Origin of the sequence: Pseudomonas sp. Irchel 3E20 (genome assembly GCF_900187645.1) — a bacterium.
Lineage (GTDB): Bacteria > Pseudomonadota > Gammaproteobacteria > Pseudomonadales > Pseudomonadaceae > Aquipseudomonas.
The window spans coordinates 1-57,671 of sequence record NZ_FYEE01000008.1 but is presented as its reverse complement, the minus strand read 5'-3'; the positions used below and the strand labels follow the sequence as shown (position 1 = coordinate 57,671).

The following is a 57,671-nucleotide window of genomic DNA, read 5'->3' as shown; positions in this document are numbered from 1 at the left end:
CGTGGGCGGCGTTGACGCTGATCTGCGCGGCGTAGGGGTGGGTGGCGTCCAGCAACAGGTCGATGCCCTGCTCGCCGATAAACCGCGCCAACCCCTCGGCGCCGCCGTAGCCGCCGACCCGCACCGGGCACTGCAAATCTGTCGGCACGCGGCCGATTCCGGCCAGGCTATAGAGGTGCGCCGGGCCGAGGTGGCGGGCGATGGCCAGGGCTTCGCTGACGCCGCCCAGCAGCAACACGCGCTTCATGCCCAGCCCCCGGCGTGGCCGACCACCGCACCCTGGCGGTCGATGGCGAACACTTCCACCTGCACTTGGGCCGGCACCACGCTGCGGGCGAAAGCCAGGGCGTGCTGGCACACCGCGTCGCCCAGCGCCACCCCCGCCGCACTGGCCATTGCCAGGGCCTGCTGGCTGGTGTTGGCCGCGCGTATGGCTTGCTGCAAGGCTTCGTCGGCGCCGACGGCGGCGGCCCAACCGGCCAGTTGCGCCAGGTCGATGCTGGAGTGGCGGCTGTGCAGGTCCATGTGCCCGGCGGCGAGTTTGCTGATTTTGCCGAACCCGCCGCACAGGCTGAGCTTGGCCACCGGCACTTTGCGCAGGTGCTTGAGCACGGCGCCGACGAAATCGCCCATCTCGATCAGGGCGATTTCCGGCAGGCCATAGACGCGGCGCATGCAGTCTTCGCTGGCGTTGCCGGTGCACGCGGCGATGTGCTGGTTGCCGTTGCTTTTGGCGACATCGATGCCCTGGTGGATCGAGGCGATGTACGCGGCGCAGGAAAACGGCCGCACGATGCCGCTGGTGCCCAGGATCGACAAGCCGCCGAGGATCCCCAGGCGCGGGTTCATGGTCTTGAGAGCCAGGGCCTCGCCGTCCTGCACATTCACTGTCACCTCGAAGCCGCCGCCATAGCCGTGTTCGCGGGCCAGTTGCGCCAGGTGTTCGCTCATCATGCGGCGCGGCACCGGGTTGATCGCCGGCTCGCCCACCTCCAGCACCAGCCCCGGGCGGGTGACGGTGCCGACGCCGCGCCCGGCGTTGAAGCGAACCCCCGGCGTGGCTTGCAGGCGCACCTGGGTATAGAGCAGCGCGCCGTGGGTCACATCCGGATCGTCGCCGGCGTCCTTGATCGTGCCCGCCTCGGCGCCGTGGGTGGTGAGGCGGCAGAACTCCAGGCGCATCTGCACCTGCTTGCCCTTGGGCAGCGTGATGTGCACCGCGTCATCCACCGCGCCGCCCAGCAACAGGCGCGCCGCCGCCAGGCTGGTGGCCGTGGCGCAACTGCCGGTGGTCAGGCCGCTGCGCAGGGGCGCCGGTTTTTCGGCGGTTTCGTCACGCATCATGGCCCTTGGCGACCTCCAGCACGGTGATCGGCAGTGCTTGGCGCCAGGTGTCGAAATCCCCCAGGGGCTGGGCCTGGGCGATATGGATACGGGTCAGTTCGCCGCCATGGCGCTCGCGAAAAGCCATCAGGGCGATTTCACTTTGCAGGGTCACCGCGTTGGCCACCAGCCGCCCGCCAGGCTTGAGGCTGGCCCAGCACCGATCGAGCACGCCGTCGCGGGTGACGCCGCCGCCGATGAAGATCGCGTCCGGCGCTTCCAGCCCCTCCAACGCTTGCGGCGCTTGGCCGCGAACCAGTTGCAGGCCGGGCACGCCGAGGGTGTCGCGGTTGTGCTCGATCAGGGCTTGGCGGCCTTCATCGGCCTCGATGGCCAGGGCCCGGCACGCGGGGTGGCTGCGCATCCATTCGATGCCGATGGAGCCGCTGCCGGCGCCCACATCCCACAGCAGTTCACCGGGCAGGGGCGCGAGGCGGGCGAGGGTGATGGCGCGCACGTCGCGTTTGGTCAATTGGCCATCGTGGCGAAACGCGCTGTCGGGTAGCCCCGCCAGGCGCGACAGGCGCGGGGTGCCGGGCTCGGCGAGGCACTCGATGGCGATCAGGTTGAGGTCCGCGATGGGCGGGTCGGCCCAGTCGCAGGCCAGGCCTTCGACGCGCCGTTCGGCTGCGCCCGCCAAGTGTTCCAGCACGGTGACGCGGCTGGGGCCGAAACCCCGCTCGCGCAGCAGCCGGGCCACGGCGGCGGGGCTTTGCCCGTCGTTGCTCAGCACCAGCAGGCGCGCACCGCTGTGCAGGTGCGCGCTGATGGCCGCGACCGGGCGTGCCACCACCGAAAGGGTGACCAGCTCCTGCAACGGCCAACCGAGGCGGGCGGCGGCCAGGGAATAAGAGGAGGGCGCGGGCAGCACCTGCATCTGCGTGCTGTCCAGGTGCCGGGCCAGGCTGGCGCCAACGCCGAACAGCATGGGGTCGCCGCTGGCCAGCACGCATACCGCCTCACCGCGCAGGGCCAGCAGCGGTTCCAGGGAAAACGGCCGGGGCCATTCGTGGCGCTCGCCACGGATGCAGTGGGGCAGCAGCGCCAGTTGCCGGGGGCTGCCGACAATCCGCCCAGCGCCCAACAGCGCGCGCCGGGCCTGCTTGCCCAGGCCACTGAAGCCGTCTTCACCGATTCCCACTACCGTCAGCCAGGGCGCCATTGCGGTTCCTTAAAAATGCAGCGTCCGACGAGGCTTTTCATGCCGCCGGACAAAGCAGGCATAATACCGCGCCTTCGCCAGCGAAGTGCCTCTACTCTCCAACCGGTCATGCCCGTGAACTCACCTCAGATCCCCGTTGCTGTGCGCCCCTCCGGTTGTCCGGGGCTGTTGCGTATCGTCCAGGCGTTGGACGGTGGTATTTGCCGGATCAAACTGGCCGGCGGTGCCATCAGCACGGCCCAGGCGCGGGTGGTGGCCGACGGCGCCGAGCGCTTTGCCGCTGGGGTGATCGAGGCGACCAACCGCGCCAACCTGCAAATCCGCGGCATCGGCGCCGATCACTCAGGCCTGATCGACAGCCTGCTGGCGGCGGGCCTGGGCCCGACCACGGTGGCGGGCGACGATGTGCGCAACTTGATGCTCAGCCCCACGGCGGGCATCGACCGCCAGCGGTTGGTCGACACGCGGCCACTGGCGCAGCAGATCCTCGCGACCCTGCAAAGCCACCCGCGGTTTGCCCAGTTGTCGGCCAAGTTCGCCGTGCAACTCGATGGCGGCGAAGCCCTGGCCATGCTCGACCACCACCACGACCTCTGGCTCTCGGCCTGCACCTTGGCCGGGCAACCGGCGCTGGCCTTCGGCGTGGCCGGGTGCCTGCGGGATCGACCTCTGGCGGCGGTGCCCCTGGCCCAGGGCCATGACCTGGTGGTGGCGGTGCTGGAGTGGTTCCTCGACCACGCCCGCCCCGAGCACAACCGCATGCGCCAACTGCTGGTCGAAACCCCTGTGGATAAGTTGCTGGCAGACCTGGCCACACGCCTGCCGCTGCTGGCCATCGCCGATTGGCAACGGGCCGCGCCTACCGCGGGTCTGCACCTGGGCACTTATCCACAGGGCGACAGCGGCTACGTCTACGTCGGCGCTGCTGCGCCCTTGGGGCGGCTCGACCCGGCCAAGCTGCGCGGTGCCGCTCACTTGGCGCAGGCGTTCGGCGATGGCAGCCTGCGCCTGACCCCGTGGCAAAGCCTGCTACTGCCCAACATCCGCGCCGAGGACGGCCCGCAGGTGCTTGCGGCGCTTGAGCAACTGGGCCTGCTCGGCTCGGCGGACCAGGCCCTGGCCCATGTGATTGCCTGCACCGGCTCGCCCGGGTGCGCCAAGGCCCAGGCCGACACCAAGGCCGACGCCGTGCGCCTGGCAGCCCTATTGCAGGGCACCGAGCGCTGCACCGAGGTGCACTTGTCGGGCTGCCCGCGCTCCTGCGCCGCCGCCCACCCGGCGGCCGTCACCCTGCTGGCCGTCGCCCCGGGCCATTACGACCTGTATTTCTCCGCTGCGGGGCTGCCGGGTTTCGGCGCCCCGCATGCGCGCAACCTTACTATTGAAGCGGCGGGCGCCTTACTCGGCGCCCGCCCACGGAGCCACCCTTGATGCTTGATTACATCCGCGACGGTCAGGAGATCTATCGCCATTCGTTCGCGATCATCCGCGCCGAAGCCAACCTGCAACGGATCCCCGCCGACCTGGAAAAACTCGCGGTACGGGTGATCCACGCCTGCGGCATGGTCGAAGCCATCGATGGCTTGCAGTTTTCCGAGGGCGCCGGCCAGGCCGGGCGCGATGCCCTGGCCGCCGGTGCGCCGATCCTGTGCGATGCGCGCATGGTGTCCGAAGGCGTGACCCGCACGCGGCTGGCGGCCAACAACGAGGTGATCTGCACCCTGCGCGACGAGCGCGTGCCCGAACTGGCCCGGGAGCTGGGCAACACCCGCTCCGCCGCCGCCCTGGAACTGTGGCGCCCGCACCTGGCGGGCAGTGTGGTGGTGATCGGCAACGCACCCACCGCGCTCTTCTACTTGCTGGAAATGCTCGACGCCGGCGCGCCGAAACCGGCGCTGATCCTCGGCTTCCCGGTGGGCTTTGTCGGCGCCGCCGAGTCCAAGGCAGCGTTGGCCGCCGACAGCCGTGGCGTGCCGTTCGTGATAATGCAAGGTCGCCTGGGCGGCAGCGCCATGGCCGCCGCCGCCGTCAACGCCTTGGCCACGGAGATCGAATGATGGCCCAGCCTGGACGCTTGATCGGCCTGGGCGTAGGCCCCGGTGACCCGGAACTCATTACCCTCAAGGCCCTGCGCCTGCTGCGCGAATCGCCGGTGGTGGCGTACTTCGTGGCCAAGGGCAAAAAGGGCAACGCCTTCGGCATCATCGAAGGCCACCTGCAAGCGGCCCAGACCCTGATGCCGCTGGTTTACCCGGTGACCACCGAGGCGCTGCCGGCGCCCTTGTCCTATGAACAGGTCATCAGCGACTTCTATGACGTGGCCGCGCAAGACGTGGCCGCGCACCTGGACGCCGGCCGCGATGTGGCGGTGATCTGCGAAGGCGACCCGTTCTTCTACGGCTCTTATATGTACCTGCACGACCGCCTCGCCGAGCGCTACCCGGCCGAAGTGGTGCCGGGCGTGTGCTCCATGCTCGGCGGCGCCTCGGTGCTGGGCGCGCCGCTGGTCTATCGCAACCAGAGCCTGTCGGTGCTCTCCGGTGTGTTGCCCCACGACGAACTCAAGCGGCGCCTGGGCGACGCCGACGCGGCGGTCATCATGAAGCTGGGGCGCAACTTCCCCAAGGTGCGCCAGGTGCTGCAAGAGCTGGGCCTGGCCGAGCGGGCGCTGTACGTTGAGCGCGCGACCATGGCCAACCAGAAAATCGTCGCCCTGGACCAGGTCGAGCCGATGTCGTCGCCCTACTTCTCGCTGATTATCGTCCCGGGTGAGAGGTGGCAAGGCTGATGAGCGCTCCCACTCTCGCCATTGTCATCCTCGGTAGCGGCAGCCTGGCCACGGCGCGGCGCATCCAGCAAGGTTATCCACAGGCGCTGATTTATGGCCTGGCCGGGCGGGTCGAAGGCGCCGACCGGGTGTATCAGGAATTCGGCGCCACCCTGCGTCAGCTCTACCAGCAAGACACGCCGATCATCGCCCTGTGCGCCGCAGGTATCGTCATCCGCACCCTGGCCCCGTTGCTGCTGGAAAAAGGCGCGGAGCCGGCCGTGCTGGCGGTGGCCGAGGACGGCAGCGCGGTGGTGCCGCTGTTGGGCGGCCTCAGTGGCGTGAACGACCTGGCGCGGGGCATCGCCGCCGCCCTGGAGGTGGCGCCCGCCATCACCACCAGCGGCGAACTGCGCTTCGGCACCTGCCTGCTCAACCCGCCCGGCGGCTACACCCTGGGTGACGTGGAACTGGGCAAGCGCTTTGTCTCGGACCTGCTGGCCGGCGAAGCGGTGCGCATCGAAGGCGCGGCGCCATGGCTCGACGCGGCGCCGCTGCTGCGCGACGAACAGGCGCGGTTGGCGATCCATGTCGGCCACGCCGAGCGCTCGCCCACCGCAGACGAACTGCTGATCTACCCACGCAATGTGCTGGTGGCGCTCACGGCAGCCGGCGAAGGCTTGGCGGCGTCGGTCCGCGTGGGCCTGCATGAAGCGGGGATTGCCGCGCAGTCACTGGCTTGCCTGGTGGCGGCGGATCATCTGATGGCCAGTTCGTTGCTGCGTGACGCGGCGCGCGAACTGGGCGTGCCGCTGCGTTTCATGACCCACGCCGGTTCGGCGCTGGAATTGGCCCAAGGGGCGGTGGCCGCGCAGGCGCTGCACAGCGCAGGCGACCTGGCCATCGCGGTCGCCGCCCGGCCCCTGGAACCGGCCCATATCGGCCGCCCCCGTGGGCGCTTGGCGGTAGTCGGCCTGGGCCCCGGCGCCGCCGAACTCATGGTGCCAGCGGTCAAGGCCGAACTGGCGCGGGCCAACGACGTGCTCGGCTATGAAACCTACGTGCGTATGGCCGGGCCGTTTCGCGACGACCAGGTGCTGCACTGCACCGACAACCGCGAAGAAATGCAGCGCGCCCGTCACGCCTTTGAACTGGCGGCCCAGGGACGTTCGGTGGTGGTGGTCTCCTCTGGCGACCCCGGTGTGTTCGCCATGGCGGCGGCGGTGCTCGAAGCCCTGCACGAATCCACCGACCCGTTGTGGCACAGCGTCGATCTGGACATCCTGCCCGGGGTTTCCGCCTCGCTGGCCACCGCCGCCCAGGCCGGCGCGCCCTTGGGCCATGACTTTTGCGTGTTGTCGCTGTCCGACAACCTCAAGCCCTGGGCCATCATCGAAAAACGCCTGGACCTTGCCGCCGAGGCCGACCTGGCGCTGGCTTTCTATAACCCGATCTCGCGCTCGCGCCCCTGGCAACTGGGGCGTGCCCTGGAAATCGTCCGCACCCACCGCACTGGCGCGACGCCCGTGGTGCTGGGCCGCGACATCGGCCGCCCGGGCCAGACCCTGCGGGTCACCACCCTGGGCGACTTGACCCCGGAGCAGGTGGATATGCGCACTATGGTGTTGATCGGCTCCTCCACTACCTGCACGTTCCCTCGCGCCGAGGGGGGCGAGTGGGTGTATACGCCGCGTTGGTACGGTGTAAAACACTGAACCTGAGTTGGCTACCCGCCGGGTAGCCAAGCTAATGATGGGAGAAAGTGGGGGCGGCCTCTGAATTGAGCCAAGGTTATTGCCTATTCAAAGCAAATCGCGGCAAGGTGATTTCGCGAATTTTTTTATCCAGTAGTTGCCGGCGATCTTCCAGCTTAGTTCTATTCAATGTGAAGACAGCGCGCTGTTGTACAAGTTTTGTCAGGTTGTCCTCCCATTCCCAGAATAGGAAGCCGGTGCGCTCTATTTGTACGGTAAGTTCAAGATGGAAGACTGCAATGCTCAGATTGTTCTGCGCGCCATAACTGGCGGGGATTATCTGAAAACGCCGCCCATGGAGACTTTCCCTATCTAGGCTTAAGGTCGCGGGTTGGTTGGGCTTTAACGCGTCGAGTGTATCGATCATGGCATTTCCTTGTTGCCGGTTTTGCATGCTTTGCGCGCTTTTTACCAAGTAGTCGGCCACCGTTCCTGATACATCAGTACGGGTCCGGGTAGTGATGGCGCCCTCATGCAGGGACCAGCCTAAAAAGTCCAGAGTGTTTGCATATTCCTCGAACCACAGCTGCGAATTGGTGAAACGGTTATGGCCCATGTCCGCAGACGCTGTTGCGATACGGGTGCAATCGGTCAAATCATCAAGGTCCTGAAGTGATAAGTCTTCGATAAACGACATCAGGTTGTGGCCGGTGACCATGCCGGCTGGAGTTTGACTGTTCATGATGAGATCTCGGTGGGGTTATTGAAATAGAAGTTTTTATCGAGCGGTGTTTATTGGGTGAAAAAACGTGAAGGTTGAGTGTCATTATTAAATATTAATTTGTCATGGGGGAGGCTGTAACGGAATATTTAAGTGTTGTTATGTTTTGGTTTTTACATGGTTTGAAATTATTGTTTTTTTTTAGGTTTTTCGGGTGTTGTCTAAGCTCGTTGTAGCCCCCAGTGGGGTTTGATGTTTAATTACAAAGGAATGTGAGTTATGGAGAATTTTGAGAGTCGGTACGATGAAGACGAGTGCGTGGCGCGAATAGAGGCTCGCGCAAGCAAGTATTTGACAAAGGCCAGTTTTATTTCCCGCCCGCGCCGGTCCGTACTGTCACCCCCTTCCATCCCAACTAAGGACTTCGATGCGGTGGTGCTGAGTAATTCTTTGGTGGGTTATGGCGATGATATTTCGCTGGACAACATGCTTATTATCGAGAACCTCATCAAGTTCGCAAAACTGGAGGCCAATGCTGAGGTTCCCGACGTAAGCGACGCCGAGGGATGGTATTTGGCTTTCTTGAAGTGTATGGAAGAAGCGGGCTGTCTTGTGGCCGATGCGGGTTACAACGCATACGACAAAAGTTCTCTCCAACTGACAATGGACAATATCGTTACGGATATCATCCTCGCCGGAGTTAACGCGGCTAAAGCAGCGATTCCCGCAGCTGGGGTACTTGGGGCTATCGCTGACTCAACGCTGTCGGCCCTGAAGAAGGAACCCGAGGCCATTACCCTGTTCAATCGCGAGGTTGTGAAAGCCCGTGGTGGAAGGCTGGCGGTGATGCCCTGTAATCAGTTGAAGAACGGCGCGATCATCACCTCGTTATGGTCCATCCGCGCGACCACTGTTAGCAATGACAGCGGGGTGTTGTTCTTCGACTGGAAAAGTTCTGGGCGCGGTATTTTCTACGGGAACGCCTACATCACGTTTAACCCGCAGCGCTATGCCGGAATCCGAGACAAGATCGAGAGTGTGGTCAACGGTTACTTCAGCGCGGCATTAAGCCGACGGTTTGCCCGGTACAAGGGCTAGTTGGCACGGGTGGGTAAGGGCCGAAGGCTTATAACTTCGGCCTCAATATTCAAGGCACCAGATACCCTCTGATCCCGGTGAAGATGATCTGTGCCGCCAGGGCACATACGAACAGCCCCATCAAGCGGCTGACGATCTGTAGGCCCTGGTCTCCGAGGATGCGTTCGATACGGTGCGAGAGGTAGAGCACCACGCCCACGGTGAAACTGGCCAGTGCGATGCTGAGGATCGCGGCGAGCTTGTCATCCCAGTGTGGCTGGCTGACGCCCATCACCAACAGGGCGCCGATAGTGCCGGGGCCGACGGTGAGGGGAATGGTCAACGGCACGATAGTCACGTCCTGCTGGACGTTGTCGGTTTGCACGGCGGACTTGCCCTGGGCCATGCCCAGCGCCGAAATGAACAACACACTTCCCGCGCCGATGCGAAAGGCGTCCACGGTAATGCCGAAGACACTGAAAATCACCCGCCCGAACAGGTACAGCAGAATGCTGGACACCAGTGTCGCGAGGGCGACTTTCCAAGCCAGACGCCGGCGTTCCTTGCTGGAATAACCGCGCGTGAGGCTGATAAAGCACGACAGGACGAAGAACGGGCTGTAAAGCACCAGCATCTTCAGATAAACGCTGAACAGCACATGCAGCATGGTGGGAGCTCGCAGCGAGGGAGGGCCCGCAGAGTCTATCAGGGGTTAGGCAGCCTGTCGGCTCACAAGGTGGGTGCGGTGGCTTGGCTATGGGCGTCGCGCTGGGCGACCCAGTGCTCGATCAGTTCGCGCAGCTGCGACAATTCCACTGGTTTGGCCATGTGCCCATCCATGCCGGCCAGGCGTGCACGTTCTTTGTGCTCGGTCAGGATGTGGGCGGTGAGGGCGACGATGGGGGTGCGCTGGCGCTGGTTGCCAACTTCCCAGGCCCGCAGTTGTTGGGTGGCGGAGAAACCGTCGAGGATCGGCATTTCACAGTCCATAAGCACCAGGTCGTAGCGCGTGGCTTTCATGGCGCGCAGCGCTTCTTCGCCGTTGCTGGCGGTGTCGGGCTGCAGGTTGAGTTTGCCCAGCATGCCGCGGATGACCTTGGTGGAGATGCTGTTGTCCTCGGCCACCAGGATGCGGAAATCGCCGGGTACCTGGACATTGTGCAGGTTGGCCTGTGGGGCTTGGTAAGGCTTGGTCTGGCCTTTGCTGCGTTGGGTCAGCTCGTCTGCCAGGGTGGTCTTGAGGGTGTAGCCGGCCACGGGTTTGGCGAGGATGCGCTTGATTCCGCAGTTGCGCGCAATGATCTTGCTCGGCGCATTGCTGATGCCAGTGAGCATTATCAGCAGGATGTCGTGGTTCAGGCTCGGGTCTTCCTTGATCTTGGCCGCCAGTTGCATGCCGGTCATGCCGGGCATGTTCTGGTCGAGTAGGACCACGTCGAAGTAGTCGCGCAAATGGGCCTTGGTGCGCAGCAGCGCCAGGGCCTCCTTGCCCGACGGCACGGCGCTGACGTTCAGGCCCCAGGCGCTGCACTGCTGCACCAGGACTTTGCGACACGTGTCGTTGTCGTCCACTACCAGTACCCGCGCGCCCTGGAGCGGGCTATCGAGGTCGCTGGTGGGGTGTTCTAGGCGTTCCGGATCCAGGGGCAACGTCAGCCACAGGGTGCTGCCACGGGGGCTGCCGCTCTTGATGCCGAACTCGCCATTCATCAACAGGATCAGTTGCCGGGCGATCACCAGCCCTAGGTTGGCGCCCAGGCGTGTGGTGGAGAGGAAGTTCTTGCTGTGCAGCTCGGCGTTGAGCAGGGCGTCGCGCTCGTCGCTTTCCATGGGCTCGCCGCTGTCTTTGACGGCGATGCGCAGTTGCGGCTTGGCGCTACGGTCGTCCAGGGCGACGACAATCAGGATTTCGCCTTCATCGGTTTTCTTCAGGGCGTTTTCCAGCAGGCTCAACAGGGCCTGGCGCAGGCGCGTGGGGTCGCCGCTGATGACCCGGGGCACTTGCGGCTGGATGAAACTGATGAGTTCCACGTTCTGCTGTTCAGCCTTGGCGCGGAAGATGTTCAGGCAATCCTCGATCAGGGCGTTGAGGTCGAACTGCACGTCATCGAGTTCGATCTGCCCGGATTCGAGGCGGGAAATGTCGAGAATCTCGTTAATCAGGGTCAGCAGTTCGTTGCCGGCGCTGTGGATGGTTTGCACGTAGTCGCGCTGTTTGACCGACAGCGGTGTGCCCAGCAGCAACTCGGTCATGCCCAGCACGCCGTTCATCGGGGTGCGGATTTCGTGGCTGATCTTGGCCAGGAACTGGGCTTTGGCGTTGATCTCGGCATTGCTGGCGGCCAGGTCGCGGCTGGCGCTGAAACGGTCTTCGGCGATGCTGCGCTGGCGCTCGCCCAGGGCCACGCTCATCAGCAGGCCGCTGATGCAGATGAACACGAGCAGGGTCATTATCAGGTTCTGCGGCGACACCAGGGTCAGGCCCAACAGTGCCGGGAGAATGATGAGGCTGCCGACGTTGAATATCACCATCGCCACCACATACAGGCGCGCCGGGCGGTAGCCCTTGTGCCAGTGATACGCGCCCACCAACAGCATGCTCAGGCCGGCCAGCGACACCAGGCAGTAGGTCATGATGTTCAGTGGCAGGGTGGAGACGAACAGCAACAGCAGGCTACCCAGGGAAATCACCACCAAGTCGCCGATCAACAGTTTGTTCAGCGGATGCGGGCCCAGGGGCTCGAAAAACCGGTAGGCGAACATCAGCCCACAGGGCGCAGTCAGCAGTAACGCGATATAGGCGCCCGGGGTCTGCAGCGAGTGCCAGCCCGGAAACCAGGGCGAGGCCAGGTTCAGCAGCAGGAGCAGGCTGAGCAGCAGCAAGGCTTCGCACGCGGCCAGCCATAGGCTGCTGCGCGAACGGGTGTAGGAATAGCGTGTGAGGTTATGCAGGATGAGCATGGCCAGGCAGCCGAACAGCAGGCCGTAGATCAGTGTCTGGCCCTGATCCGCCGCGGCCTTTACCGCCGGTTGCAGGCTGACGTGAGGGCGTAACTGGTATTCGGAGACCAGGCGCACATACACATCGAGGGTATTGGGGCTCTGCGGCAAGGCCAGCATGAAATCGCTGCTGGGCAGTGGCCGTTCGGTACGCGGCGGTTCGCTGCCGGTGTTGACCTGCTCGATCAGTTTGTCGCCATCGAGCACATAGAGATTGAGGTGGGCCAGGTCGGGGGCGAAGACCCGCAGCAGTTGTTCATGCTTGCCTGGTTGCAGCTTGAAGCGCAGCCACAGTGCGCCATCGGGTTCGGCAGCCTTGAGCTGGTTGAGTTCGATGGGGCTGAATTGGTTGGTGTAGCGCGAGGAGCGGATGTCGCTCAGTTGCAGGTCGGCCTGTTCGTCGAGCAATACCGCCCAGCCACTGCCTTGCGCGGCCTGGGCCGGGAGCAAACAGAACAGGGTCAGCAGGCTGACGGTGAAACCTATGGCGATCCTGAGCCAGCGCACGGCGAAATCCCTTCGTAGATAGAGGCCGGATAGTAACTATGCGCGGCGCTGCAATAGCGCGGCAAGGGCCGGGGGCCCCTGCCTGTCCGAACGGATAGCTTAGTCCTGATTTTCGCCACGCTCGCGGGCAATGGCGCGGTAGCCGATGTCCTTGCGATAGAAGCAGCCCTGCCAGTCAACCTTGGCGGCCAAGGCGTAGGCTTGTTGCTGGGCGGCATCGACGCTTTGGCCCAGGGCGGTGGCGCACAGTACGCGGCCGCCAGCGGTAACGACCTGATCGTCCTTGAGCGCGGTGCCTGCGTGGAAGATCTTGCCTTGCAGTGCCGCCGCCGCGTCCAGGCCTTCGATGGCCACGCCTTTGGCGTAGTCACCGGGGTAGCCGCCCGCCGCCAACACGACGCCGACGCTCGGGCGCGGGTCCCATTGCGCTTCGACCTTGTCCAGGGCTTGCGCCAGGGCGGCTTCGACCAGCAGCACTAGGCTCGATTGCAGGCGCAGCATCACCGGTTGGGTTTCCGGGTCGCCGAAGCGGCAGTTGAACTCGATGACTTTCGGGTTGCCGGCCTTGTCGATCATCAGGCCCGCGTACAGGAAACCGGTGTAGACGTTGCCTTCCTCGGCCATGCCGCGCACGGTCGGCCAGATCACCAGGTCCATGACCCGCTGATGGACTTGGGCTGTGACCACCGGGGCCGGGGAGTAGGCACCCATGCCACCGGTGTTGGGGCCGGTGTCGCCGTCGCCGACGCGCTTGTGGTCCTGGCTGGTGGCCATGGGCAGCACGTTCTTGCCATCGACCATGACGATGAAGCTGGCTTCTTCACCATCGAGGAATTCTTCGATAACTACCCGCGAACCTGCCTCGCCAAAGGCGTTGCCGGCGAGCATGTCGCGCACGGCGTCCTCGGCTTCAGCCAAAGTCATGGCGACGATCACGCCTTTGCCGGCCGCCAGGCCATCGGCCTTGATGACGATGGGCGCACCTTTTTCACGCAGGTAAGCCAGGGCCGGCTCGATTTCGGTGAAATTCTGGTAGTCGGCGGTGGGGATCTTGTGGCGTGCCAGGAAGTCCTTGGTGAACGCCTTCGAGCCTTCGAGCTGGGCGGCGCCAGCGGTCGGGCCGAAGCAATCCAGGCCACGGCTGCGGAACAGGTCAACCACGCCGGCCACCAGCGGTACTTCCGGGCCAACGATGGTCAGGGAAACGTTCTTCTGCGCGAAATCCGCCAGTTGTTCCAGGGCCAACACGTCGATGGCGACGTTCTCGCACTTGGCTTCAATGGCCGTGCCGGCGTTGCCGGGGGCGACGAATACTTTCTGGACGCGAGGGTCCTGGGCGACTTTCCACGCCAGGGCGTGTTCACGGCCACCGCTGCCAATAATAAGGACGTTCAAGTCAGACTCCTTTGGAGGACATTGCGAGATGCAAGCTGCAAGTCAAAAGCTGCAAGTTTAAAAGCGCTGAGTCAGCGTGCAATTTTCTAAGTTTTAGGGCTGCAAGCGGCAAGTTAAGGGCGACGCGGGTCTGCTCAAACTTGCCGCTTGTGGCTAAAAACCGGCCACTGCCTTAATGGCGGAAGTGGCGCATACCGGTGAAGACCATGGCAATGCCCGCTTCGTCAGCGGCAGCGATCACTTCTGCATCACGCATCGAGCCACCTGGCTGGATCACGGCGGTGATGCCGGCCTTGGCCGCGTTGTCGATGCCATCGCGGAACGGGAAGAACGCGTCCGACGCCATCACTGCGCCCTGCACTTGCAGGCCGGCGTGTTCGGCCTTGATCGCGGCGATGCGCGCGGAGTTCACGCGGCTCATCTGGCCCGCGCCGACGCCGATGGTCTGGCGGTTCTTGGCGTAGACGATGGCGTTGGACTTGACGTACTTGGCCACTTTCCAGGCGAAGATCAGGTCATGGATTTCCTGTTCGGTCGGCGCGCGCTGGGTGACCACTTTCAGGTCTTCGCTGCCGATCATGCCGATGTCGCGGCTCTGGACCAGTAGGCCACCGTTGACGCGCTTGAAGTCCCAGGCTGCGGCACGTTCAGCCGCCCACTGGCCGCACGCCAGCAGGCGCACGTTGGCCTTGGCGGCGACGATGGCGCGGGCTTCGGCGCTGACGCTCGGGGCAATGATAACTTCGACGAACTGACGCTCGACGATGGCCTTGGCCGTTTCGGCGTCCAGTTCACGGTTGAAGGCGATGATGCCGCCGAACGCCGACTCGGTGTCGGTGGCGTAGGCCAGTTCGTAGGCCTGGCGGATGCCGCCCTCGTCGTCCGGGCTCACCGCAACACCGCACGGGTTGGCGTGCTTGACGATGACGCAGGCAGGTTTGACGAAGCTCTTGACGCATTCCAGCGCGGCGTCGGTGTCGGCCACGTTGTTGAACGACAGTTCCTTGCCTTGCAGTTGGGTCGCGGTGGCGATGCCCACTTCGGCAGGCTTGGCTTCCACGTAGAACGCCGCGCTCTGGTGCGGGTTCTCGCCGTAGCGCATTTCCTGGGCCTTGATGAACTGGCTGTTGAAGGTGCGCGGGAACTGGCTGCGGCCTTCGGTGGACAGGGTCTGCGCCGCCTGGTCCACGGTGCCCATGTAGTTGGCGATCATGCCGTCGTAGGCGGCGGTGTGCTCGAAGGCCTTGAGCATCAGGTCGAAACGCTGGGCGTAGGTCAGGCCACCGGCCTTGAGGCTTTGCAGCACCTGAGCGTAGTCGCTGGCGTTGACCACGATGGCCACGTCTTTATGGTTCTTGGCCGCCGAGCGGACCATGGTCGGGCCGCCGATGTCGATGTTCTCGATGGCGGTCGGCAGGTCGCAGCCGGGCTTGTTGATGGTGGCTTCGAACGGATAGAGGTTGACCGCCACTAGGTCGATTGGCTTGATGCCGTGCTCGCTCATGATGGCGTCGTCGATACCGCGACGGCCGAGGATGCCGCCGTGGATTTTCGGGTGCAGGGTCTTGACGCGACCGTCCATCATTTCTGCAAACCCGGTGTAATCCGCGACTTCCACTGCGGCCACGCCGTTGTCCCGCAGCAGCTTGAATGTCCCGCCGGTGGAGAGGATCTCGACGCCCAGGGCTTCCAGCTCACGGGCGAATTCGAGGATCCCGGTCTTGTCGGAAACGCTTATCAAGGCGCGGCGGATCGGCAGGCGGGTAGTCTGGTCGGTCATCTCAATTTCCATCAAAAGCAAAGGAGTCAGCAAAAAAGGCGACCGGTTTGACCCGTTCGCCTTTCTGGTTTGATTGAATGCTTACAACAAATCGTACTGCTTGAGTTTCTTGCGCAAGGTGCCTCGGTTGAGCCCCAGCAGTTCGCTGGCCTTGGTCTGGTTGCCCTTGACGTAGTTCATCACGCTTTCGAGCAGCGGCGCCTCGACTTCGGAGAGCACCAGGTTGTACACATCCGTGACGGCCGCGCCCTCAAGGTGGGCGAAATAATTGTGCAGCGCCTTCTCGACACTCCCGCGCAGGGTCTGGCCCTCTTCGCTGGGTGTGTTGAGGTGCTGTTTCAAATTCACGTTGTCGCTCACGGGTGTTGTTCCACTCACTAAAGTCTCGGTCATCATCGTCATGCGGCCACCCCTTCTCCGTCCCCTGTCGCCAGGCTCTTGTAACGCTCGGCGAAGAACGCCTGAACGTTGGCGCATTGTGCTTCCGTATCATCCAAACGATTGAAGTGGGCGCGAAACTCCCTGGCGCCCGGCAGGGTTGCGAGATACCAGCCGACATGCTTGCGCGCAATGCGTACACCCATGACATCCCCGTAAAAGGCATGCAGTGCGGCCAGATGCTCAAGCAGAATACGTTCCACCTCGAACAGCTGCGGTGCCGGCAGGATTTGCCCGGTACGCAGATAGTGTTCGATTTCACGAAAAATCCATGGCCGCCCCTGGGCGGCCCGGCCGATCAACAGACCGTCGGCACCGGTGGCATCCAGAACCTGGCGCGCCTTGTGGGCCGAGTCGATGTCGCCATTGGCAAAGACCGGGATCGACACGGCCTGCTTGATCGCGGCGATGGTGTCGTACTCGGCTTCACCGGTATACAGGTCGGCGCGGGTGCGGCCATGCACCGCCAGTGCCGTGATGCCTGCCTGTTCGGCGATCTTCGCCACCGTCAGGCCATTCTTGTTCGCCCGGTCCCAGCCCGTGCGGATCTTCAACGTCACTGGCACATCGACCGCCGCCACCACGGCGTGCAGGATCTCGGTGACCAGCGCTTCATCCTTCAACAACGCGGAGCCGGCGGCCTTGTTGCAGACCTTCTTCGCCGGGCAACCCATGTTGATGTCAATAATCTGGGCCCCCAACTCGACGTTGGCCCGGGCCGCGTCCGCGAGCATCTGTGCATCGCCGCCGGCGATCTGCACCGAGCGGGGCTCGGGATCGCCTTCGTGGATCATGCGCAGACGGGATTTGCGGGTGTTCCACAAACTCATGTCGCTGGTGACCATTTCCGAGACTACAAGACCGGCGCCCAAACGCTTGCACAGCTGACGAAAGGGCTGGTCGGTGACGCCCGCCATGGGGGCGAGGATCAAGCCGTTGTGCAATGTGTATGGGCCGATGCGTACCGCCGACATAGGACTTCCCTGTTGTGGGGCCGGATCATGAGACTACGAAAAAGGGTTGGCATGATACCCGCTCTCGATGACTGGTTAAAGGCGCAATTGGATAAAATCTGAGCAGTTATTGCGTTATCGCCAGCGGTTTGGTCGGCGGGCCAGCCAGTCAGAAAACCGCCGTCAATGGGCGGTCGGGCTTGTGGGCTGAACCGTTTTATTCGGGCGAATGAAAGCTGAGGCTGTAATTGACGGCCTTGGTACCGGGGTCAAGGATGTCCAGGGCGATGTGGATGGGCGTTTGCGGCGGCATTTCCGCTACGCCTTCGAGGTCGCCGCCCAGGTATTCCGCCGGCTTGAAGCGCCGGCTGGCGATCAAGTGGCCGTTCAGGTCGGCGAAGCGTAGCTCCAGCAGCGGAAAAGGTTGGGAAAACGGTGCGCGGTTGTAGATGATCGCGTCCACCACCAGAGCACCGCTGAAGTCCGGGTGGCTGCGCACCACCAGGTTGCTGCTCTTGATGCGGGCGATATCGACCTTGGACGGCACGGTGCAGCCGATTTGCGGGCACAGTTGCTGGAACCACGGGCGGTACTGATCCTGGCGCGCCAGTTCTTCAAAGTGGTAGGCGATGTACTGCCCGGCCAGTGCGCCGGCGGCGAGCAGGATCAGCAGGCCCCAGAGTAGACGGCGGCCCCAGGGCGAGCGGCGTTTTTGCGAGTCCAGGTGCAGCGGGTCGTCTTCCAGGTCCTGGAGGATTTCTTCGTGCATGGGCGGTTCGCTGCGTTCGCGTTTTTTGCGCGGTGCGGCAGGTTGCGGCGTGGCTTCGTCGAGGTCGTCGGCCGCGGACAGGCGTTCGTGGCGCGGTGCGGCTTGCTGCTCCAGGCGCAAGGGCGGGGCCGGGGGGGCGTCGTCCAGGTCGAGGGTGGAGAAGGACAGCGAGGGTTCGGTGCGCTCGGCCTTGGCCGGGGCTTCTTCGATGTCGTCGGCCAGGGGTGGCTCTGCGCTGACCGGCGGCTCGTCATTCAGGGCCCGGTCGGCGGCCGATTCGCTGAACAGGCTGTCGGACCACTGTTCTTCTTCGCCGGCCTGGCTGTCGCGGCTGGCGCTCAGGCTGTCTTCGCGGGGTTTGCTGGCGTCGGTGATGGGCTGGATTTCCCGCTGTTCGAGGCGGGCGAGCTCCTTGTCGAGGTCGAGGCTGTCCAAGTCCAGCTCGGTGGCGCTCCATTGCTTTTGGCTGATGGCGCGCGGCACTGGCGGTTGGGCGGCAGCGGGCGGCTGTACTTGCTTGCCCCGTTGCTCCAGCAATTGCTTGGCCGCGTTGAACACTTGCAGGCAGGAGCCGCAGCGCACCACGCCACGGGCCACGCTCAATTGGCCGTGGCTGACGCGAAAACGGGTCTGGCAGTGGGGGCACTGGGTGACGAAGCTGTCGCTCATGCGGCTATCCGGTTCGGGCGGGCGGCCATTTTAGCGCCGACGCCCGCTAATGCGCACCCAGCCGTCGCGATTGGCGATGGGGTCGAGGCAAAAGTCCTGGGCGTAGGCGGCGGCCACTTCTTCGCCCTGCTCGGCGAGGATGCCCGACAGCGCGAGGCGCCCGCCCGGCTTGACCAGGCTCGACAGCTGTGGCGCCAGGGCCACCAGCGGGCCGGCGAGGATGTTGGCCACCAGCACGTCGGCCTGGGTTTGCGGCAGGTCCTGGGGCAAGTACAGCGGGAACAGCGCTTCGGCGATGTGGTTGCGCCCGGCGTTGTCGCGGGACGCTTCCAGGGCCTGCACGTCGATGTCGGTGCCCACGGCTTGCTTGGCGCCCAGCAGCAGCGCGGCGATGGCGAGGATGCCGGAGCCGCAGCCGAAGTCCAGCACGTCGCAGCCTTTGAGGTCCTGGCCGTCGAGCCATTCCAGGCACAGCGCAGTGGTGGGGTGGGTGCCGGTGCCGAAGGCCAGGCCCGGGTCGAGCAGCAGGTTCACCGCCTCAGGCTCGGGGGCCGCGTGCCAGCTCGGCACGATCCACAGGCGCTGGCCGAAACGCATGGGTTGGAAGTTGTCCATCCAACTGCGCTCCCAATCCTGGTCGGCGATGATTTCGCTGTGATGCTCGGGCAACGGGCCGCCGGTCAGCAGTTCCATGTGGGCCAGGACGCTGTCGGCGTCGGTGCCGTCCTCGAACAGGGCCAGCAGATGGGTGTGGGACCACAGCGGCGTGGTGTTGAGCTCGGGCTCGAAGATCGGTTGGTCTTCGGCGTCCATGAAGGTCACCGATACGGCGCCCACTTCCAGGAACGCGTCTTCGTAGGTTTCGGCTTGTTCTGGGCTGATGGCCAGACGGACTTGCAGCCAAGGCATGGCGGGCACCTTTGAAAAATGAGGGTGCAGCCGGGTGCGGCTGCGAAAGCGCGCAAGTTTACGCCAGCGGGGGGCAGAAAACGAATCCTGGCATCAAGGTATGAGGTGCGGCAGATCCTGTGTGGGGGCTGGCGGGCTTGTGAGGGCGTAATGGCCGACGATAAATGCCGGGCTGAACCACCGCCATCGCGGGCAAGCCCGCTGCCACAGAGGAGCAGTGCAGATGCGACAAAGCCGCCCGTAGGCGGCTTTGTCGTAGTGCGGCGGGCCTTAGTGTTGCGCGGCCAGCTTGTGCTCCAGGTAGTGAATGTTGACTCCGCCTTTGCAGAAGCCTTCATCACGAACCAGGTCACGGTGCAGCGGGATGTTGGTCTTGATCCCGTCGACCACAATTTCGTCCAGGGCATTGCGCATGCGTGCCATGGCTTCGTCGCGGGTGGCGCCGTAGGTGATGAGCTTGCCGATCAACGAATCGTAGTTCGGCGGCACTGCATAACCGCTGTACAGGTGCGAGTCGACCCGCACGCCGTTGCCGCCCGGGGCGTGGAAGTGCTTGACCGTGCCTGGGCTTGGCATGAAGGTTTTCGGGTCTTCGGCGTTGATCCGGCATTCCAGCGAGTGACCGCGGATTACCACGTCATCCTGGGTGAACGACAGCTTGTTGCCAGCGGCGATGCTCAGCATCTCCTTGACGATGTCGATGCCGGTGACCATTTCCGATACCGGGTGCTCGACCTGGACGCGGGTGTTCATCTCGATGAAGTAGAAGCGGCCGTTCTCGTAGAGGAACTCGAACGTGCCGGCGCCACGGTAGCCGATGTCGATGCAGGCCTTGACGCAGCGTGCAAAGACTTCCTGGCGCGCCGTCTCGTCGATGCCCGGTGCCGGGGCTTCTTCAAGGACCTTCTGGTGGCGGCGTTGCAGCGAGCAATCGCGGTCGCCCAGATGGATGGCGTGGCCCTGGCCGTCGGAAAGCACCTGGACTTCCACGTGGCGTGGGTTGGTCAGGAATTTTTCCAGGTAGACCATCGGGTTGCCGAACGCTGCGCCCGCTTCGGAGCGGGTCAGTTTCGCCGAGGAGATCAGGTCTTCTTCTTTATGCACCACGCGCATGCCACGGCCACCGCCGCCGCCAGCGGCTTTGATGATGACCGGGTAGCCCACTTCACGGCCAATGCGCAGGGCGGTTTCTTCGTCCTCCGGCAGCGGGCCGTCGGAACCCGGAACCGTCGGCACGCCGGCAGCGATCATGGCGTGCTTGGCCGATACCTTGTCGCCCATCAGGCGGATGGTGTCGGCTTTGGGGCCGATGAAGGCGAAACCGGAGTTCTCGACCTGTTCGGCGAAGTCGGCGTTTTCCGCGAGGAAACCGTAGCCGGGGTGAATGGCGGTGGCGCCGGTCACTTCGGCGGCCGCGATGATCGCCGGGATGTGCAGGTAGGACTGGGCCGCTTGTGCCGGGCCAATGCACACCGACTCGTCGGCCAGACCCAGGTGCATCAGCTCCTTGTCGGCCTTGGAGTACACGGCGACTGTCTTGATGCCCATCTCTTTGCAGGCGCGCAGGATCCGCAGGGCGATTTCACCGCGGTTGGCGATCAGGACTTTTTCCAACTTCGCAGGTTTGTGCATCAAAGAATCTCCGCGGCTCAAACGATGGTGAACAGCGGTTGGTCGTACTCAACCGGCTGGCCGTCTTCAACGAGGATGGATTCGATCACACCGCTGGTTTCAGCTTCGATGTGGTTCATCATCTTCATGGCTTCGACGATGCACAGGGTGTCGCCTTTCTTCACGCTCTGCCCGACTTCAACGAAGGACGGCGAAGTAGGCGAGGATTTGCGATAGAAAGTGCCCACCATCGGCGAGCGGGCCACGGTGCCGTTGAGCACGGGGGCGGTAGGCGCGGCAGGTGCAGCGGCGGCTACCGGGGCAGCAGCAGGTGCGGCTGCCGGCGCGGCCATTGGGGCTGGCGCGTAGTATTGCTGTTGCGGGGTCTTGCTGTTACGGCTGATGCGAACGGACTCTTCGCCTTCTTTTATTTCCAGCTCGTCGATGCCGGATTCTTCCAGCAGTTCGATCAACTTCTTAACTTTACGAATATCCATGAATCGTCAACTCCCAAGGGTCGGTCAGGGGCGTTTAGCTTGTTGTTCAAGCTGTTCCAGGGCGGCCTCCAGGGCCAGTCGATAACCGCTGGCGCCAAGGCCGCAGATCACTCCGACTGCAACGTCTGAGAAGTAGGAGTGATGGCGGAAAGGTTCGCGTTTGTGCACGTTAGACAAATGCACTTCGATGAATGGGATGCTCACCGCTAGCAGCGCGTCACGTAATGCGACGCTTGTGTGCGTAAAAGCTGCGGGATTAATCACAATGAAGTCCACGCCTTCATCGCGGGCGGCGTGGATGCGGTCGATCAATTCGTACTCGGCGTTGCTTTGCAGGTACAGCAGGTGATGGCCGGCATTGCGGGCGCGCTGCTCCAGATCCTGATTGATCTGCGCCAGGGTGGTTGCCCCGTAGACGCCCGGTTCGCGGGTGCCGAGCAGGTTCAGGTTGGGGCCATGCAGCACCAGTAGGGTCGCCATCTGCTGTTCCTTGTTATCGATGTGCAGTTGTCAGAACCCGGCGACTATGCCGCAAAGCCTTTGTGACTGTCCAGTTCCCTGCAATAGCCAGCACGATGAGCGATGTTCGCGCGAGATATGTGACCCGCAGCGCGCTTGTGGTCAGTGTGGGACGGATCTTGCCGGCCCGCAGGCTGCCCCGCCGAGCAGGCTCGGTTCTACAAAATCCCTGCACAACAGCGGCCGGGCGCTACACCCGAAACGCCTGGACCGCCGTATTGAGCTGCCCGCCCAGGGCCAGGAGGTGGTCGCCTTGCTCGCGGCCTTCGCCGATGCGCAGCAGGTTGTCGCCGCCCAGTAGATGGATGCGCTCGCTGTGGTCGCGGATTTCGCTCACCGCACCGCTTTGTTGTGCGGTGACGTCGGCGATGCGCACGGCGGTGTCGGCGATGGTCTGGATCGCACCGACGATTTCGTCCAGTGCGCCGTCGGCGGCCTGGGCCTGGTTGGCGGTGGCTTCGGCGTGTTCAACCTGGGCGCGCATGCCTTCCACCGACTGGCGCGCGGCCAGTTGCAGGCCGGCGATCAGGGTCTGGATTTCGGCGGTGGCGCCCGCGGTGCGCTGGGCGAGGGTGCGCACCTCTTCGGCGACCACCGCAAACCCGCGGCCCATCTCGCCGGCGCGGGCCGCTTCGATGGCCGCGTTGAGGGCCAGCAGGTTGGTCTGGTCAGCGATCGAGCGGATCACCGTGAGCACGCCGCCAATGGTGGCCGACTCTTCGGCCAGGTGTTCGATCATTTGTGCATTGCCCTGCACTTCGCCCACCAGAGCGTGCAGCCCGGTCAGGCTCTGGCCGATGACTTTCTGCCCGTGTTCCACCGCCAGCCCCGCGTGGCGGCTGGCGTCGGCGGCCTGGCTGGCGTCGCCGGCTACTTGCACGATGGTGGCTTCCAACTCGCCGAGCGCATCGCGGATTTGCGCGGTGTCCCCGGCCTGGCGCTCGGCGCCGCCGTGCAGGCCGCTGCTCAACTCGGCCAGGGCATGGCTGCTGGCCGCCACTTGCTCGGCGTTGAGGCGGATGGTGCCCACCAGGTCCACCAGATAGGCGCGCAGGCGATTGAGGGATGCTTCGATGTCATGCAGTTCGCGGTTGGTGGGGCCCAATTTGATGTCGCGGCTGAAATCGCCCTCGGCCCAGGTGGACAGGGCCGGCGCCAGGTTGGTCAGGACGCGGGCGAGGCGGCGTTGCAAGGTGTCGATCAACAGTGCGATCAGCAGGATCAGGCCGATCATCAGGCCTTGGATCAGCCGCACTTCGCTTTGTATCTGCCCGTGTTGGGCGCGCACGGTGGGTTCGAGGCCGGCGATGGCGAGCTGCACGGTGCTGATTTTTTGCCGCGTGGCGGCGCCCAGGCCAGCCCGTTGTTCGATTTGGCTGCGGGTGCGGGCCAATTCCGCCGGGTAACGGGCCAGCAAGCTATTGAGTTCACGTTTGAGGCCGATCCCTGCATCTTCGGCGACCTTCTGTTCATTGCTTTCCAGCCCCATCAGCGCTGCGAAGTCGTTGCTGTTGGAGTCGCTGCTGGCAGCGACGCCGAGCAAGGGGAGGGCGTCGAGGCGTTCGGCCTGGGCGCGGATGTTGTCCACTTCGCGCTCGACGTCGGCGGCCAGTTCGGCGCGCCCGCTGCTGACCAGTTTTTCCCGGGCCAGGGACAGGGTGGTGAGGTGCTGGGAGGCGTTGAACAGCAGCGGCAAGTAGCCCGACGCGGCAGGGTTGGCGCCGGCGCCGCTGGCGTACTGGTTCAGTTGCTCGACACTGGCCGCCAATTCGCGCTCGGCTTGCAACAGCAAGGCTTGCGGGTCGCCGGCCAGTTTGCCGGCGGCCAACAGGTCGGTTTTGCTGAAGTCGATGAGTTCGCTCAGGCTCGGGCGCACGCGCTCGGCCAGGTCGGCGGGCATGGCCGCCAGTTCCTGCTGCAAGGCATCCATGGCCTGGCTGGCGCTGCTCAAGCGCAGGGCGTCGCCGTTGGCCAGGTAGTCTTCGATGTTGCGCGCCACTTGGTTCTGGAATTGCTGCGACAGGCCCAGGTAGCGCTCCATCAGCAGGTAGGGGCGCTCCAGCGCCCGCTGCGACCACCACAGGGTGGCGGCCAGGGCCAGGCAGACGGCAACCAGCAGGAGGGTGTTGAGATTGGTCAAACGCTTGAGGCGCATCTAAGTCTCTACCAGTGACAGAGGTAAGCGCCTGAATTTATTGCGTTTGTGTTACGGGGTTGTGACGGCTTCGGTGGATTCCGGTGAAAAGATGGCACTTTGCTTTGATTGCTGGGCCGCTTGTACCCGGTTGCGCCCGGCATCTTTGGCGCGGTACAGCGCTTCGTCGGCCTGGCTGGCCATCATCAGGCTGTCAGAGCCTTCGCGCAGTTCCACCACCCCGGCGCTAAAGGTGCACCACAAATCCTGGGGCTGGGCCGGGTAGTGAATTTCGGCAAAGCGCTGGCGGATTTGGTCGAGCACCTTGTAGGCCGATTCAACGTCTGTGTCGGGCATCACAATGGCGAATTCTTCGCCGCCGTAGCGCCCGATGAAGTCGGTCTTGCGCAGCCGCTGCTTCAAAAACAGCGCCAGGCTCTTGATAACGCGGTCGCCCATGGGGTGGCCGTGGCTGTCGTTGACCCGTTTGAAGTGGTCGATGTCGAGCATGGCAAAGCTCAGCGGCTTGTTCTCGCGCCGCGCACGGAAGCTGCAGTCTTCGAGCAATTGCAGGATGTGGGTGTGGTTGTACAGCCCGGTCAGGCTGTCGCGCACCATGCGCGCCTTGAGGTGGCGGGCGCGGGCGGCGCGGTTGCGCACGGTGGTAATCAGGTGGCGCGGCTTGATCGGCTTGGTGAGGAAGTCGTCGCCGCCCTCGCTCATGGCGTCGAGCTGCTTGTCCAGGTCGTCTTCGGCCGACAGGTAGATGATCGGCACGCTGACGTAGCGGTCGTTGTGGCGGATCACCTTGGCCAGTTCCGTGCCGGTGCAGGCCGGCATGTACATGTCGAGGATTATCAGGTCGGGCTGGAAGTCCGCCAGTTCGGCCATGGCCTGGATCGGCTCGATCAGGGTGCGGGTGACGATCCCGGCGCTGTTGAGCAGGCGCTCGGTGTGCAGGGCCTGGGCGCGGGAGTCATCGATAATCAGCACTTTATAAGGCTCGTACTGGGCGACGCAGGTCAGCACCTCGATTTTTTCCAGCAGGCTGGAGGCCTCCAGGGTGCCGGTCAAAAACTCCTGGCCCCCGGCCCGCACCGCCGCCAGGCGTGTGGGGGTGTCGGTTTCGTGCAGGCTGAAAAACAGCAGCGGCAGCTTGTGCTCCAGGCCTTCCTGGGCTTCGGCGGCCAGTACCAGGCCCATGCCCGGGCCGCAGAAATCCACGTCCATGACGATGGCCGCCGGCAGGCGTTCGACCAGGGAGGCGCGGAACGCCTCGATGCTATCTAGGGACTGGGCGCTGAGGCCGAAGAATTCCAGTTGCTTGGCCAGCCGCTCGGCGCGGTCGTGGTCTTGCAGCATCACGTAGATGGGTTTGCGCAGCGGCGGCAGGAAGGTTTGCTCGAACTGGTCGCCGTGACGCAGGCCAGTGCGCGACAGGCGTTGCATCAGGCGATTGAGGTCGGTGATGAGTTCACTGCTTAAGCGCCCGCGGTTGGCGTCCACCGCTTGCAGCGCCTGGCTGATGCTGCGGGCCAGCACCGTGTGCTCGGGTTGCTCGAAGCGTTCGGCAAAACGCAGCAGGCGCAGGTTGGCTTCGCCCAACTCCGACAGGTCGACGTTGGACCACTCACTGCGTTGCAGGCGCTGCCATATCTCAAGTATCTGACGTGCCTGATGAATTACCCGCTGGGCAAAGTGGTGCTTGAGGCGCTCGCGGCTGGGGTCTTCTGGCTCGGTCATATCCTGACTACTAGTTAGGCTGCATGCTGAGGTCGACTGGTGGCTCTATGCTAGCACCTCTTTTCAGTGGGATGAGTGTCGTACGTCAATAATCTGCTGGGTGGCACGATTCAGTTTTTGACCGCTGGGTCAATTTGCCTTCTTCAGCGCGTTGGCGCAGATAGTTGGGGTTTAAACCAATCGCCGGTGCCGGTAAAAGGCACGTTGTTGTAAGGTTGCGGTCGAACCGATGAATCCCCAGATCTGAAAGGACATAGCCATGCTGGACTGGAAGAACCGCGCAGGTAGCGCGCCTGAACATGCCGCGCAACCCAAGTCGGCGACCCGCAGCTATTTTGGTGGGCTGTTGTTCAGCCGCGCGTTGGCGACGTTGGTCGGCCTGTATTTATTGGTGGCCATTGCCTTGGGTTGGTACTGGAGCCAGGAGCCGGCGCTGTTCCCGGTGCAGCAAAACGCCCAGGTGGCGGCCGAGAAAGAAGGCAAGCCGATGGTCATCGGCTACACCACGGTGGAAACCCTCAAGACCGTAGCTGGCACGTTGCTCAGCAAGCAGGGTGGCTACATTTCCAACGACCGTTTCCCGCCGGGCCTGTGGATGGACAACATGCCGAGCTGGGAATACGGCGTGCTGGTGCAGGTGCGCGACTTGAGCCGCGCCCTGCGTAAAGACTTCGCCCGCTCCCAGTCGCAGTCCGCCGAGGACGCCGACCTGGCCAAGGCCGAGCCGCGTTTCAACTTCGACAACAAGAGCTGGGTGCTGCCGTCCAGCGAGTCTGAATACCAGGAAGGCATCAACTCCCTGAGCCGCTATCAGGCGCGGTTGTCCGACCCGAACCAGAAGGGCGCGCTGTTCTACTCCCGTGCCGACAACCTGAACAACTGGCTGGGTGATGTGGGCACGCGCCTGGGTTCGCTGTCGCAGCGCCTGTCGGCCAGCGTCGGCCGGGTCAAGCTCAACACCGCATTGAAAACCGAGGCGCCGGCGCCGGGGCAGATCCTGCAAGTGGACGAAGAAGTGGTGGAAACGCCATGGATGCAGATCGACAACGTGTTCTACGAGGCCCGTGGCCAGGCTTGGGCCTTGTCCCACTTGCTGCGCGCCATCGAAGTCGATTTCGCCGACGTGCTGGCCAAGAAAAACGCCACGGTCAGCGTGCGCCAGATCATCCGTGAACTGGAGGCGTCCCAGGAGCCGGTGTGGAGCCCGATGATTCTCAACGGCAGCGGCTTCGGCGTGCTGGCCAACCACTCGCTGGTGATGGCCAATTACATTTCCCGGGCCAATGCCGCGGTCATCGACTTGCGTCAGCTGCTGTCCCAGGGCTGAACCATGGTCGATGCGTCCAACGAGGCGGCCCACCGGGCGGCCTCCGATGCCGAAACCATCGCCTGGGTCGACGAGCAGGACAACCTGCTCGGCGCCCTGGTGCGACGTGACTTGCGCGAACGCGGCCTGATCGGGCGCGGTACGTACATCCTGCTGTTCAACTCTGCCGGTGAGCTGTGCGTGCATCAGCGCACCGAGAGCAAAGCCATCTACCCCGCTTATTGGGACGTGGCGGCAGGGGGCATGGTGGCGGCGGGCGAAACCTACGCCGAATCGGCGGCTCGGGAACTGGAAGAAGAGCTGGGCGTGGCCGGTGTCGAGTTGACCGCCCACGACCATTTCTACTTCGAGGACACGGGCAATCGCCTGTGGTGCTCGGCGTTTTCCGCGGTCTGGGACGGCCCGTTGCGCTTGCAGCCCGAGGAAGTGCAGCGGGCTCATTTCCTGCCCATGGACGTGGTGCTGCGCGAGATCAAGGAAAAGCCCTACTGCCCAGACTCCCTGGCGGCATTGCAGCGCTACCTGAAACGACCGCTATAGCCAGACACCCGCGGACCCTCTGCTTAGCGAGTCGCAAAAGTCGCATAAATTTGCGCGAATTGGCTCTTAGCAAGTAGGCAATTTGCCGTTACACTGCGCGACTTTTCAAGCTGCACCGGCCTGGCCCGGTTCAGTAGCGCTGCCCCTGCCTGAGTGGGGCTTCGCGGTCGAGGGCCCTTGCCAAAGTGCTTCGACCAGTCTTTGTCCTCACAAGAGGATTGCCGGTGGCCAAAAAAGCCGCATCCTTCGCCGCCCTCGGTGGCTTGGTATTTTCCACCGACGCAGGTCGCCACTGCCCGGACTGTAGCCAGCCCGTGGCGGCCTGTATCTGCAAACAGACCCTGCTCCCGGCCGGCGACGGCATTGCCCGCGTGCGCCGCGAAAGCAAGGGCCGTGGCGGCAAGACCGTGACCACCATCAGCGGCGTGCCGCTGGCCGAAGACGCGCTCAAAGACCTGGCCACCAGCCTGAAAAAGCGCTGCGGCACGGGCGGGGCGTTGAAGGACGGGGTCATCGAGATCCAGGGCGATCACGTCGAACTGCTGCTGGCCGAGTTGCTCAAGCACGGCTTCAAGGCGAAGAAGTCCGGCGGCTAGCAGCCTCTGTGAAAACCACCTCGGCTTGACTCTTTGTCCTGTTTTCCTACAGGGCTTGGCGTCGTCTCCATGGTTTTCACAGAGCCTGTTCTGACTGGTTTCTAAACTCTGTCCTGGCAGCGAGGTCTACCTCCCTTACAGGCAAACCGTCACTTTCATTCTCTAGACTGCGCCAGCCTCTGATTGGGCCGGTGCTCTTTGACTTCATTTATAGGGGACTTCGATGTCCGTACGACGCACACGCAAAGACGATGGCAGCCAATGGACAGTTGCGGACAGCCGCAGTGTTTACGGGATTCGCCATTGGGGGGCCGGATATTTCGCGATCAATGACGCCGGTCGCGTCGAAGTTCGTCCGAACGGCCCGAACAGCTCGCCTATCGATCTGTACGAGCAAGTCGATCAACTGCGCCAAAGCGGTTTGTCGCTGCCGTTGCTGGTGCGCTTCCCCGATATCCTGCAAGACCGCGTACGCCAACTGACCGGCGCCTTCGACGCCAACATCGCGCGCCTGGAATACCAGAGCAAATACACCGCGCTGTACCCGATCAAGGTCAACCAGCAAGAGGCGGTGATCGAGAACATCATCGCCACCCAGGACGTGTCCATCGGCCTGGAAGCCGGCTCCAAGCCGGAGCTGCTGGCGGTGCTGGCCCTGGCGCCCAAGGGCGGCACCATTGTTTGCAACGGCTACAAGGACCGCGAGTTCATTCGCCTGGCCCTGATGGGGCAGAAGCTGGGTCACAACGTGTTCATCGTGATCGAGAAAGAGTCCGAAGTTGAACTGGTGATCGAAGAAGCCAAGGCCCTCAAGGTCAAGCCTCAGGTCGGCCTGCGGGTGCGTCTGTCGTCGTTGGCGTCGAGCAAGTGGGCAGACACCGGCGGTGAGAAATCCAAGTTCGGCTTGTCGGCCGCGCAACTGCTGTCGGTGGTCGAGCGTTTCCGCGACGCGGGCCTGGACCAAGGCATCCGCCTGCTGCACTTTCACATGGGTTCGCAGATCGCCAACCTGGCGGACTACCAGCACGGCTTCAAGGAAGCTATCCGCTACTACGGCGAGTTGCGCAACCTGGGCCTGCCGGTCGATCACATCGACGTCGGTGGTGGTCTGGGCGTGGACTACGACGGCACTCATTCGCGCAACGCCAGTTCGATCAACTACGACATGGACGACTACGCCGGTGTCGTGGTCGGCATGCTCAAGGAGTTCTGCGACGCGCAGAACCTGCCGCACCCCAACATCTTCTCCGAGAGCGGCCGTTCCCTGACCGCGCACCACGCCATGCTGGTGGTGCAGGTCACCGATGTCGAGAAACACAACGACGACGTGCCGGTGATCGAGAACAAGGAAAACCTGCCGGAAACCGTGCAATGGCTGGTGGACCTTTTGGGCCCGACCGACATTGAGATGGTCACCGAAACCTACTGGCGCGCCACCCACTACATGAGCGATGTGGCCGCCCAGTACGCCGATGGCAAGTTGACCCTGGCCGAAAAAGCCTTGGCCGAGCAGTGCTACTTCGCCGTGTGCCGGCGCCTGCACAACTCCCTCAAGGCCCGCCAACGCTCCCACCGCCAGGTGCTGGACGAACTCAACGACAAGTTAGCCGACAAGTACATCTGCAACTTCTCGGTGTTCCAGAGCCTGCCCGACACCTGGGCCATTGGCCAGGTGCTGCCGATCCTGCCGCTACACCGCCTCGATGAAGAGCCGCTGCGCCGCGCGGTGCTGCAAGACCTGACCTGCGACTCCGACGGCAAGATCAAGCAGTACGTCGATGAGCAGAGCATCGAGACCAGCCTGCCGGTCCATGGCTTGAACGAAGGCGAGGATTATCTGCTGGGCATCTTCCTGGTGGGCGCTTACCAGGAAATCCTCGGCGACATGCACAACCTGTTCGGTGACACCGACTCGGTGAACATCTACCAGAACCCCAACGGCACGGTGTACCACGCCGGCATCGAGACCCACGACACCATCGAGGACATGCTGCGCTATGTGCATTTGTCGCCCGAGGAGTTGATGACCCACTATCGCGACAAAGTGGCCAGCGCCAAGATCACGGCCGCCGAACGCACCCAATACCTGGATGCGTTGCGCCTGGGTCTGACGCGTTCGTCGTACCTGTCGTCTTGAGGTAGCAGCCTCGTTATGCCTGAAAACGCCCCGCCTATGCGGGGCGTTTTCGATTTGGCGTGTACGGTTTTTCCTCTATATGTAAGGGGTTTTTCAGGCGACCCGAGGGTTGCCCTAACGCTCCAGTAGGTTTGTCTGTTTTTTGTGTAGGTCTGTTCCTGATCTGCCCTCTTGCTCTCTACTCGAACCGGTCTCTCGGAGAGAATCCCCAGTCGCCCTTCCTGTTAGAGAGACGCCAATGCCTGATCCAGCCTGCGAGCCTTTATTTCGTCTGGATATAGCGGGCCAGGGCCGCGGCTTCGAGGTGCTGGCGTTCACGGGCACCGAGGCCATTAGCACACCCTTTGTCTTCGACCTGCAGGTGCAGGTGGGCGACTTGGCACCTGACGCCGGGCGCCTGATGTACCGCGATGCCTACTTGCACATGGACGGCCGTTGCGGCATCCACGGGCAAATCCACGGCGTGGTCCAGGCCGACCCCTTGGCCCGGCCCGCCGTATGCCGCTTGCGCCTGGGGCCGAAACTGGCGTGCCTGGGGCAGCGCTTCAATCAGCGGGTGTTCAGTGACCTGGGCGTGCCGCAAATCCTCATGCAAGTGTTGCGCGAGCACGGCATTCACCAGGATGGCTGGCGTTTCGACCTGGTCGGCGACTACCCGGTGCGCGACTACTGCACGCAGTACAGCGAGACCGACCTGCAATTTCTCCAGCGCCTGTGCGCCCAGGAAAACATCCACTACCACTTCGAGCACCACCGGGCCGGCCATTGCCTGGTGTTTGCCGACACCCACCAGGCTTTCGCCCGGCAACCGCCGCGCCTGCTGGGCACGGAGCGCTTCCACCTGCAATTGCGCGAACCCCTCGGGCTGGGCAGCCCCGGCCCGGTCGAAGGCCACAGTGACCTGGTGGACCTGCGCAGCGGCGTCATCCTGCCGCTGGCCGGGCACAGCCGCAGCGCCTGTAACCGCCTGTGGCTGCTGACGGGCGTGCAGCACCAGGGCGGGCGCTGGGGAGCACCCGATACGGCCGACAGCGGCGGTTATCGCAACCATTTCCGCGCCCACCCCCTGGACATGCCCTACATGCCCGCCCACCCGCCGGCCGAGCCGCTGACAGGCATCGTCCAGCGGGCGTGGGTGGTCGAGCCTCTGGGCGATCAGTCTGTGCATGCTGCCCAGGGGCGGGTGGCGTTGCGTTTTGAATGGCTGTACTCGGGGCGCGGGGCCGCCACGGACTACTGCTGGGTGGCGGTGTCGCCGCTGCTCACTGAGGAAGCGATCAAGGGCTTGCTGCCCGGTGTGGAGGTGCTGGTCAGTTTTGCCGAAGGCAACCCTGACCGCCCGCTGATTATTGGCTACCTGGCGGGGCAGCAGGTACCGGCCGCAGATGCCGGGCAATGGATGATCCCGCCTCAGGAGCCGGACCGCGCCGTGATCGAAGCGACCCTGGACCGCACCCAGTTCATGGAGGCCGGGCGTGGCATTGAAGTGACCGGCGACCTGGAACTGGTGATAAAGGGCGATGGCGAGTTGCAATTCAATGTCGGCCAGAGTCAGGTCAAGACCCAAGGTGACGGGCTTGACCTGTGCGGTGCGCAAGTGGTGCTGGACGCCCGCCCGGCGCAATCGGGGCACAGCGATGAAGGCGAGGGCCAGCAAGGTTTGCTGGAGCTGCTGCAAGGTGGCCACCCGCTGGTGATGCTGTGCATGCTGCCGGCCGGCGGCAGTTACAAACACTGCCGGGAGCGGGTCTGTACCTGTCGGGCGCTGGCCCGGTTCCGCCAGAGTGGTGCGGCATGAACCCGGCACAGATCCCGCAGCAGGCGGCGCAGTGGTTCTTGCTCGATGTACCCGGTTCGCCCCAGGCCCGCCAACAGGCGCACCTGCTGGACGGGCACTGGCACGCGCTGTTCGAGGCCACCGATTTGCGCGCGTTGGCGCAGCAGGGGCCGGTGCTGATCGACCTGGAGCGCCACCCCGCGCTGGCCGTGCTGTGCCGTAGCCAACCTCTGGCCTGGCCAGGGTTATTCCTGGGCAGCAACGCCTCGCTGCCCACCCTGTTGGGCCATTTGCGGCGCATGCTCACGGTGACCATCGGCCTGCACTTCAAGGGGTTGCTCAGCTACTACAACCCGCAAACCGCCAGCTATTTTTTCGACGCCTGCGATGCCACCGAACTGAGCCGCTGGCTGGGGCCGGTCGAGCTGCTGTTCTGGCATGGCGGCACCTGGGCCGACAAAGCGGTCGGCAGCCTCGGCTGGCAGCAACTGACCAACCCCGCGCTGCCCGGGCACCGCTTGCGCATTGAGCAAAGCCTCAACAGCCGCCAGCAAGGCAAGTTGCAAGAATGCCTGCTGGAGCGCCATGCCTACCAATGGAGCCTGGACACCGAGCTTGAATACGAGGTGATCTGGGGCCACTTGCAAGAGGGCCTGCGCCACGGTTTTTGCGAGCATGGGCTGCTCGATGACTGGCTGCGCCTCCGCCTGCGCTACCCCTACGCCAGCGTGCCCGAAGGCCCGGCGGGCAGCGCCAGCGAACGCCTGGCCCGGTTGCGCCAGGTGTGGGAGGGGCGTTCGGGTTAGTGGGCGCCGGCGATAAACCATTGGTCGCGGGCCTGCAAGCGCCAGGCGATGACCGCCAGGGTTGCACTGCGCAGCAGCATGAACAGTAGGAACGTCAACCACAGCCCATGGTTGCCCAGCCCTTGTAGCCCCCAGGCGAAGGGCAGCACCAGCAGCATCGTCAACAGCATGCCGTTGCGCATTTCCCGGGCGCGGGTGGCGCCGATGAACAAGCCGTCCAGCAGATAGCTCCACACCGCGATCAACGGCAGCAGTGCCAGGTAAGGCAGGTACTCGAACGCGGTCTGGCGCACGTCGGGCATGTCGGTCTGCATCTGGATAAACAAATGGCCGCCCAGGCCAAACAGCGCGGCAAAGCCCAGGCTGGCCAGCAGCGACCAACCGCAGGCCACCACCAGTGCGCGGCGCAAGGCCGGCCGGTCGCGGGCGCCGATGGCATGCCCACACAGTGCCTCTACCGCGTGGGCCAAGCCGTCCAGCGCATGGGCGGTGAGCAGCAGGCCGTTAAGCAACAAGGCGTTGGCGGCCACCGTGGCGTCCCCCAGCCGCGCGCCTTGCACCGTGATAAGAAAAAACACCGACTGCAACGCGAGGCTGCGGATAAAAATGTCGCGGTTCACCGCCAGCAACGGCCGCCAGCTCTGCCACAACGCCAGCGCGGCCCAGGCAATGTGCCCGGGGTAGGCGCGCAGGGCTTTGCGGGTCATGGCCAGGCCGATCAGGGCGCCGGTCCACTCGGCAATCACCGAGGCCCGCGCCGAACCGACCACGCCCCAGTCCAGCTCCAGCACGAACCACAGGTTCAGCACGATGTTGACCAGGTTGGTGCTCAGCAGAATCGCCAGCGGCGCCCGGGCGTTCTGGGTGCCCAGGAACCAGCCCACCAGGGCATAACTGGCCAGCGCGGCGGGCAAGCCGAAGAGGCGGGTGTGGAAGAAGTCGCGGGTGAGCTGGTCCAGCTCGGCGGACGGCTGCATAAAGTGCAGGGCCACGCCACTCAGCGGAACTCCCAGCGCCCCCAGCAGCACCGACATACCCATGGCCAGCAACAGCCCCTGCAACAGCACCTGGCGCAATGCCGCGCCATCGCCGCGCCCGGCCGCCTGGGCGGCGAACCCAGTGGAACCCATGCGCAGGAACCCCATCGCCCAGGCGAGAAAGGTATAGAGGCTGGCGCCCACCGCGACTGCGCCCAACTGATGGGCGTGGGGCAGATGGCCGATCACCGTGCTGTCCACCAACGCCACCAAGGGCACCGAAATGTTCGACAGAATCATCGGTGCCGCCAACGCCCAGACGCGCCGGTGGGTGGGGCGGTGACGCCAATCGCTAAGCAGGGTAGACATGAAGGGCTCCAGGCAAGAGGCGGCATTGTAGCTGCCCGCCCCCCGGCGCACAGCCCGCGCTCGGCTGCGCGGCGGCCGTAAAAATGCCACGGCATAACGTCGCCATGGGGTTGCTGCGCACCCCCGCGCGGGCAAACCCGTTTGCTACGGGGAAATCAGCCACGCCCGCGAACCAAACCGCCCTCTGTCGGTCAATGTGAGCGGCGCCACAGCCGTGTGGGCGCTGGTGATATATAGTTCAACCCCTCGATGCCCCTGCCGATGAGTGCCCCATGCTTAACAAAGGACTGTTCCTGGCTTGCGCGCTTGCGCTGCTAAGCGCTTGCGATTCTTCGACCCCCGACCCGGCCCCGCCCGCCGCCTCGACGGCCGCGCCTGCCGCTGCCGCCAAAGCTGCGCCGGATGTGAGCGCGCTCAAGCAGCGTTACGCCGGGCGCGAGTTAAGCGTGGTGGACGTCTCCGAGGTGCAACTGGATGGTGCCAGCACCCTGTCGGTGAGTTTTTCCATCCCCCTGGACCCGCAGCAGAAGTTCGCCGACCGCGTGCACCTGGTGGACAGCAAGTCCGGCAAGGTCGATGGCGCCTGGGAGCTGTCGGATAACCTGATGGAACTGCGCCTGCGCCACCTGGAGCCGCAGCGCAAACTGGTGCTCACCGTTGACGCCGGGCTGCGCGCGGTGAACGAGGCAACTCTCGCCGCCGAGCACATCAGCCGCCTGGAAACCCGCGACCTGCAAGCCACCGTCGGTTTCGCCAGCCGTGGCACCCTGCTGCCCACGCGCCTGGCCGAAGGCCTGCCGGTGATCGCGCTGAACGTCGACAAGATCGACGTCGAGTTCTTCCGCATCAAGCCCGAATCCTTGCCCGCATTCCTCGCCCAGTGGGGGCGCAGCACCAGCCTGCAAAGCTACGAGTCGCGTGAATTACTGCCCATGGCCGAACTGGTCTACGGCGGGCGTTTCGACCTCAACCCGGCGCGCAACACCCGCGAAACCCTGCTGCTGCCCATCGCCGGCCTCAAGCCCCTGCAACAGCCGGGCGTGTACCTGGCGGTGATGCGCGCCTCGGGCACCTACAACTATTCGCAACCGGCCACGCTCTTCACCCTCAGTGACATCGGCGTGTCGGTGCACCGTTACCAGAACCGCATCGATGTGTTCGCCCAGGCGCTGGAGGGCGGCAAGGCCCTGGACGGCGTCAGCCTGGAACTGCTCGACAACGAAGGTCGCGTGGTTGGCCAGGGCAAGACCGAGAAGGGCGGCCACGCCCAGTTGCCGCTGCCGAAAAAAGCCGAAGTGCTGCTCGCCCACCAGGGTGAACAGACCAGCCTGCTGCGCCTCAACAGCGCCGCGCTGGACCTGGCCGAATTCGACATCGGCGGCCCCCAGGCCCATCCGCTGCAATTCTTCGTGTTCGGCCCCCGCGACCTCTACCGCCCCGGCGAAACCGTGCTGCTCAACGCCTTGCTGCGCGATAACGACGGTAACGCCGTCAAACCGCAGCCCATCAGCGTCGAAGTACGGCGCCCGGACGAGCAGGTCAGCCGCAAATTCGTCTGGGACGCCGACGCTTCCGGCCTCTACCAATATCAACTGCAACTGGCCGGCGAAGCGCCCACCGGGCGCTGGCAACTGGTGTTCGACCTGGGCGACGGCAAGCCCCAGCTCTATGAATTTCTCGTCGAAGACTTCCTTCCCGAACGCCTGGCCCTGGAACTCAAAGGCAGCGACGCGCCGATCACCCCGGCGGCCACCGCCGAAATCAACGTCAACGGCCGCTACCTCTATGGCGCGCCGGCGGCGGGCAACCGCCTCAGTGGCCAGGTCTACGTGCGGCCATTGCGCGAAGCGGTAAAAGCCTTGCCCGGCTATCAGTTTGGCTCGGTCACCGAGGAAGAACTGAGCCAGGACCTGGAGCTGGAAGAAACCGCCCTCGATGCCGACGGCGAAGCGGTCATTGCCCTTGAAAGCAAATGGGCCGAGGCCAAGTCGCCGCTGCAGCTGATCGTCCAGGCCAGCCTGCAAGAGTCGGGCGGGCGGCCCATCACCCGCCGCGTGGTGCAACCGGTGTGGCCGGCCGAGCGTTTGCCGGGTATCCGTGCGCTGTTCGACGGCGAGGAAACCGACGGCGACGGCCCGGTGGAGTTCGAGCTGCTGGTGGCCAACAACCAAGGGCAAAAACTGGCGGCCAACCAGCTCAAGGTGCGCCTGGTGCGCGAGCGCCGCGACTACTACTGGAACTACTCCGACAGTGACGGCTGGAGCTACCACTTCAACGAGAAATTCCTCAACCTCGACGAACAGAGCCTGAACATCAAGGCCGGCGACACCGCCAAGGTCAGCTTCCAAGTGGAGTGGGGCCCGTACCGCGTCGAGGTCGAAGACCCGCAGACCGGGCTGGTCAGCAGCCTGCGCTTCTGGGCCGGCTACCGCGCCCAGGACAACGCCGAAGGCGGTGCCGTGCGCCCCGACCAGGTCAAACTGGCCCTGGACAAACCCGCCTACGGTGATGGCGACACCGCCAACGTCACGGTGACCCCGCCCGCCGCCGGCAAGGGCTACCTGTTGGTGGAATCGGCCGAAGGCCCGCTGTGGTGGGAAGAAATCGACGTACCGGCCGAGGGCAAGAGCTTCGCCATTCAGCTCGACCCGAAATGGGCGCGCCATGACCTCTACGTCAGCGCCTTGGTGATCCGCCCGGGCGAGCGCAAGGCCAACATCACCCCCAAACGCGCCGTCGGCGTGCTGCACCTGCCGCTGGATCGCACGCAACGCAAATTGGGCCTGACCCTCAGCGCGCCGGAAAAAATGCGCCCCAAACAGCCGCTGACCGTGAAAATCCAGGCGAAAAACGCCGATGGCAGCGTGCCCAAACAGGTGCATGTGCTGGTGGCTGCGGTGGATGTGGGCATCCTCAACATCACCGAATACCCCACGCCCGACCCGTACTCCAGCCTGTTCGGGCGCAAGGCCTACGGCGCCGACCAACTCGACGTTTATGGGCAGTTGATCGAAGCCGGCCAGGGCCGCTTGGCCAGCCTGGCCTTTGGTGGCGACGCAGCTTTGGCCAAGGGCGGTAAACGCCCGGACACCAGCGTCACCATCGTCGCCCTGCAAAGCGCGCCGGTGACTCTCAACGCCCAGGGCGAAGGGGAAGTCAGCGTCAACATCCCTGACTTCAACGGCGAACTGCGCCTGATGGCCCAGGCCTGGACCGACGAGCGCTACGGCATGGCACAAGCCAAGACTGTGATTGCCGCGCCGCTGATCGCCGAATTGTCGGCGCCGCGCTTCCTCGCCGGGGGCGACCAGACCAAAGTCGCCCTGGACCTTTCCAACCTGTCGGGCAAGGCGCAGAAGCTCCAGGTGCAACTGAGCGCCGAAGGCCAGTTGAGCTTGCCGGGCGAAGCCACCCACAGCGTGCAACTGGCCCAGGGCCAGCGCACCACCTTGCAGATCCCGGTGCAGGCCCTGGGCGGTTTTGGCCAGGGCAAGGTCAAGGTGTTGGTCAATGGCCTCGACCTGCCGGGCGAGAACCTGCCGCCGTTCACCCGCGAGTGGACCCTGGGCGTGCGCCCGGCCTACCCGGCGATGCTCAAGCACTACCGCGCCGTGCTCAAGGACCAGCCGTGGACCCTGCCCGAAGGCGAGTTGGCGGCGTTTGAACCAGCCGGCCGCGAAGCCCTGCTCAGCCTGTCAAGCCGCCCGCCGCTGAACCTGGGCGAGCAGATCCGTGCGCTCAAGGCCTACCCCTACGGCTGCTCGGAACAAACCACCAGCGGCCTCTACCCCTCGCTCTACGCCGACGCCGCGAGCCTCAAGCGCCTGGGCCTGGAAGGCGAGCCAGAGGCGGAGCGCAAACGCAAGATCGAACTGGGCATCGAACGCCTGCTGGGCATGCAGCGCTACAACGGCAGCTTCGGCCTGTGGGGCGCGGACGGCGAAGAGGAATACTGGCTGACGGCCTACGTCACCGATTTCCTGCTGCGTGCCCGCGAGCAAGGCTTCGCCGTGCCGCCCGAGGCACTGAAAAAGGCCAACGAACGCCTGCTGCGTTATGTGCAGGAACGCAACCTGATTGAAGTCAATTACAGCGAGAACGCCGAACATACCCGCTTCGCCGTGCAGGCCTACGCCGGCCTGGTTCTGGCCCGCAGCCAGCAGGCACCGCTGGGCGCCCTGCGCAGCCTGTTCGAGCGGCGCACCGACGCCCGCTCTGGCTTGCCGCTGGTGCAACTGTCGGTGGCCCTGCAGAAAATGGGCGATCAGCCGCGCGCCGACCAAGCCCTGATCGCCGGCCTGGCCGCCACCCGCAGCAGCAAGAGCTGGCTTGCGGACTACGGCAGCCCGCTGCGCGATCAAGCGCTGATACTGGCGCTGCTGGAAGAAAACGACCTGGCCAAGGGCAAGCGTGAAGAGCGCCTGTTCGAGCTGGCCGATCAACTGGCGGCCAGTCAGTACCTATCGACCCAGGAACGCAACTCGCTGTTCCTCGCCGGCCGTGGCCTGTTGGGCAAGCCGGAAAGCGCCTGGGCCGCGCAACTGAGTAGCGCCAGCGAAACCCGCGAGCTGAACAACAACCAACCGGGGTTGAAACTCGAAGGCCCGCTGCTGGCCTCGCCGCTGTCGTTGCGCAATGAAGGCAGCGAAGCGGTGTATCAGCAACTGACCATTTCCGGTTATCCGGTGCAGGCGCCGGTGGCAGGGGGCGAGAACCTGAGCATCCGCCGCGAGTACCTGGGCATGAACGGCCAGCCGTTGAACCTCAATGCCCTGGCCAGCGGCGACCTGGTGCTGGTGCACATTGCCGTTGCCGCCAAGCAGCGCGTGCCCGATGCCCTGGTGGTAGACCTGCTGCCCGCCGGCCTGGAGCTGGAAAACCAGAACCTGGCGCAAAGCGCTGCCAGCCTGGAAAACGCCAGCAGCAAGGTCAAGGAATGGCGCGAATCGATGCAGAACGCCGGGCTCAAGCACCAGGAGTTCCGCGATGACCGTTACGTCGCGGCCCTGAACCTGGACGGCTACGGCACCACGCACTTGCTGTACCTGGCGCGTGCCGTCACCCCGGGCACCTACCGCGTACCGCCGCCGCAAGTGGAGTCGATGTACCGGCCCAACTGGCAGGCCGTGGGCGATGCGCCGGCGCAGATGGTTATCAAGGGGCGTTGATCGGATAGGAGTAGGGCAAGCCCCAGTGGGAGTGGGCTTGCCCGCGAGAGTGATCGTGTAGTAAGCGGGCTCGCCCGCGACGCTGTCGTAATCGGCGCTCATTGAGTACCGATTCAGGAGCGCTACACACTCCAGCGCGGGCGAGCCCGCTTGCTACAACTACAGCCATCGCTCAATGAATAACCCAGCTCAACAGCCACAACCCCAGCAGCAGCCAGATGATCCCCATGATGATGGAGGCGCGCATAAAGGCGCGGATCGCCGAATACAGCAGCATCAGGCCCACGATCAGGGCCAGGATGCTGATGATTGAGGTGTCCATGCCCAGCGTCTGCGACAGCCCTTCGACAAAATTGCCGCCCGCGTGAGTCAGTGCATTGAACAACCCGCTCAACCCATCGACGATAAACCGGATCACCGCGCCCAGCGCCTGGCCGAGCCACTCGAAAAAGCTTTCTACCTGCATATGTGCATCCTGATGAAAAAGTGGGCGGCAATGCCGGACCTGAACCTTGGGCCGCGGATACCGGCGCCGAGTTCCGCAAGCACCATGGCCTTGCGCGCATGAGCCTGCAACCCCCTGCTGTGCAGCCAACCCGTTGTGGGAGCGGGCTTGCCCGCGATAGCGGCGCCACAGCCAGTAAAGAGGAGCCGCTGCCTCAGAAAGGGCGGCGTCTATTGGGGTTTTTGCCCTGGGCGGCGGCCACGCTGTTGCTGCTGCTCGCCCTGCTTTGGCTGGCCGACCGCCTCTGGCCCTTGCCGCTGCCCCAGGATGACCTCGCCCGCGTGGTGCTGGCCGAGGATGGCACGCCGTTGTGGCGGTTTGCCGATGCCAACGGCGTGTGGCGCTACCCGGTGGCCACCGACCAAGTGTCGCCGTACTACCTCGATGCCCTGCTGACCTACGAAGACCGCTGGTTCTACCGCCACCCCGGGGTCAACCCGCTGGCGCTGGGCCGTGCCGCGTGGCAGAACCTGGTGGGCGGGCGCGTGGTGTCGGGCGGCAGCACTCTGTCGATGCAGGTGGCGCGCCTGCTCGACCCCCATTCGCGGACCTGGCACGGCAAGTTGCGCCAGTTGTGGCGCACCGCGCAGTTGGAGTGGCACCTGTCCAAGGACCAGATCCTCGCGCTGTACCTCAACCGCGCGCCATTCGGCGGCACCCTGCAAGGCGTGGCGGCCGCCAGTTGGGCGTACTTGGGTAAATCGCCGCTGCACCTGACCCACGCCGAAGCCGCGTTGCTGGCGGTGTTGCCCCAGGCGCCGAGCCGCTTGCGCCCCGATCGCCACCCGGCGCGGGCCCAGGTGGCGCGGGACAAAGTGCTGCGGCGCCTGGCCGAGTTCGGTATTTGGCCGCAACCGGCGGTGGATGAGGCCCTGGAAGAACCGTTGCTGCTGGCCCCGCGCCTGGAGCCGAGCCTGGCGCCTCTGCTGGCGCGGCGCCTGAACCGCGCCGACAGCCCACCGCTGATCCGCACCACCCTCGATGCCACCTTGCAGCGGCGCCTCGAAGACCTGCTGCTGGGCTGGCGCGCGCGGCTGCCGGAGCACACGTCGGCGGCGATTCTGGTGGTCGAGGCGCAGACCATGGCGGTGCGCGCCTACCTGGGCTCGGTGGACATCAACGACGCCCGCCGCTTCGGCCATGTCGACATGATTAGCGCCCTGCGCTCGCCGGGCTCGACTCTCAAGCCGTTCCTTTACGGTATGGCTCTGGACGAGGGCCTGATCCATTCCGAGTCGCTGTTGCAGGACGTGCCCCGGCGTTACGGCGATTACCGCCCCGGCAACTTCTCCATGGGCTTCAGCGGCCCGGTGCCGGCCAGCAGCGCGCTGTCCACCTCCCTCAACCTGCCCGCCGTGCAATTGCTCGAAGCCTACGGGCCCAAGCGCTTTGCCGCGCAGATGCGCATCGGCGGCATGCCCCTGGCGCTGCCGGCCCTGGCCGAGCCGAACCTGTCGCTGATCCTCGGCGGCGCGGGCAGTCGCCTGGAAGACCTGGTCAGCGGCTACAGCGCCTTCGCCCGGGGCGGCAAGAGCGCGGCCATTCGCCTGCAACCGGACGATGAGTTGCGCGAGCGGCCGCTGCTGTCGCCGGGCGCGGCGTGGATCGTGCGGCGCATCCTCAGCGGCCAGGCCCGCCCCGACCGCGACCCGCGCGCCGAACTGGTGCAACGCCCGGTGCTGGCCTGGAAAACCGGCACCAGCTACGGCTTTCGCGACGCCTGGGCCCTGGGCGTGGGCCCGCGTTACCTGATCGGTGTGTGGATCGGCCGCCCCGACGGCACGCCGGTGCCCGGGCAATTTGGCCTGGCCTCGGCGGCGCCGTTGATGCTGCAAGTGCACGACGTGCTGATTAACCGCGACAGCCAGCGGGGCATCAGCGCCCCGGTGCAAGCGGTGCCGCTTAATGTCGGCGTAGCGGCGATCTGCTGGCCCCTGGGCCAACCGCTGAGCCGCAGCGACCCCAATTGCCGTCGCCAGCGCTTTGCCTGGACGTTGGACGGCACCACGCCGCCCACCTTGCAGGCGCTGGACCAACCGCTGGGCGTGGGCCTGCTGGAAACCATCTGGGTCAACGACAAGGGCCTGCGGGTGGACGCCAAGTGCCCCGGCGCCGTGGCCCGCGAGGTAGCGCTGTGGCCGGCGCCGCTGGAACCCTGGCTGCCCCGGGCCGAGCGCCGCGAGGCACGCCTGCCGGCCACCGACCCGCAATGCCCCGGGCCGCTGCTGTCGGCGGCGGCACCGCTGTCGATTGTCGGCGTGCGCGAAGGCGACCAACTGCGCCGCCCGGCTGCCAGCCAAGAGCGGCTGCGCCTGAAACTCTCGGCCCTGGGCGGCAACGGCCGGCGCTGGTGGTTCGTCAACGGCGCGCCCCTGGGCGATAGCGCTCACCAGGACAGCATCAACGCCACTTTCGGCGACGTGGGGCGCTATCAACTGAGCGTGCTCGACGAAGGCGGGCAGACGGCACGGGTGGAGTTCAATGTGGTGGACTGAGTGTTAGGCCGCCATCGCGGGCCGGTTATCGGCCTGTGGGAGCGAGCCTGCTCGCGATGAACCCACAGCAAATCGCGCGCCAGCCACCCACCAGTTGCTTCCCAACCCCAACCCCCCGAAGCTATGCGCCTTGAGGAGAACCCGATGAACCTTGTAGAACTCACCCAACGCCTGCACGCCATCCGTGATCGCAACGATTGGCGGCCCTTCCACAGCCCGAAAAACCTGGCCATGGCTGCCAGCGTGGAAATGGCCGAGCTGGTGGAAATCTTCCAGTGGCTCAGCGAAGACCAATCGCGCCAACTGCCCGCCGACAAACTGGCCCACGCCGGCCAGGAAGTGGGCGACATCGTGCTGTATCTATTGCTGCTGTGCAGCGAGCTGGGGTTGGACATGAACGACGTGGTACGCAGCAAACTGGCCGACAGCGAACGGCGGTTCGGCGCATGAGCGACCGGCATTTCGACCAGTTGGCGACCCGCTTCGCCGAGAAAATCTACGGCGGCGCCAAGGGCGCGATTCGCCTGGCGGTGCTCCAGGCGGATTTGCTCCAAACCCTGCCCGAGCGGCCGCTGCGGGTGCTGGATATCGGCGCGGGCCTGGGCCACATGTCGCTGTGGCTGGCCCAGCGCGGCCATGACGTGACCCTGGCCGAGCCGGCCGAACCGATGCTCGCAGGCGCCCGCCAGCGTTTTGCCGAGGCGGGGCAGAGCGCAACCTTTATCCAGGCACCGTGGCAAGACCTGCTCGGCCAACTCACCGAGCCCTATGATCTGGTGCTGTGCCACGCGGTACTGGAATGGCTGGCCGAACCCCACGCGATCCTGCCGGTGCTGCACCAACTGACCCGCACCGATGGCTGGTTGTCCCTGGCGTTCTACAACCGCGATGCGCTGATCTACCGCAACTTGCTCAAAGGGCATTTTCGCAAGATGCGCAAGAACGACATGGCCGGCGAAAAGCAAAGCCTGACCCCGCAACAGCCCCTTGATCCGCGTGAACTGGCGGCGCAACTTGAAGGCTTGTGGCAGGTCGAAAGCCAAAGCGGGGTGCGGGTGTTCCACGACTACATGCCGGTGGAGTTCCAGGCCCGCGCCGAACTGGCCGATTTGCTCGAAATGGAACTGGCCCACAGGCGCCACCCGGCGTTCGCCGGGTTGGGGCGTTACTTGCACTGGGTCTGCCGTCCCGTCTAGGCAGCCCTCAACGGAGCGCGAGATGAAACGCGGTGCTGGTCTTCTGCTGTTGTGCCTGAGCCTTGGCGCCTGCCAAAGCCAGAACCCTTATGTCGCCGACTCCAAACCCCTGCCGCCCGCGCCGGCGCAAGCGGCCAACACCGTCGACCGCAGCGCCTACCCGGCGCCCGTGCGCGACTACGGGCGCTACCGCAACTGGGCCTGGCGCGACGGGCGCCTGCCCGCCGGCAGTGCCTGGGCCGATTCAGCGCAAGTGGCCGAAGCGGTCAGCGACGCCCTCGACCAACGGGGCCTGCGCCCGGTGCACGATAACCGCCGGGCGGATTTGTCGGTCAGCGCCGACTTGCACCTGGAAAAACGCCTGCGCCAGGTCCGCGACGATTACGCCTATGGCGGCTATGGTGGCTACAACCGCTACGGCAACGGCTATGGCATGTACAACACGGTGCCCATCGTGCGCACCTATGAGGTGGAAGTGGTGGTGGTGCGGGTCCACCTGTTCGATGGCGCCAGCGGCCAACCGGTCTGGAGCGCCAGCGCCGAGGCCAGCAGCCAGGGCAGCCTGAGCGAGCGCGTCGATGCGCTGCGCCAGGCTGTGGAAAACGCCCTGGCGGCGTATCCTCCCAGCTAGCCATCGGGTTTTGCGTTCATGTCTTCCATGGGAGAAACATCATGCTGCGTTACGTCGCTGTACTGGCTTGTGCCGTGTTGCTCAGCGCTTGCCAATCGAACCAGGTCAACCACGACTTCGATGCCAGCCGCGATTTTGCCGGTTATCGCAGTTGGAGCTGGAAAGAACCCGCGTTGCAGTACCGCCCCGACGACCCGCGGATCAAGAGTGACTTGACCGAGCAACGCATCCGCCAGGCAGTGGGCGAACAACTGGACCAGCGCGGCTTGCGCCCGGCAGCGAGCGGGGCGCGGGCGGACCTGAACGTGCAGACCTACCTGATCGTCGAAGACCGCCAGCAGCAAGTCACCACTAACTACGGCGGCAGCGCCTGGGGCGGCCCGTGGAATGGCTACTGGGGCGCGCCGATGTACAACGAAACCCGCAACGTGACCTATAAGGTGGCGACCTTGCAGATCGACCTGCTCGACGGCAAGGACGGCAAACTGGTCTGGCGCGGCAGCGACGAGCAACTGCTCAGCACTTCCCCGAACCCCGCCGACCGTAGCGCCGCCGTGCGCGCGACCGTGAGCCGGATTCTGGCGAACTATCCGCCCAGGTAAGGCGGAGCCAAAAAACACTGTGGGAGCGAGCCTGCTCGCGATGGCGGCCTATCAGCCCTTAATGGTTTGGCTGAAAACCGCTATCGCGAGCAGGTTCGCTCCCACAGATACACACACAGCAAGTGGCAGGGTGACCGCTTACCCGCGATGACGCCCGCGGAAGTAGTCGATCAAACCTTGGGTCGAGGCATCGTCGGCCGGGGTTTCTTCGCTGCCGATCAACCGGTTGTAGACGCCTTTACCCAGCTCCTTGCCCAACTCCACGCCCCATTGGTCGAAGGCGTTGATACCCCAGATCACGCTCTGCACGAAGACCTTGTGTTCGTACAGCGCCACCAGCGCGCCGAGGCGACGGGGGCTGATGCGCTCCACCACCAGGGTGTTGCTGGGGCGGTTGCCGGGGATGACTTTGTGCGGCGCCAGTTTCTGCACTTCGTCTTCGCTCAGGCCTTTGTCGCGCAGTTCGGCTTCGGCTTCGGCGCGGGTCTTGCCCAGCATCAGGGCCTGGCTCTGGGACAGGCAGTTGGCGTACAACCACTGGTGATGGTCGGCCACCGGGTTGAAGCTGACGATGGGCACGATGAAATCGGCCGGGATCAACTGGGTGCCCTGGTGCAGCAACTGGTGGTAGGCGTGCTGGCCGTTGCAGCCGACGCCGCCCCAGATCACCGGCCCGGTGTCGGTGGACACCGGTGTGCCGTCCTGGCGCACGCTCTTGCCGTTGGACTCCATGTCCAGTTGCTGCAAGTGCTTGGTGATGTTGCGCAGGTAGTGGTCGTACGGCAGGATCGCGTGGCTTTGCGCGCCCCAGAAGTTGCCGTACCACACGCCCAGCAGTGCCAGCAGCACCGGCATGTTCTGCTCGAACGGTGCGTTCTGGAAATGCTGGTCCATGGTGTAGGCACCCGACAGCAGTTCCTTGAAGTTGGACATGCCGATGGCTAGGGCAATCGGTAGGCCAATGGCCGACCACAGCGAGTAGCGCCCACCGACCCAGTCCCACATCGGGAAGATGTTCTCTTCACGGATGCCGAACGCCACGGCCGCGGCGTTGTTGCTCGACACCGCGATGAAGTGTTTGTACAGCTCTGCCTCGGAACCGCCCTGGGCCAGGTACCAGGCGCGCGCGGCCTGGGCGTTTTTCAGGGTTTCGAGGGTGTTGAAGGATTTCGACGAAACGATGAACAGCGTGGTCTCAGCGCGGATTTTCTGCGCCAGTTCATGGAACTCACTGCCGTCGATGTTCGCCAGGTAGTGGCAGCGCACGCCTTTCTGGGCGTAGGACAACAATGCCTCAGACACCAGCTCCGGGCCGAGGAACGAGCCACCGATGCCGATGTTGACGACGTCGGTGATTGGCTTTTCGGTGTAGCCGCGCCACAGGCCATCGTGGATGCGGCCCACCAGTTCGGTGATCTGGTTGAGCACCTTGTGCACGTCGGGCATGACGTTGACGCCATTGACCGACAACTTGTCGCCCACCGGGCGGCGTAGGGCAGTGTGCAGCGCCGGGCGGCCTTCGGAGGAGTTGACGATTTCGCCTTCGAACAGCGCCTTGATGGCGTCCTTGAGCTTGACCTCGTTGGCCAGGGTCACCAGGCGCTCGCGGGTTTGGGTGGTAATCAGGTTTTTCGAATAGTCGAGCAAAAGCCCGCAGCTGCTCAGGGTGAACTGGCTAAAGCGCTGAGGATCGCTGTTGAACGCCTCGCGCATGCTGAAATCCTGCATGGCCTGGCGGTGGTCATTCAACGCCTGCCAGGCAGGCAGAGCGGTCACGTCATGGGGAGTGCGGTAGTACGCCATCGCTGCGGGGTTCCTTAACTTGAACTTGGACTGGCTTTTGGACACTGAACGGCCCGGAACGTCCTGTTCGGTACAAGACAAATCCGGTCAAGCTGCGCCACCACGGCTTACTGGCGCAAGGCCAATACCATAAACCTTGTGCCTGGAGCTGTCTTGATTTTGTCGGAGGCTATTTTCAACGGCCGGCGCCGGCAGGTTGGCTGCCGGCGGGGCGGGTGCGCAGGGCTGCGCGAAGGTTCAGGCGACCTGGACCGGGATGGCGTTGCTGGTGTGGCTCAGTTCGTTGCCCGGCGCCATGTACAGCATGCGTGGCTTGAAATTGAGCAACTCGGCTTCGCTGTAGTGGGCGTAGGCGCAGATGATGACGCGGTCGCCGACCTTGGCCTTGTGGGCCGCCGCGCCGTTGACCGAAATCATGCGCGAGCCTTCTTCGCCACGGATCGCGTAGGTGGTGAAGCGTTCGCCGTTGTCGACGTTGTAGATCTGGATCTGTTCGTATTCACGGATGCCAGACAGGTCCAGCCACTCGCCATCAATGGCGCAGGAGCCTTCGTAATCCAGCACAGCGTGGGTGACTTCGGCGCGATGCAACTTGGCCTTGAGCATGATGGCGTGCATGAGTGTTTCCTTGGTCAGAACCCCGAATCGGCGCGCAGTTTGCCCGAAGCGGGAAGGGGGAGCAATTGCTGTCTGCGAGGGCATTTTGGCGGCACCAGGCCCTGGTGAGGAGGGCCTGTGTGCTCCCACAGGGGATGCCCCTCAGGCATCCAGATTCACATGCAAGTTGTCGATCAACCGTGTCGCGCCCAGGTACGCGGCGGCCAGGATCACTAGGTCGCGGTCTTCGCCGGTGGCCGGGCGCAGGGTCAGGGCGTGGCGGATTTCCAGGTAATCGGGACGAAAACCCGCGGCTTGCAGTACGCGGCTCTGCTCGGCCAGCAACGCCGGGTAGTCGCGTTCGCCCTGCTCGATGGCCGCGCCGATCTGGCTCAGGCTGCGATACAGCGCTGGGGCGATGGCCCGTTGTTCGGCGCTCAGGTAACCGTTGCGCGAGGACAGCGCCAAGCCGTCTTCGGCGCGCACGGTGGGCTCGCCGATGATCTGGATCGGCAGGTTGAGGTCATGCACCAGAGCGCGGATCACGGCCAGTTGCTGGAAGTCTTTCTGGCCGAAAATCGCCAGGTCCGGCTGGACCATGTTGAACAGCTTGCTGACCACCGTCGCCACCCCCTCGAAATGCCCGGGGCGGCTGGCACCGCACAGGCCTTCGGACAGTTGCGGAACGCTGACGCGGGTCTGCCCGGCCATGCCGTCGGGGTACATTTCCTCGACTGTGGGCGCGAACAGCAGGTGGCACCCGGCCTGCACCAGGGTTTCCTGGTCGGCGGCGAAGGTGCGCGGGTACTTGTCCAGGTCTTCGCCAGCGCCGAATTGCAGTGGGTTGACGAAAATGCTCGCCACTACGAAATCGACGCGTTGGGCGGCCTTGGTGACCAGCGCCGCGTGGCCGCTGTGCAGGTTGCCCATGGTGGGCACCAGGCCAATGCGTTTGCCTTCGCTGCGAGCGCGGGCGACGGCGGCGCGCAGTTCACGCACGGTTCTGACCATGTTCATGCGCTAAACCCGTGTTCGGTGGCGGGGAAGGTCACAGCTTTGACTTCCTTGACGTAAGCGCTCAAGGCGTCCTGGATGCTGGCTTGGCCTTGCATGAAGTTCTTCACGAATTTGGGCGAGCGGCCGGTCAGGGCCAGGCCGAGCATGTCGTGGATCACCAGCACCTGGCCGTCGGTGCCGCTGCCGGCGCCAATGCCGATCACCGGCACTTTTACCGCGTGGGAAATTTCTTCGGCCAGTTCGCTCGGCACGCATTCCAGCAAAATCATCGCCGCACCGGCCTGTTCCAGGGCAATGGCATCGGCGCGCATCTGCCGCGCCTGGGCTTCGTTGCGCCCCTGCACTTTATAGCCGCCCAGCACGTTGACCGATTGCGGGGTCAGGCCCAGGTGTGCGCACACCGGCACGCCGCGTTCGGCCAGCAGGCGGATGGGCTCGGCCAGCCAGGCGGCGCCTTCGAGCTTGACCATGTGGGCGCCGGCCTGCATCAGTTGGCCGCTGTTGTGCAGGGCCTGTTCGATGGTGGCATAGGCCATGAAGGGCAGGTCGGCGACGATCATCGCGCCCTGGTTGCCGCGTTTGACGCACGCGACGTGGTAAGCCAACTCCGCGTTGGTGACGGGCAGCGTGCTGTCATGGCCTTGCAACACCATGCCCAGGGAATCGCCGACCAGCAGCACATCCACGCCAGCCTGGCAGCAGGCCTGGGCGAACGTGGCGTCATAGCAGGTCAACATGGCGATTTTCTCGCCCTTTTGCTTGAGGCCTTGCAGGGTGGTCAGGGTGGTGTCTGGCATGAAAAAGTCCTCGTTCAGGCGCCGGGAAACTACTGCGAGTAACGCGCGTGATGCTTCGTTTATACAGGCGCACGGTCTGTTGTCGTGCTTATAAGGCCTGGATTGCGCCCTTCAGCGCCGGGTTGGCGGCAGCGGGACGCCTATAGTCGTGAGGAGAACTCGGTAAGTCAATTGGATGTGTTACCGCGTTGTTACGTCTGCGGTGTTACCCCTGTTACTGATGCGTTTCAGCAATAAAACAGCGAGGCTACAGGCGTTCGAGGCCGACAAACGGGCAATCGGCCAGCAAGTCCTTGAGCATGCGGCCGTCGGCCAGGCGCAAGTCAGCGGGTGCCAATTCCGCCAATGGATAGAGGACAAATGCCCGCAGGTGCACTTGGTAGTGGGGGACTTTGAGACGCGGCTCGTCGATCAGGCGATCGCCGTACAGCAGGATATCCAGGTCCAGGGTGCGCGGGCCCCAGCGTTCCAGGCGTTCGCGGCCCTGGTCGTTTTCGATGGCTTGCAGCGCGTCCAGCAGTTGCAGCGGCTCAAGGCTGCTGTCCAGCGCCGCGACCGCGTTGGTGTAGCGCGGTTGGCCGGGGAGCAGGGAGTCGCTTTGATAGAACGCGGACGTGCCGACGAGGCGGGTCTGGGGCAGGTGCGCCATGGCCTCGAGGGCGTGGCGCAGTTGTTCGGCCGGGGCGGCCAGGTTGCTGCCCAGGCCTATATAGATGCGCTCCATCGGTTTAGTCGTCGGCGCCGGCGGCGCGTTTACGCTTGCTGCCGCTACTGCGCCGACGTTTGCGGGGGGCAGCGCCGGTGCCGTCGTCCTTGCCGCTGAGTTCGCGAATCATCTCGCGGCGCTCGCTGTCGTTGCTGTCCTGGTAGTCGGTCCACCATTCGCCCAGGCCATCGGTCTGCTCGCCGGCGCTTTCGCGCAGCAGGAGAAAGTCGTAGCCAGCGCGGAAACGCGGGTTATCCAGCAGCAGGTCGGCGCGTTTGCCGCTGCGCCGGGGCAGGCGTTCCTGCATGTCCCAGATCTCGCGGATGGGCAGGGTGAAGCGCTTGGGGATGGCGATGCGCTGGCATTGCTCGGCGATCAGCTCGTGGGCGGCTTCCTGCATCGCCGGGATCGGCGGCATGCCGCGGCTTTGCAGGCGCAGCACTCGGGCGGGCAGGGCCGGCCAGAGCAGGGCAGCGAACAGGAAGGCTGGGGTCACCGGTTTGTTCTGCTTGATACGCAGGTCGGTGTTAATCAGCGCTTCGCTTATCAGCGTGTGGGTGTAGGTCGGGTTGTGCTCCAGCGCCTCGGCACTGGCCGGGAATAGCGGGTCGAACAGTTGCAGGTCGACCAGCATCTCGAAGGTGTCGGCGGCGTGGCCGGACAGGAACAGCTTGAGCACTTCTTCAAACAGGCGCGCCGACGGGATTTCGCGCAGCATCGGCGCCAGGTCGCGGATAGGCGCTGCGGTGTGCTTCTCGATGCCGAAATTGAGCTTGGCGGCGAAACGCACGGCCCGCAGCATGCGTACCGGGTCTTCCTGGTAGCGCTGGCGCGGGTCGCCAATCAGGCGCACCAGGTGGTTGCGGATGTCGTGTACGCCATTGGCGTAATCGAGAATGCGCTCGCTGACCGGGTCGTAGTACAGGGCATTGATGGTGAAGTCGCGGCGTTGCGCGTCTTCTTCCAAGGTGCCGTAGACGTTGTCGCGCAGGATGCGCCCGCTTTCATTGCGTGAGGACTGGTTGCTGTCTTCCTCTTCATCGGCTTGCGGGTGGTTGGCGCGAAAGGTCGCTACTTCAATGATTTCGCGGCCAAAGTGGATATGCACCAACTTGAACCGACGGCCAATGATGCGCGCGTTACGAAACTCGGCCTTGACCTGTTCGGGCGTGGCGCTGGTGGCGACGTCGAAGTCTTTGGGGGTGATGTTGAGCAGCATGTCGCGCACGCAACCACCCACCAGGTAGGCCTGGTAACCGGCGTTTTGCAGGCGTTCGACGATGTTCACCGCATAACGGCTGAATTGCGCCTTTTGCAGCGAATGTTGGCTGCTGTTGAGCACTTCAGGGGTGCTACGCAGGTGCTGTGTGCGACGCAGGGGAGAACGGAATGACTGGAACAGCTTCTTCAGCATGGGATGCACTGTTTGAAGGAATGTTCGGCCATAACGAAGAATGACCGCATGATGGGCGGGGATTCTAGCATTTAGTCGGGGGATGGTGTAGGAGACTGGAGCAGCCACGTGTTTTAAGCGGCAAACTGCAAGGGAAATGCGCAATTACGGAAACTACAAGGGGAGCCGAAGCTCCCCAAGAAGTAGTTGCATGCTCTGTTTTTATTATTGGTTTCGGGCTTCTTGTTTTTGTTGAGTGCCCTTGCCACAAGGCTGTTGACCGTTGTGACACTCCCAATCGGGAGTCAAGAGCAAACGGATTGCTTTGATCGCTGTGTTGCAATGATCTCGATTGATCCAACCAGTTCAGGCTCTGTCTTAGGACAGTTTTTATTGTTCTCGGCCTGGTTGTGGGGCAAGCCCCAAATACAACGCCTCTCCAAAAGAATCAGTTAGCTGCGCCTCTCGCCGTCTTGTTTTTATTGTGCGTGAGTCGATTCGTCTTATTTTTATTGTCGTGTGCATTGCTTGTTATTGTTCTTGTACTGAATACATAGCAGGTGCCGTGCCAACTTTTGCAAAGCCCAATGAAACAAGGGGTTGGCTGGGTGTCGATGGTTTTTCATGGCCCAAAAAAACCGGGGCTTCGTTACCGTAAGCCCCGGTTTTTGTTACGTGAAAGTTAACGGGTAACAGTTTTTTCACATCGTTACCTGTAACGCACGCCCCTGGCGACGCCGATCAGCTCTCGCTGGCCACACCCGTCTTGCGCCGCGGAATACCCAGGCGCTGGCGGCGTTCCCACAGGCATTTACGGCTGACCCCCAGTTTGCGCGCCAGCTCTGTCTCGGTCATGTGGTCCTGGTGCTCCAGGACGAAATGCTGGAAGTAGTCTTCCAGGGACAGGTCTTCGGTGGGTTCGTGGCTGGTGGTGTTGGCGCTGCCCTGTTGTGGTGCCAAGCCGATGAAGTCGTCGTCTTCCAGGTCGCTGAGTTCGATGTCGATGCCCAGCAGTTCGGCACTGATTTCCGGGTTTTCGCACAGGATCACCGCGCGTTCCACGGCGTTTTCCAGTTCGCGCACGTTGCCCGGCCAGGAGTAATGGCGGATCGCCTGCTCGGCGTCTGGGGCAAACGTGAGGTCGGTGCGGTTGACCCGCGCGCTCTGGCGCGCCAGGAAGGCGCTGGCGATTTCGTTGACGTCGCTGCCACGCTCGCGCAGGGCGGGCAGTTTCAGGGCAATCACGTGCAGGCGGTAATAGAGGTCTTCGCGGAACTGGCCGACCTTGGCCAGGCTCTTGAGGTCGCGGTGGGTCGCGGCGATCAGGCGCACATCGACCTTTTGCGACTGCACCGAGCCGACGCGGCGGATTTCCCCTTCCTGCAACACGCGTAGCAAGCGGGCCTGGGCTTCGAGGGGCAGTTCGCCGATTTCGTCGAGGAACAGCGTGCCGCCGTCCGCCGCTTCCACCAGGCCCGCGCGCCCGGCGCTGGCGCCGGTGAACGCGCCTTTTTCGTGGCCGAACAGCTCGGACTCGATCAGGCTTTCCGGGATGGCCGCGCAGTTGACCGAAATCATCGGTGCCTTGGCGCGCCGCGACAGGTTGTGCAGGGCACGGGCCACCAGCTCTTTGCCGGTGCCGGACTCGCCCTGGATCAGCACATTGGAGTCGGTGGGCGCGACTTTGCGGATCTTCACGTAGAGGTCCTGCATCGGCGGGCAGGAGCCGATGATGCCGATCTCGCCGTTGCTGTTGTCCGGGCCTGGCTTGTCGCCGCCGGCGGCTGCCTTGCCGGCGGGTTTTTCGCCGCTGGCCTGGGCCGACTGGCGGTCACGCAGGATGCGCGCCACGGCCTGGAGCATTTCGTCATGGTCGAAGGGCTTGGCGATGTAGTCCACCGCGCCCATCTTCATCGAGTCCACCGCCGAGCGCAGGCTGGCATAGCTGGTCATGATGAGCACGGGGGTGCCCTGGCCCAGTTTTATCAGCTCGGTGCCCGGGGCGCCCGGCAGGCGCAGGTCACTGACGATCAGGTCAAAGGTGGGAATGCTGAATCGTTCTTGTGCTTCCTGCACGGAACCCGCCTCGCTGACCTGGTACTGGTTGCGTTCCAGCAGGCGGCGTAGGGCGGAGCGGATAATGGTTTCGTCTTCGACGATCAAAATATGCGGCATTGATTCGATTCTCTCGACGGTCTCAGTTCACAGCGGACGTCGCTTCGACATGACGTGGCAGGGTTACCCGAATACGGGTGCCGCGTTGGCTTTCAAGGTCAGCCGGGCTGTCGATGGTGATTTGTCCATAATGCTCTTCAACGATTGAATAGACCAGAGCAAGGCCCAGACCGGTGCCCTCGCCAGGATCCTTGGTGGTAAAGAAGGGTTCGAACAAACGGTCGACGATGTTCTTGGGAATACCGCTGCCTTCGTCTTCCACGATCAGGTCGACCGTGTGCTCGCTGGCTTCGCTCTTGACCCGCACGGCATTGCCCGGTTGCGAGGCGTCGCGGGCGTTGGACAGCAGGTTGATAAGCACCTGGGCCAGGCGTTGCGGGTCGCCGCAGACCCAATGCTCGGGGTCGCACAGGTTGTAGAACTGCACTTCGAAATTGCGCCGGTTCAGGGCCAGCAGGCCAATGGCGTCTTGGGCCACTTCGGCCAGGCACACCGGTTCGTCGCTGTGCTGGTGGCCACCGGCGTGGGCAAAGCTCATCAGCGACTGCACGATGCGCGAGACGCGCTTGGTCTGTTCGAGGATCTGCCCGCTGATTTCCGTCAGCTCGCTGTCGTCCTCGCGTTCTTCGCGCAGGTTCTGCGCCAGGCAGGCGATGCCGGTGATCGGGTTGCCGATTTCGTGGGCCACCCCCGCCGCGAGCCGGCCGATGCTGGCCAGGCGTTCGGAGTGCACCAGTTTGTCTTCGAGCATCTGCGTGTCGGTGAGGTCTTCGACCAGTAGCACCAGGCCGCTGTTGCCCGGCGCCAGGGGCTCGTCGATGGCGGCTTTGTGCAGGTTCAGCCAACGGGTTTGGCCGTCGAGGGCCAGGTGTTGCTTGTGCAAGTGCTCGTCGGGCAGGTCGATGAAACCTTGCAGCAATTGCCGCCACGGGTCGCTCAGGGTACTCAGGCGCGAACCCACCACGCGCTGGGCGGCGATGCCGGTCAGCTCTTCCATGGCTTTGTTCCACATGAGGATTTCCTGGTCCTTGGCCAGGGAGCAGACGCCCATGGGCAGCTCTTGCAGGGTCTGGCGGTGATAGCGGCGCAGGGCATCGAGTTCGGCGGCCAGGCCGGTGAGGCGCGAGTGGTAGTCCTCTAAACGGCTTTCGATGAAGTGGATGTCTTCAGTGACGTAGTTTTCGCCGCCGGCCTTGTACGGCAGGAAGGTTTCGACCATGTCCTGGGCCACGCTTGGCCCCATCAACCCGGACAGGTTGGCCTCGATGCGGTCGCGCAGGCGCCGCAGTGCATAGGGGCGGCGCTCGTCGAAGGGCAGGTAGAGGTCGCGCAGCGCTTGCTCGACTTCCTTTTGCGCGGCCTTGGCGCCCAACGGCTTGGCCAGTTGGGTGGCGAATTCCTGAGGCGAGGCGGCGTGCAATTCGCGCCGTTGCGGGCGGCGCACGTTGTCCACCGCGCAGGCTTCGGCGGCGCTGGCCTCTTCGGCGCTGGCGTTGGTGAACAGGGAGATCAGGGTGAACATCAGCACGTTGGCCGCCAGGGACGCGATGGCCGCCATATGCCAACTGGTGTCGTCCAGCACGTAGATCATGTTCAGGATGGGTATATAGAAGCCCTGCAAGTTGCCGATCAGCGGCAGCAGCATGGTCACCATCCACACCAGCGTCCCGGCCAGGAGCCCGGCGATGAAACCGCGGCGGTTGGCGGTGGGCCAGTACAGCACCGACAACACCCCCGGCAGGAACTGCAAGGTGGCGACGAAGGCGACGATGCCCAGGTTGGCTAGGTCTTGCTCGGCGCCCAGCATCAGGTAGAAGCCGTAGCCGGCCATGATGATCGCGACGATCAGCGCCCGGCGCGTCCACTTCAGCCAGCGGTAGATATTGCCCTCGGCGGGCGGCTGGTACAGCGGCAGCACCAGGTGGTTGAGGGCCATGCCCGACAGCGCCAGGGTGGTGACGATAATCAGGCCGCTGGCCGCCGACAGCCCGCCGATGTAGGCCAGCAGGGCCAGGGCCTTGCTGTTGGCGGCGATGCCTATTCCTAAGGTGAAGTATTCCGGGTTGGTGGTGGCCCCCAGCTTCAGCCCCGCCCACAGGATCAGCGGCACCGCCAGGCTCATCAGCAGCAAAAACAGCGGCAGGCCCCAGCTTGCGCTCACCAGCGAACGGGGGTTGAGGTTCTCGGTGAAGGTCATGTGGTACATGTGCGGCATCACGATGGCCGAGGCGAAAAACACCAGCAGCAAGGTGCGCCACGGGCCTTCCTGCAACGGCGTGTGCAGGGCGGCGAGGGCGGTCTGGTTTTGCAGCAGCCACAGCTCCAGTTGCTGCGGGCCGTCGAACACGCCGTACAGGGCATAGAGGCCGACGCCGCCGATGGCGATCAACTTGATGACCGACTCAAAGGCAATCGCGAACACCAGGCCTTCGTGTTTTTCCCGGGTGGCGATGTGCCGCGAGCCGAAGAAAATCGTGAACAAAATAATCAGCGCGCAAAAGCTCAGGGCCACGCGGTGTTGCACCGGCTCGCGGGTGAGGATGCCGATGGAGTCGGCCACGGCCTGGATCTGCAAGGCCAACAGCGGCAGCACGCCAATGAGCATGATGAGGGTGGTCAGCGCCCCGGCCCAGGTGCTGCGAAAGCGGAACGCGAACAGGTCGGCCAACGACGACAACTGATAGGTGCGGGTGATTTTCAGGATCGGGTACAGCAGCACCGGCGCCAGCAAAAACGCCCCCGACACCCCCAGGTAACTGGACAGGAAGCCATAGCCGTACTGGTAGGCCAGCCCCACCGTGCCGTAGAACGCCCAGGCACTGGCGTAAACCCCCAGCGACAGGGTGTAGGTCAGCGGGTGGCGGATGATCGAGCGCGGGATCATGCCGCGTTCGCTGATCCAGGCCACGCCGAAAAGCACCGCCAGGTACGCGGCGCTAATCAGGATCATCTGGGTCAGGCTAAAGCTCATCGGCATCTTTCTGGCTCTGCAAAATGAAGGTCACGACAATCAGGATCAACCAGAGCAGATAAGGGCGATACCAGGCGCCCGTGGCGTCGATCCACCAATCCATGATGGCCGGGGAGAACAGATAGATCCCCACTACCAGGAGCAGGACCAAACGATAGATGTACATCCTGGCCTCTCTTTCTTATGCGCGTGCCCGAAATCGTGCGGCGATGGTAACGGATGGGCGCCCGGCTGCAAGCACCGTCAACGTAATTGCGCTTCGGGCAGCGCCGGGGTGCGCGGGATCAGTGCGGCGTTCCAGTGCCGTGTGCCCCAGGCCAGTAACTCGCCGGGGCTGGCATCGCCCAGGTCGGTGCCGGGGTTCTGCCCCAGGGCCCGCAGGGCGCGCAGCAGCAAAGGCGTGGCCTGGTCGCGGGTCAGCGGCGGTGAGCGATACGACTTGCCCAGTTTGTGCCCGTCGGGTTGGGTGATGAGTGGCACGTGCAGATAGCGCGGCTGCGCCAGGCCCAGCAGCTCTTGCAGGTATAGCTGGCGCGGGGTGGAGTCCAGCAGGTCGGCGCCGCGCACGATGTCGGTAACCCCTTGCCAGGCGTCGTCCAGCACCACCGCCAGTTGATAGGCGTAGAGCCCGTCGCGGCGGCGGATGATGAAATCCCCGACCTCGCGCCCCAGGTGCTGGCGGAACGGGCCTTGCACGCGGTCCTCAAAGTGGTATTCCAGCTCCGGCACCCGCAGACGGATGGCCGCGCCTTCGCGGGCGTGGCCCAGGTTGCGACACAGGCCAGGGTAGATCCCGGCATAGGGCTCCAATTGCTTGCGCGAACAGGTGCAGGCGTAGGCCAGCCCTTGCTGGAACAGGCGATCGAGCACCTGGGCGTAGGCGTCGTGGCGCTCGCTCTGGCGCACCATCGCGCCGTCCCATTCAAAGCCGTAGCTTTCCAGGGCGTGGAGGATCGCAGCCTGGGCGCCGGGTTCTTCCCGGGGCGGGTCGAGGTCTTCCATGCGCAGCAGCCAGCGCCCGCCCACGCTGCGGGCGTCGAGGTAAGAGGCCAGGGCCGCGACCAGCGAGCCGAAATGGAGGTGGCCGCTGGGCGTGGGGGCGAAACGGCCAATGTACGAGGGGGAATTGATAGCAGTCATGGGCGGCGATATTACGTGGTCTGCCGCCCAAATGGAGCCTGGTGTGCGTGCCGCCGATCAGCGCTCGATCGCCAGGGCCACGCCTTGGCCGCCGCCGATGCACAGGGTGGCCAGGCCCTTTTTGGCGTCGCGCTTGAGCATTTCGTGCAGCAGGCTCACCAGCACGCGGCAGCCCGAAGCGCCAATCGGGTGGCCCAGCGCAATGGCGCCGCCGTTGA

46 protein-coding genes and 1 pseudogene (1 of these 47 running past the window's edge) are annotated in these 57,671 nt (G+C 64.3%); 17 read left to right on the top strand and 30 right to left on the bottom strand.

Annotated features, from left to right (window positions below; all coding sequences use genetic code 11):
* The 3 genes in view from CKW13_RS15810 to cbiE are tightly spaced (each overlapping or abutting the next) and all read right to left on the bottom strand, a layout consistent with a single transcriptional unit that may run on beyond the window.
* Positions 1 to 247, bottom strand: partial view of a cobalt-precorrin-6A reductase gene (locus CKW13_RS15810; protein ID WP_095109558.1) — the start only. 491 nt of this gene lie to the left of the window's left edge; only the first 247 of its 738 coding nucleotides appear in the window; it begins with the start codon at positions 245 to 247; its stop codon lies beyond the left edge, outside the window.
* Positions 244 to 1,341 (bottom strand): cobalt-precorrin-5B (C(1))-methyltransferase, encoded by a 1,098-nt coding sequence (locus tag CKW13_RS15805; protein WP_095109698.1) that lies wholly within the window; start codon positions 1,339 to 1,341, stop codon positions 244 to 246. Before CKW13_RS15805 ends, CKW13_RS15810 begins: the two co-directional genes overlap by 4 nt.
* The gene (gene cbiE / locus CKW13_RS15800; protein ID WP_095109557.1) at positions 1,334 to 2,545 is read right to left on the bottom strand and encodes a precorrin-6y C5,15-methyltransferase (decarboxylating) subunit CbiE; all 1,212 of its coding nucleotides are present in this window, start codon (positions 2,543 to 2,545) and stop codon (positions 1,334 to 1,336) included. The genes CKW13_RS15805 and cbiE overlap by 8 nt, the downstream gene beginning before the upstream one ends.
* Before the next feature lie 129 nt (positions 2,546 to 2,674).
* Here cbiE and cobG point away from each other — a divergent pair, with 129 nt between their 5' ends.
* The 4 genes from cobG to cobJ are packed head-to-tail and all read left to right on the top strand — an operon-like array spanning position 2,675 to position 7,027.
* A complete protein-coding gene (cobG, locus tag CKW13_RS15795) occupies positions 2,675 to 3,976 on the top strand; it encodes a precorrin-3B synthase (RefSeq protein ID WP_305886495.1) in 1,302 nt (433 codons plus the stop codon).
* Positions 3,976 to 4,602, top strand: a complete 627-nt coding sequence (locus CKW13_RS15790; RefSeq protein WP_095109555.1) for a precorrin-8X methylmutase — start codon at positions 3,976 to 3,978, stop codon at positions 4,600 to 4,602. Before cobG ends, CKW13_RS15790 begins: the two co-directional genes overlap by 1 nt.
* Complete coding sequence (locus CKW13_RS15785) at positions 4,599 to 5,333, top strand: precorrin-2 C(20)-methyltransferase (protein WP_371856236.1); 735 nt, start codon at positions 4,599 to 4,601, stop codon at positions 5,331 to 5,333. Before CKW13_RS15790 ends, CKW13_RS15785 begins: the two co-directional genes overlap by 4 nt.
* The gene (gene cobJ, locus CKW13_RS15780) at positions 5,333 to 7,027 is read left to right on the top strand and encodes a precorrin-3B C(17)-methyltransferase (protein WP_095109554.1); all 1,695 of its coding nucleotides are present in this window, start codon (positions 5,333 to 5,335) and stop codon (positions 7,025 to 7,027) included. The genes CKW13_RS15785 and cobJ overlap by 1 nt, the downstream gene beginning before the upstream one ends.
* Before the next feature lie 76 nt (positions 7,028 to 7,103).
* Here cobJ and CKW13_RS15775 read toward each other — a convergent pair whose 3' ends face one another.
* The gene (locus CKW13_RS15775) at positions 7,104 to 7,748 is read right to left on the bottom strand and encodes a hypothetical protein (protein WP_095109553.1); all 645 of its coding nucleotides are present in this window, start codon (positions 7,746 to 7,748) and stop codon (positions 7,104 to 7,106) included.
* A gap of 258 nt (positions 7,749 to 8,006) precedes the next feature.
* On the opposite strand from CKW13_RS15775, the gene CKW13_RS15770 reads away from it, so the two are divergent.
* On the top strand, positions 8,007 to 8,825 hold the full coding sequence (locus CKW13_RS15770) for a hypothetical protein (RefSeq protein ID WP_176465117.1): 819 nt from the start codon (positions 8,007 to 8,009) through the stop codon (positions 8,823 to 8,825).
* Positions 8,826 to 8,874: 49 nt separating this feature from the next.
* On the opposite strand, the gene CKW13_RS15765 is transcribed toward CKW13_RS15770, so the two are convergent.
* The 13 genes from CKW13_RS15765 to CKW13_RS15705 all read right to left on the bottom strand — a co-directional run bounded on the left by CKW13_RS15765 (position 8,875) and on the right by CKW13_RS15705 (position 25,728).
* Entirely contained in the window at positions 8,875 to 9,471 is a 597-nt protein-coding gene (locus CKW13_RS15765) for a MarC family protein (RefSeq protein ID WP_095109552.1), read from the bottom strand.
* Between the two features lie 62 nt (positions 9,472 to 9,533).
* Positions 9,534 to 12,311, bottom strand: a complete 2,778-nt coding sequence (locus CKW13_RS15760; RefSeq protein ID WP_095109551.1) for a hybrid sensor histidine kinase/response regulator — start codon at positions 12,309 to 12,311, stop codon at positions 9,534 to 9,536.
* 99 nt (positions 12,312 to 12,410) lie between these two features.
* Positions 12,411 to 13,706 (bottom strand): phosphoribosylamine--glycine ligase, encoded by a 1,296-nt coding sequence (purD, locus tag CKW13_RS15755; RefSeq protein WP_095109550.1) that lies wholly within the window; start codon positions 13,704 to 13,706, stop codon positions 12,411 to 12,413.
* 172 nt (positions 13,707 to 13,878) lie between these two features.
* Complete coding sequence (gene purH / locus CKW13_RS15750) at positions 13,879 to 15,486, bottom strand: bifunctional phosphoribosylaminoimidazolecarboxamide formyltransferase/IMP cyclohydrolase (RefSeq protein ID WP_095109549.1); 1,608 nt, start codon at positions 15,484 to 15,486, stop codon at positions 13,879 to 13,881.
* Between the two features lie 81 nt (positions 15,487 to 15,567).
* A complete protein-coding gene (gene fis, locus CKW13_RS15745) occupies positions 15,568 to 15,888 on the bottom strand; it encodes a DNA-binding transcriptional regulator Fis (protein ID WP_003186237.1) in 321 nt (106 codons plus the stop codon).
* Positions 15,885 to 16,898, bottom strand: a complete 1,014-nt coding sequence (gene dusB / locus CKW13_RS15740; protein WP_095109548.1) for a tRNA dihydrouridine synthase DusB — start codon at positions 16,896 to 16,898, stop codon at positions 15,885 to 15,887. Before dusB ends, fis begins: the two co-directional genes overlap by 4 nt.
* 196 nt (positions 16,899 to 17,094) lie before the next feature.
* On the bottom strand, positions 17,095 to 18,315 hold the full coding sequence (locus tag CKW13_RS15735) for a DUF3426 domain-containing protein (protein WP_095109547.1): 1,221 nt from the start codon (positions 18,313 to 18,315) through the stop codon (positions 17,095 to 17,097).
* Positions 18,316 to 18,345: 30 nt separating this feature from the next.
* A complete protein-coding gene (prmA, locus tag CKW13_RS15730) occupies positions 18,346 to 19,224 on the bottom strand; it encodes a 50S ribosomal protein L11 methyltransferase (protein ID WP_095109546.1) in 879 nt (292 codons plus the stop codon).
* 270 nt (positions 19,225 to 19,494) lie between these two features.
* On the bottom strand, positions 19,495 to 20,856 hold the full coding sequence (gene accC / locus CKW13_RS15725) for an acetyl-CoA carboxylase biotin carboxylase subunit (protein ID WP_095109545.1): 1,362 nt from the start codon (positions 20,854 to 20,856) through the stop codon (positions 19,495 to 19,497).
* Positions 20,857 to 20,873: 17 nt separating this feature from the next.
* Positions 20,874 to 21,332, bottom strand: coding sequence for an acetyl-CoA carboxylase biotin carboxyl carrier protein (gene accB, locus CKW13_RS15720; RefSeq protein ID WP_095109544.1), 459 nt, complete (start codon positions 21,330 to 21,332; stop codon positions 20,874 to 20,876).
* 24 nt (positions 21,333 to 21,356) lie between these two features.
* On the bottom strand, positions 21,357 to 21,812 hold the full coding sequence (gene aroQ / locus CKW13_RS15715; protein WP_095109543.1) for a type II 3-dehydroquinate dehydratase: 456 nt from the start codon (positions 21,810 to 21,812) through the stop codon (positions 21,357 to 21,359).
* A 229-nt stretch (positions 21,813 to 22,041) separates the two neighbouring features.
* Positions 22,042 to 23,085, bottom strand: coding sequence for a methyl-accepting chemotaxis protein (locus CKW13_RS25020; RefSeq protein ID WP_371856238.1), 1,044 nt, complete (start codon positions 23,083 to 23,085; stop codon positions 22,042 to 22,044).
* Between the two features lie 972 nt (positions 23,086 to 24,057).
* Positions 24,058 to 25,728 (bottom strand): PleD family two-component system response regulator, encoded by a 1,671-nt coding sequence (locus CKW13_RS15705; RefSeq protein ID WP_095109541.1) that lies wholly within the window; start codon positions 25,726 to 25,728, stop codon positions 24,058 to 24,060.
* 259 nt (positions 25,729 to 25,987) lie between these two features.
* Here CKW13_RS15705 and CKW13_RS15700 point away from each other — a divergent pair, with 259 nt between their 5' ends.
* The 6 genes from CKW13_RS15700 (at position 25,988) to CKW13_RS15675 (ending at position 32,911) form a co-directional block, all read left to right on the top strand.
* Positions 25,988 to 27,055 carry a DUF2333 family protein gene (locus CKW13_RS15700; protein ID WP_095109540.1) on the top strand — a complete coding sequence of 356 codons (1,068 nt, stop codon included), beginning with the start codon at positions 25,988 to 25,990 and terminating at the stop codon, positions 27,053 to 27,055.
* Between the two features lie 3 nt (positions 27,056 to 27,058).
* Positions 27,059 to 27,595 (top strand): NUDIX hydrolase, encoded by a 537-nt coding sequence (locus CKW13_RS15695; RefSeq protein ID WP_095109539.1) that lies wholly within the window; start codon positions 27,059 to 27,061, stop codon positions 27,593 to 27,595.
* Positions 27,596 to 27,819: 224 nt separating this feature from the next.
* On the top strand, positions 27,820 to 28,191 hold the full coding sequence (locus tag CKW13_RS15690) for a translation initiation factor Sui1 (RefSeq protein WP_095109538.1): 372 nt from the start codon (positions 27,820 to 27,822) through the stop codon (positions 28,189 to 28,191).
* Between the two features lie 223 nt (positions 28,192 to 28,414).
* The gene (gene speA / locus CKW13_RS15685) at positions 28,415 to 30,328 is read left to right on the top strand and encodes an arginine decarboxylase (protein ID WP_095109537.1); all 1,914 of its coding nucleotides are present in this window, start codon (positions 28,415 to 28,417) and stop codon (positions 30,326 to 30,328) included.
* Between the two features lie 238 nt (positions 30,329 to 30,566).
* Positions 30,567 to 32,126 (top strand): type VI secretion system Vgr family protein, encoded by a 1,560-nt coding sequence (locus tag CKW13_RS15680; protein WP_095109536.1) that lies wholly within the window; start codon positions 30,567 to 30,569, stop codon positions 32,124 to 32,126.
* A complete protein-coding gene (locus tag CKW13_RS15675; RefSeq protein ID WP_095109535.1) occupies positions 32,123 to 32,911 on the top strand; it encodes a DUF4123 domain-containing protein in 789 nt (262 codons plus the stop codon). The genes CKW13_RS15680 and CKW13_RS15675 overlap by 4 nt, the downstream gene beginning before the upstream one ends.
* On the opposite strand, the gene CKW13_RS15670 is transcribed toward CKW13_RS15675, so the two are convergent.
* Positions 32,908 to 34,257, bottom strand: a complete 1,350-nt coding sequence (locus CKW13_RS15670) for an MATE family efflux transporter (protein ID WP_095109534.1) — start codon at positions 34,255 to 34,257, stop codon at positions 32,908 to 32,910. The two genes, CKW13_RS15675 and CKW13_RS15670, sit on opposite strands and share 4 nt — an antisense overlap.
* A 272-nt stretch (positions 34,258 to 34,529) precedes the next feature.
* On the opposite strand from CKW13_RS15670, the gene CKW13_RS15665 reads away from it, so the two are divergent.
* Entirely contained in the window at positions 34,530 to 39,425 is a 4,896-nt protein-coding gene (locus CKW13_RS15665) for an alpha-2-macroglobulin (protein ID WP_095109533.1), read from the top strand.
* A 172-nt stretch (positions 39,426 to 39,597) separates the two neighbouring features.
* On the opposite strand, the gene CKW13_RS15660 is transcribed toward CKW13_RS15665, so the two are convergent.
* Positions 39,598 to 39,891, bottom strand: a complete 294-nt coding sequence (locus CKW13_RS15660; protein ID WP_095109532.1) for a hypothetical protein — start codon at positions 39,889 to 39,891, stop codon at positions 39,598 to 39,600.
* Positions 39,892 to 40,112: 221 nt separating this feature from the next.
* Between CKW13_RS15660 and pbpC the strand changes: the two genes are divergently transcribed.
* The 5 genes from pbpC (at position 40,113) to CKW13_RS15635 (ending at position 44,854) form a co-directional block, all read left to right on the top strand.
* Positions 40,113 to 42,425 carry a peptidoglycan glycosyltransferase PbpC gene (pbpC, locus tag CKW13_RS15655; RefSeq protein ID WP_095109696.1) on the top strand — a complete coding sequence of 771 codons (2,313 nt, stop codon included), beginning with the start codon at positions 40,113 to 40,115 and terminating at the stop codon, positions 42,423 to 42,425.
* Positions 42,426 to 42,569: 144 nt separating this feature from the next.
* Entirely contained in the window at positions 42,570 to 42,875 is a 306-nt protein-coding gene (locus CKW13_RS15650; RefSeq protein ID WP_095109531.1) for a MazG-like family protein, read from the top strand.
* On the top strand, positions 42,872 to 43,621 hold the full coding sequence (locus CKW13_RS15645; RefSeq protein ID WP_095109530.1) for a methyltransferase domain-containing protein: 750 nt from the start codon (positions 42,872 to 42,874) through the stop codon (positions 43,619 to 43,621). Before CKW13_RS15650 ends, CKW13_RS15645 begins: the two co-directional genes overlap by 4 nt.
* A 22-nt stretch (positions 43,622 to 43,643) precedes the next feature.
* Positions 43,644 to 44,252: a DUF4136 domain-containing protein gene (locus CKW13_RS15640; protein ID WP_095109529.1), complete on the top strand. Its 609-nt coding sequence runs from the start codon at positions 43,644 to 43,646 to the stop codon at positions 44,250 to 44,252.
* A 41-nt stretch (positions 44,253 to 44,293) separates the two neighbouring features.
* Complete coding sequence (locus CKW13_RS15635; protein WP_095109528.1) at positions 44,294 to 44,854, top strand: DUF4136 domain-containing protein; 561 nt, start codon at positions 44,294 to 44,296, stop codon at positions 44,852 to 44,854.
* 138 nt (positions 44,855 to 44,992) lie between these two features.
* On the opposite strand, the gene pgi is transcribed toward CKW13_RS15635, so the two are convergent.
* From pgi to CKW13_RS15580, 11 genes and pseudogenes are all read right to left on the bottom strand, one after another.
* Positions 44,993 to 46,657 carry a glucose-6-phosphate isomerase gene (gene pgi / locus CKW13_RS15630; RefSeq protein ID WP_095109527.1) on the bottom strand — a complete coding sequence of 555 codons (1,665 nt, stop codon included), beginning with the start codon at positions 46,655 to 46,657 and terminating at the stop codon, positions 44,993 to 44,995.
* A gap of 237 nt (positions 46,658 to 46,894) precedes the next feature.
* Positions 46,895 to 47,275 carry an aspartate 1-decarboxylase gene (gene panD, locus CKW13_RS15625; RefSeq protein ID WP_003228271.1) on the bottom strand — a complete coding sequence of 127 codons (381 nt, stop codon included), beginning with the start codon at positions 47,273 to 47,275 and terminating at the stop codon, positions 46,895 to 46,897.
* A gap of 141 nt (positions 47,276 to 47,416) precedes the next feature.
* Entirely contained in the window at positions 47,417 to 48,271 is an 855-nt protein-coding gene (gene panC / locus CKW13_RS15620; RefSeq protein WP_095109526.1) for a pantoate--beta-alanine ligase, read from the bottom strand.
* On the bottom strand, positions 48,268 to 49,068 hold the full coding sequence (panB, locus tag CKW13_RS15615; protein ID WP_095109525.1) for a 3-methyl-2-oxobutanoate hydroxymethyltransferase: 801 nt from the start codon (positions 49,066 to 49,068) through the stop codon (positions 48,268 to 48,270). Before panB ends, panC begins: the two co-directional genes overlap by 4 nt.
* A gap of 247 nt (positions 49,069 to 49,315) precedes the next feature.
* Positions 49,316 to 49,792 (bottom strand): 2-amino-4-hydroxy-6-hydroxymethyldihydropteridine diphosphokinase, encoded by a 477-nt coding sequence (gene folK / locus CKW13_RS15610; protein ID WP_095109524.1) that lies wholly within the window; start codon positions 49,790 to 49,792, stop codon positions 49,316 to 49,318.
* Positions 49,793 to 49,796: 4 nt separating this feature from the next.
* On the bottom strand, positions 49,797 to 51,188 hold the full coding sequence (locus tag CKW13_RS15605) for a polynucleotide adenylyltransferase PcnB (protein ID WP_095109523.1): 1,392 nt from the start codon (positions 51,186 to 51,188) through the stop codon (positions 49,797 to 49,799).
* A 720-nt stretch (positions 51,189 to 51,908) separates the two neighbouring features.
* Complete coding sequence (locus CKW13_RS15600; RefSeq protein ID WP_095109522.1) at positions 51,909 to 53,342, bottom strand: sigma-54 dependent transcriptional regulator; 1,434 nt, start codon at positions 53,340 to 53,342, stop codon at positions 51,909 to 51,911.
* A gap of 22 nt (positions 53,343 to 53,364) precedes the next feature.
* Positions 53,365 to 56,319: a sensor histidine kinase gene (locus CKW13_RS15595; RefSeq protein WP_176465116.1), complete on the bottom strand. Its 2,955-nt coding sequence runs from the start codon at positions 56,317 to 56,319 to the stop codon at positions 53,365 to 53,367.
* On the bottom strand, positions 56,303 to 56,479 hold the full coding sequence (locus CKW13_RS15590) for a hypothetical protein (RefSeq protein WP_003176118.1): 177 nt from the start codon (positions 56,477 to 56,479) through the stop codon (positions 56,303 to 56,305). The genes CKW13_RS15595 and CKW13_RS15590 overlap by 17 nt, the downstream gene beginning before the upstream one ends.
* Before the next feature lie 77 nt (positions 56,480 to 56,556).
* Positions 56,557 to 57,453, bottom strand: a complete 897-nt coding sequence (gluQRS, locus tag CKW13_RS15585) for a tRNA glutamyl-Q(34) synthetase GluQRS (protein WP_095109520.1) — start codon at positions 57,451 to 57,453, stop codon at positions 56,557 to 56,559.
* Between the two features lie 57 nt (positions 57,454 to 57,510).
* Positions 57,511 to 57,671, bottom strand: a pseudogene (locus CKW13_RS15580) (acetyl-CoA C-acetyltransferase); the annotation flags it as partial.

Coding starts and splice junctions, on each gene's coding strand:
- accB (WP_095109544.1), bottom strand. CDS start 21,332: ATGGATATTCGTAAAGTTAAGAAGTTGATCGAACTGCTGGAAGAATCC.
- CKW13_RS15590 (WP_003176118.1), bottom strand. CDS start 56,479: ATGTACATCTATCGTTTGGTCCTGCTCCTGGTAGTGGGGATCTATCTG.
- CKW13_RS15765 (WP_095109552.1), bottom strand. CDS start 9,471: ATGCTGCATGTGCTGTTCAGCGTTTATCTGAAGATGCTGGTGCTTTAC.
- CKW13_RS15675 (WP_095109535.1), top strand. CDS start 32,123: ATGAACCCGGCACAGATCCCGCAGCAGGCGGCGCAGTGGTTCTTGCTC.
- CKW13_RS15650 (WP_095109531.1), top strand. CDS start 42,570: ATGAACCTTGTAGAACTCACCCAACGCCTGCACGCCATCCGTGATCGC.
- panC (WP_095109526.1), bottom strand. CDS start 48,271: ATGAACATGGTCAGAACCGTGCGTGAACTGCGCGCCGCCGTCGCCCGC.
- gluQRS (WP_095109520.1), bottom strand. CDS start 57,453: ATGACTGCTATCAATTCCCCCTCGTACATTGGCCGTTTCGCCCCCACG.
- pgi (WP_095109527.1), bottom strand. CDS start 46,657: ATGGCGTACTACCGCACTCCCCATGACGTGACCGCTCTGCCTGCCTGG.
- purH (WP_095109549.1), bottom strand. CDS start 15,486: ATGACCGACCAGACTACCCGCCTGCCGATCCGCCGCGCCTTGATAAGC.
- CKW13_RS15595 (WP_176465116.1), bottom strand. CDS start 56,319: ATGCCGATGAGCTTTAGCCTGACCCAGATGATCCTGATTAGCGCCGCG.
- CKW13_RS15775 (WP_095109553.1), bottom strand. CDS start 7,748: ATGAACAGTCAAACTCCAGCCGGCATGGTCACCGGCCACAACCTGATG.
- CKW13_RS15635 (WP_095109528.1), top strand. CDS start 44,294: ATGCTGCGTTACGTCGCTGTACTGGCTTGTGCCGTGTTGCTCAGCGCT.
- CKW13_RS15735 (WP_095109547.1), bottom strand. CDS start 18,315: ATGAGCGACAGCTTCGTCACCCAGTGCCCCCACTGCCAGACCCGTTTT.
- CKW13_RS15670 (WP_095109534.1), bottom strand. CDS start 34,257: ATGTCTACCCTGCTTAGCGATTGGCGTCACCGCCCCACCCACCGGCGC.
- CKW13_RS15790 (WP_095109555.1), top strand. CDS start 3,976: ATGCTTGATTACATCCGCGACGGTCAGGAGATCTATCGCCATTCGTTC.
- CKW13_RS15645 (WP_095109530.1), top strand. CDS start 42,872: ATGAGCGACCGGCATTTCGACCAGTTGGCGACCCGCTTCGCCGAGAAA.
- cobJ (WP_095109554.1), top strand. CDS start 5,333: ATGAGCGCTCCCACTCTCGCCATTGTCATCCTCGGTAGCGGCAGCCTG.
- CKW13_RS15695 (WP_095109539.1), top strand. CDS start 27,059: ATGGTCGATGCGTCCAACGAGGCGGCCCACCGGGCGGCCTCCGATGCC.
- CKW13_RS15605 (WP_095109523.1), bottom strand. CDS start 51,188: ATGCTGAAGAAGCTGTTCCAGTCATTCCGTTCTCCCCTGCGTCGCACA.
- CKW13_RS15665 (WP_095109533.1), top strand. CDS start 34,530: ATGCTTAACAAAGGACTGTTCCTGGCTTGCGCGCTTGCGCTGCTAAGC.
- CKW13_RS25020 (WP_371856238.1), bottom strand. CDS start 23,085: ATGATCGGCCTGATCCTGCTGATCGCACTGTTGATCGACACCTTGCAA.
- CKW13_RS15805 (WP_095109698.1), bottom strand. CDS start 1,341: ATGCGTGACGAAACCGCCGAAAAACCGGCGCCCCTGCGCAGCGGCCTG.
- CKW13_RS15785 (WP_371856236.1), top strand. CDS start 4,599: ATGATGGCCCAGCCTGGACGCTTGATCGGCCTGGGCGTAGGCCCCGGT.
- CKW13_RS15705 (WP_095109541.1), bottom strand. CDS start 25,728: ATGACCGAGCCAGAAGACCCCAGCCGCGAGCGCCTCAAGCACCACTTT.
- dusB (WP_095109548.1), bottom strand. CDS start 16,898: ATGTCGGCGGTACGCATCGGCCCATACACATTGCACAACGGCTTGATC.
- accC (WP_095109545.1), bottom strand. CDS start 20,856: ATGCACAAACCTGCGAAGTTGGAAAAAGTCCTGATCGCCAACCGCGGT.
- CKW13_RS15680 (WP_095109536.1), top strand. CDS start 30,567: ATGCCTGATCCAGCCTGCGAGCCTTTATTTCGTCTGGATATAGCGGGC.
- CKW13_RS15700 (WP_095109540.1), top strand. CDS start 25,988: ATGCTGGACTGGAAGAACCGCGCAGGTAGCGCGCCTGAACATGCCGCG.
- panB (WP_095109525.1), bottom strand. CDS start 49,068: ATGCCAGACACCACCCTGACCACCCTGCAAGGCCTCAAGCAAAAGGGC.
- aroQ (WP_095109543.1), bottom strand. CDS start 21,812: ATGGCGACCCTACTGGTGCTGCATGGCCCCAACCTGAACCTGCTCGGC.
- speA (WP_095109537.1), top strand. CDS start 28,415: ATGTCCGTACGACGCACACGCAAAGACGATGGCAGCCAATGGACAGTT.
- prmA (WP_095109546.1), bottom strand. CDS start 19,224: ATGCCTTGGCTGCAAGTCCGTCTGGCCATCAGCCCAGAACAAGCCGAA.
- panD (WP_003228271.1), bottom strand. CDS start 47,275: ATGCACGCCATCATGCTCAAGGCCAAGTTGCATCGCGCCGAAGTCACC.
- cbiE (WP_095109557.1), bottom strand. CDS start 2,545: ATGGCGCCCTGGCTGACGGTAGTGGGAATCGGTGAAGACGGCTTCAGT.
- CKW13_RS15770 (WP_176465117.1), top strand. CDS start 8,007: ATGGAGAATTTTGAGAGTCGGTACGATGAAGACGAGTGCGTGGCGCGA.
- fis (WP_003186237.1), bottom strand. CDS start 15,888: ATGACGATGATGACCGAGACTTTAGTGAGTGGAACAACACCCGTGAGC.
- folK (WP_095109524.1), bottom strand. CDS start 49,792: ATGGAGCGCATCTATATAGGCCTGGGCAGCAACCTGGCCGCCCCGGCC.
- CKW13_RS15640 (WP_095109529.1), top strand. CDS start 43,644: ATGAAACGCGGTGCTGGTCTTCTGCTGTTGTGCCTGAGCCTTGGCGCC.
- CKW13_RS15600 (WP_095109522.1), bottom strand. CDS start 53,342: ATGCCGCATATTTTGATCGTCGAAGACGAAACCATTATCCGCTCCGCC.
- CKW13_RS15660 (WP_095109532.1), bottom strand. CDS start 39,891: ATGCAGGTAGAAAGCTTTTTCGAGTGGCTCGGCCAGGCGCTGGGCGCG.